General features: G+C 41.0%; 58 protein-coding genes and 1 pseudogene (2 of these 59 cut by a window edge). 5 read left to right on the top strand and 54 right to left on the bottom strand.

Annotation, left to right across the window (positions count from 1 at the left end; genetic code table 11):
* From ACFX4I_RS08065 to ACFX4I_RS08055, 3 genes are all read right to left on the bottom strand, one after another.
* Positions 1-357: the 5' portion of a DnaD domain-containing protein gene (locus tag ACFX4I_RS08065; RefSeq protein WP_377419938.1), read on the bottom strand. 339 nt of this gene lie to the left of the window's left edge; 357 of the gene's 696 nt are visible here — the first part of the coding sequence; the start codon lies at positions 355-357; the stop codon falls past the left edge of the window.
* A gap of 115 nt (positions 358-472) precedes the next feature.
* The gene (gene asnS / locus ACFX4I_RS08060) at positions 473-1765 is read right to left on the bottom strand and encodes an asparagine--tRNA ligase (protein ID WP_377419936.1); all 1293 of its coding nucleotides are present in this window, start codon (positions 1763-1765) and stop codon (positions 473-475) included.
* A 406-nt stretch (positions 1766-2171) separates the two neighbouring features.
* Positions 2172-2492, bottom strand: coding sequence for a 4-hydroxyphenylacetate 3-hydroxylase N-terminal domain-containing protein (locus tag ACFX4I_RS08055; protein ID WP_377419934.1), 321 nt, complete (start codon positions 2490-2492; stop codon positions 2172-2174).
* Between the two features lie 190 nt (positions 2493-2682).
* Here ACFX4I_RS08055 and ACFX4I_RS08050 point away from each other — a divergent pair, with 190 nt between their 5' ends.
* The 3 genes from ACFX4I_RS08050 to ACFX4I_RS08040 are packed head-to-tail and all read left to right on the top strand — an operon-like array spanning position 2683 to position 4657.
* The gene (locus tag ACFX4I_RS08050) at positions 2683-3471 is read left to right on the top strand and encodes a fumarylacetoacetate hydrolase family protein (RefSeq protein ID WP_377419932.1); all 789 of its coding nucleotides are present in this window, start codon (positions 2683-2685) and stop codon (positions 3469-3471) included.
* Positions 3468-4256 (top strand): fumarylacetoacetate hydrolase family protein, encoded by a 789-nt coding sequence (locus ACFX4I_RS08045; protein WP_230300590.1) that lies wholly within the window; start codon positions 3468-3470, stop codon positions 4254-4256. Before ACFX4I_RS08050 ends, ACFX4I_RS08045 begins: the two co-directional genes overlap by 4 nt.
* A 17-nt stretch (positions 4257-4273) precedes the next feature.
* A complete protein-coding gene (locus ACFX4I_RS08040) occupies positions 4274-4657 on the top strand; it encodes a 5-carboxymethyl-2-hydroxymuconate Delta-isomerase (RefSeq protein ID WP_377419930.1) in 384 nt (127 codons plus the stop codon).
* An 81-nt stretch (positions 4658-4738) separates the two neighbouring features.
* Here the strand turns inward: ACFX4I_RS08040 and hpaB are convergent, their stop codons facing one another.
* Positions 4739-6211, bottom strand: a complete 1473-nt coding sequence (gene hpaB, locus ACFX4I_RS08035; protein ID WP_377419928.1) for a 4-hydroxyphenylacetate 3-monooxygenase, oxygenase component — start codon at positions 6209-6211, stop codon at positions 4739-4741.
* Between the two features lie 165 nt (positions 6212-6376).
* Here hpaB and ACFX4I_RS08030 point away from each other — a divergent pair, with 165 nt between their 5' ends.
* Positions 6377-7246: a LysR family transcriptional regulator gene (locus ACFX4I_RS08030; protein ID WP_230300587.1), complete on the top strand. Its 870-nt coding sequence runs from the start codon at positions 6377-6379 to the stop codon at positions 7244-7246.
* Positions 7247-7421: 175 nt separating this feature from the next.
* On the opposite strand, the gene ACFX4I_RS08025 is transcribed toward ACFX4I_RS08030, so the two are convergent.
* The 21 genes from ACFX4I_RS08025 to ACFX4I_RS07925 form a co-directional block, all read right to left on the bottom strand.
* The gene (locus tag ACFX4I_RS08025; protein WP_230302947.1) at positions 7422-8987 is read right to left on the bottom strand and encodes a solute symporter family protein; all 1566 of its coding nucleotides are present in this window, start codon (positions 8985-8987) and stop codon (positions 7422-7424) included.
* A gap of 3 nt (positions 8988-8990) precedes the next feature.
* Positions 8991-9329 carry a DUF485 domain-containing protein gene (locus ACFX4I_RS08020; RefSeq protein ID WP_052137282.1) on the bottom strand — a complete coding sequence of 113 codons (339 nt, stop codon included), beginning with the start codon at positions 9327-9329 and terminating at the stop codon, positions 8991-8993.
* Positions 9330-9578: 249 nt separating this feature from the next.
* Positions 9579-10358, bottom strand: a complete 780-nt coding sequence (locus ACFX4I_RS08015) for a hypothetical protein (protein ID WP_377419926.1) — start codon at positions 10356-10358, stop codon at positions 9579-9581.
* A 320-nt stretch (positions 10359-10678) separates the two neighbouring features.
* Positions 10679-11662, bottom strand: coding sequence for a 3,4-dihydroxyphenylacetate 2,3-dioxygenase (gene hpaD / locus ACFX4I_RS08010; RefSeq protein WP_230302949.1), 984 nt, complete (start codon positions 11660-11662; stop codon positions 10679-10681).
* A 31-nt stretch (positions 11663-11693) separates the two neighbouring features.
* Positions 11694-13208 (bottom strand): 5-carboxymethyl-2-hydroxymuconate semialdehyde dehydrogenase, encoded by a 1515-nt coding sequence (gene hpaE / locus ACFX4I_RS08005; RefSeq protein WP_377419924.1) that lies wholly within the window; start codon positions 13206-13208, stop codon positions 11694-11696.
* A gap of 78 nt (positions 13209-13286) precedes the next feature.
* Positions 13287-14204 (bottom strand): 2,4-dihydroxyhept-2-ene-1,7-dioic acid aldolase, encoded by a 918-nt coding sequence (hpaI, locus tag ACFX4I_RS08000; RefSeq protein WP_377419922.1) that lies wholly within the window; start codon positions 14202-14204, stop codon positions 13287-13289.
* A 110-nt stretch (positions 14205-14314) separates the two neighbouring features.
* Positions 14315-14992 carry a GntR family transcriptional regulator gene (locus ACFX4I_RS07995; protein ID WP_230302952.1) on the bottom strand — a complete coding sequence of 226 codons (678 nt, stop codon included), beginning with the start codon at positions 14990-14992 and terminating at the stop codon, positions 14315-14317.
* Between the two features lie 237 nt (positions 14993-15229).
* Positions 15230-16414 carry a pyridoxal phosphate-dependent aminotransferase gene (locus ACFX4I_RS07990; protein ID WP_230302953.1) on the bottom strand — a complete coding sequence of 395 codons (1185 nt, stop codon included), beginning with the start codon at positions 16412-16414 and terminating at the stop codon, positions 15230-15232.
* Between the two features lie 19 nt (positions 16415-16433).
* Positions 16434-16910 (bottom strand): cell wall elongation regulator TseB-like domain-containing protein, encoded by a 477-nt coding sequence (locus ACFX4I_RS07985; RefSeq protein ID WP_230302954.1) that lies wholly within the window; start codon positions 16908-16910, stop codon positions 16434-16436.
* Between the two features lie 18 nt (positions 16911-16928).
* Positions 16929-17099 (bottom strand): YpmA family protein, encoded by a 171-nt coding sequence (locus ACFX4I_RS07980; protein ID WP_065310840.1) that lies wholly within the window; start codon positions 17097-17099, stop codon positions 16929-16931.
* 155 nt (positions 17100-17254) lie between these two features.
* Positions 17255-20035, bottom strand: a complete 2781-nt coding sequence (gene dinG / locus ACFX4I_RS07975) for an ATP-dependent DNA helicase DinG (protein WP_377419920.1) — start codon at positions 20033-20035, stop codon at positions 17255-17257.
* Positions 20036-20193: 158 nt separating this feature from the next.
* On the bottom strand, positions 20194-20577 hold the full coding sequence (gene panD / locus ACFX4I_RS07970) for an aspartate 1-decarboxylase (protein WP_076365694.1): 384 nt from the start codon (positions 20575-20577) through the stop codon (positions 20194-20196).
* A gap of 25 nt (positions 20578-20602) precedes the next feature.
* Positions 20603-21451: a pantoate--beta-alanine ligase gene (panC, locus tag ACFX4I_RS07965; RefSeq protein WP_230302956.1), complete on the bottom strand. Its 849-nt coding sequence runs from the start codon at positions 21449-21451 to the stop codon at positions 20603-20605.
* On the bottom strand, positions 21448-22284 hold the full coding sequence (panB, locus tag ACFX4I_RS07960; protein WP_230302957.1) for a 3-methyl-2-oxobutanoate hydroxymethyltransferase: 837 nt from the start codon (positions 22282-22284) through the stop codon (positions 21448-21450). Before panB ends, panC begins: the two co-directional genes overlap by 4 nt.
* A gap of 338 nt (positions 22285-22622) precedes the next feature.
* The gene (locus tag ACFX4I_RS07955) at positions 22623-23603 is read right to left on the bottom strand and encodes a biotin--[acetyl-CoA-carboxylase] ligase (RefSeq protein ID WP_275727765.1); all 981 of its coding nucleotides are present in this window, start codon (positions 23601-23603) and stop codon (positions 22623-22625) included.
* Positions 23588-24769, bottom strand: coding sequence for a CCA tRNA nucleotidyltransferase (locus tag ACFX4I_RS07950; protein ID WP_377419918.1), 1182 nt, complete (start codon positions 24767-24769; stop codon positions 23588-23590). The genes ACFX4I_RS07955 and ACFX4I_RS07950 overlap by 16 nt, the downstream gene beginning before the upstream one ends.
* 13 nt (positions 24770-24782) lie before the next feature.
* Positions 24783-25922 carry an N-acetyl-alpha-D-glucosaminyl L-malate synthase BshA gene (bshA, locus tag ACFX4I_RS07945; RefSeq protein ID WP_377419916.1) on the bottom strand — a complete coding sequence of 380 codons (1140 nt, stop codon included), beginning with the start codon at positions 25920-25922 and terminating at the stop codon, positions 24783-24785.
* A 4-nt stretch (positions 25923-25926) separates the two neighbouring features.
* Positions 25927-26640, bottom strand: coding sequence for a bacillithiol biosynthesis deacetylase BshB1 (bshB1, locus tag ACFX4I_RS07940; protein WP_377419914.1), 714 nt, complete (start codon positions 26638-26640; stop codon positions 25927-25929).
* The gene (locus ACFX4I_RS07935) at positions 26624-27049 is read right to left on the bottom strand and encodes a methylglyoxal synthase (protein ID WP_230302962.1); all 426 of its coding nucleotides are present in this window, start codon (positions 27047-27049) and stop codon (positions 26624-26626) included. Before ACFX4I_RS07935 ends, bshB1 begins: the two co-directional genes overlap by 17 nt.
* Before the next feature lie 18 nt (positions 27050-27067).
* A complete protein-coding gene (gene dapB, locus ACFX4I_RS07930) occupies positions 27068-27868 on the bottom strand; it encodes a 4-hydroxy-tetrahydrodipicolinate reductase (RefSeq protein ID WP_098370765.1) in 801 nt (266 codons plus the stop codon).
* Positions 27861-28220, bottom strand: coding sequence for a nucleotide pyrophosphohydrolase (locus ACFX4I_RS07925; RefSeq protein WP_377419912.1), 360 nt, complete (start codon positions 28218-28220; stop codon positions 27861-27863). Before ACFX4I_RS07925 ends, dapB begins: the two co-directional genes overlap by 8 nt.
* 167 nt (positions 28221-28387) lie before the next feature.
* Here ACFX4I_RS07925 and ACFX4I_RS07920 point away from each other — a divergent pair, with 167 nt between their 5' ends.
* The gene (locus ACFX4I_RS07920; protein WP_230302963.1) at positions 28388-29260 is read left to right on the top strand and encodes a YitT family protein; all 873 of its coding nucleotides are present in this window, start codon (positions 28388-28390) and stop codon (positions 29258-29260) included.
* A 137-nt stretch (positions 29261-29397) separates the two neighbouring features.
* Here the strand turns inward: ACFX4I_RS07920 and ACFX4I_RS07915 are convergent, their stop codons facing one another.
* The 29 genes and pseudogenes from ACFX4I_RS07915 to ACFX4I_RS07775 form a co-directional block, all read right to left on the bottom strand.
* Entirely contained in the window at positions 29398-30072 is a 675-nt protein-coding gene (locus ACFX4I_RS07915; RefSeq protein WP_230302964.1) for a zinc metallopeptidase, read from the bottom strand.
* A gap of 85 nt (positions 30073-30157) precedes the next feature.
* On the bottom strand, positions 30158-30943 hold the full coding sequence (ypjB, locus tag ACFX4I_RS07910) for a sporulation protein YpjB (RefSeq protein ID WP_098370768.1): 786 nt from the start codon (positions 30941-30943) through the stop codon (positions 30158-30160).
* A gap of 119 nt (positions 30944-31062) precedes the next feature.
* The gene (lhaT, locus tag ACFX4I_RS07905) at positions 31063-31659 is read right to left on the bottom strand and encodes a lipoprotein heptaprenylglyceryl N-acetyltransferase LhaT (protein WP_309518778.1); all 597 of its coding nucleotides are present in this window, start codon (positions 31657-31659) and stop codon (positions 31063-31065) included.
* Between the two features lie 176 nt (positions 31660-31835).
* Positions 31836-32603 carry a menaquinol-cytochrome c reductase cytochrome b/c subunit gene (locus ACFX4I_RS07900; protein ID WP_034307972.1) on the bottom strand — a complete coding sequence of 256 codons (768 nt, stop codon included), beginning with the start codon at positions 32601-32603 and terminating at the stop codon, positions 31836-31838.
* A 56-nt stretch (positions 32604-32659) separates the two neighbouring features.
* A complete protein-coding gene (qcrB, locus tag ACFX4I_RS07895) occupies positions 32660-33334 on the bottom strand; it encodes a menaquinol-cytochrome c reductase cytochrome b subunit (RefSeq protein ID WP_034307974.1) in 675 nt (224 codons plus the stop codon).
* A gap of 3 nt (positions 33335-33337) precedes the next feature.
* Positions 33338-33844 (bottom strand): QcrA and Rieske domain-containing protein, encoded by a 507-nt coding sequence (locus ACFX4I_RS07890; RefSeq protein WP_377419910.1) that lies wholly within the window; start codon positions 33842-33844, stop codon positions 33338-33340.
* Positions 33845-34004: 160 nt separating this feature from the next.
* Positions 34005-34466, bottom strand: coding sequence for a YpiF family protein (locus ACFX4I_RS07885; protein WP_230302967.1), 462 nt, complete (start codon positions 34464-34466; stop codon positions 34005-34007).
* Between the two features lie 161 nt (positions 34467-34627).
* A complete protein-coding gene (locus ACFX4I_RS07880; protein WP_230302968.1) occupies positions 34628-35179 on the bottom strand; it encodes a ReoY family proteolytic degradation factor in 552 nt (183 codons plus the stop codon).
* Between the two features lie 41 nt (positions 35180-35220).
* Positions 35221-36492, bottom strand: coding sequence for a tetratricopeptide repeat protein (locus tag ACFX4I_RS07875; RefSeq protein WP_377419908.1), 1272 nt, complete (start codon positions 36490-36492; stop codon positions 35221-35223).
* A gap of 358 nt (positions 36493-36850) precedes the next feature.
* Positions 36851-38137: a 3-phosphoshikimate 1-carboxyvinyltransferase gene (aroA, locus tag ACFX4I_RS07870; RefSeq protein ID WP_377419906.1), complete on the bottom strand. Its 1287-nt coding sequence runs from the start codon at positions 38135-38137 to the stop codon at positions 36851-36853.
* Positions 38138-38160: 23 nt separating this feature from the next.
* The gene (locus ACFX4I_RS07865; protein ID WP_377419904.1) at positions 38161-39264 is read right to left on the bottom strand and encodes a prephenate dehydrogenase; all 1104 of its coding nucleotides are present in this window, start codon (positions 39262-39264) and stop codon (positions 38161-38163) included.
* 47 nt (positions 39265-39311) lie between these two features.
* A complete protein-coding gene (gene hisC / locus ACFX4I_RS07860) occupies positions 39312-40424 on the bottom strand; it encodes a histidinol-phosphate transaminase (RefSeq protein WP_309518774.1) in 1113 nt (370 codons plus the stop codon).
* Positions 40425-40508: 84 nt separating this feature from the next.
* The gene (gene aroH, locus ACFX4I_RS07855) at positions 40509-40877 is read right to left on the bottom strand and encodes a chorismate mutase (protein WP_230303348.1); all 369 of its coding nucleotides are present in this window, start codon (positions 40875-40877) and stop codon (positions 40509-40511) included.
* Positions 40878-40901: 24 nt separating this feature from the next.
* Positions 40902-41981 carry a 3-dehydroquinate synthase gene (gene aroB, locus ACFX4I_RS07850; RefSeq protein WP_377419902.1) on the bottom strand — a complete coding sequence of 360 codons (1080 nt, stop codon included), beginning with the start codon at positions 41979-41981 and terminating at the stop codon, positions 40902-40904.
* Between the two features lie 3 nt (positions 41982-41984).
* The gene (gene aroC, locus ACFX4I_RS07845; RefSeq protein ID WP_230303346.1) at positions 41985-43157 is read right to left on the bottom strand and encodes a chorismate synthase; all 1173 of its coding nucleotides are present in this window, start codon (positions 43155-43157) and stop codon (positions 41985-41987) included.
* 255 nt (positions 43158-43412) lie between these two features.
* Positions 43413-44194 (bottom strand): annotated as a pseudogene (locus ACFX4I_RS07840) (CheR family methyltransferase).
* A 186-nt stretch (positions 44195-44380) separates the two neighbouring features.
* The gene (gene ndk / locus ACFX4I_RS07835) at positions 44381-44827 is read right to left on the bottom strand and encodes a nucleoside-diphosphate kinase (RefSeq protein WP_076365651.1); all 447 of its coding nucleotides are present in this window, start codon (positions 44825-44827) and stop codon (positions 44381-44383) included.
* Positions 44828-44923: 96 nt separating this feature from the next.
* Complete coding sequence (hepT, locus tag ACFX4I_RS07830; RefSeq protein ID WP_230303344.1) at positions 44924-45886, bottom strand: heptaprenyl diphosphate synthase component II; 963 nt, start codon at positions 45884-45886, stop codon at positions 44924-44926.
* A gap of 34 nt (positions 45887-45920) precedes the next feature.
* Complete coding sequence (locus ACFX4I_RS07825; protein ID WP_230303343.1) at positions 45921-46631, bottom strand: demethylmenaquinone methyltransferase; 711 nt, start codon at positions 46629-46631, stop codon at positions 45921-45923.
* A gap of 3 nt (positions 46632-46634) precedes the next feature.
* Entirely contained in the window at positions 46635-47465 is an 831-nt protein-coding gene (locus ACFX4I_RS07820) for a heptaprenyl diphosphate synthase component 1 (RefSeq protein ID WP_377419900.1), read from the bottom strand.
* Positions 47466-47711: 246 nt separating this feature from the next.
* Positions 47712-47960 carry a trp RNA-binding attenuation protein MtrB gene (gene mtrB, locus ACFX4I_RS07815; RefSeq protein ID WP_034308017.1) on the bottom strand — a complete coding sequence of 83 codons (249 nt, stop codon included), beginning with the start codon at positions 47958-47960 and terminating at the stop codon, positions 47712-47714.
* A gap of 20 nt (positions 47961-47980) precedes the next feature.
* The gene (folE, locus tag ACFX4I_RS07810) at positions 47981-48547 is read right to left on the bottom strand and encodes a GTP cyclohydrolase I FolE (RefSeq protein ID WP_034308020.1); all 567 of its coding nucleotides are present in this window, start codon (positions 48545-48547) and stop codon (positions 47981-47983) included.
* Between the two features lie 306 nt (positions 48548-48853).
* Positions 48854-49126 carry an HU family DNA-binding protein gene (locus tag ACFX4I_RS07805; protein WP_034308023.1) on the bottom strand — a complete coding sequence of 91 codons (273 nt, stop codon included), beginning with the start codon at positions 49124-49126 and terminating at the stop codon, positions 48854-48856.
* 505 nt (positions 49127-49631) lie between these two features.
* Entirely contained in the window at positions 49632-51110 is a 1479-nt protein-coding gene (gene spoIVA / locus ACFX4I_RS07800; protein WP_098370783.1) for a stage IV sporulation protein A, read from the bottom strand.
* Positions 51111-51342: 232 nt separating this feature from the next.
* Complete coding sequence (locus ACFX4I_RS07795; RefSeq protein WP_377419898.1) at positions 51343-52068, bottom strand: hypothetical protein; 726 nt, start codon at positions 52066-52068, stop codon at positions 51343-51345.
* A gap of 13 nt (positions 52069-52081) precedes the next feature.
* The gene (locus ACFX4I_RS07790; RefSeq protein ID WP_048681698.1) at positions 52082-52279 is read right to left on the bottom strand and encodes a DUF2768 domain-containing protein; all 198 of its coding nucleotides are present in this window, start codon (positions 52277-52279) and stop codon (positions 52082-52084) included.
* 222 nt (positions 52280-52501) lie between these two features.
* Positions 52502-53875 carry a putrescine aminotransferase gene (locus ACFX4I_RS07785; RefSeq protein WP_377419896.1) on the bottom strand — a complete coding sequence of 458 codons (1374 nt, stop codon included), beginning with the start codon at positions 53873-53875 and terminating at the stop codon, positions 52502-52504.
* A 300-nt stretch (positions 53876-54175) separates the two neighbouring features.
* Positions 54176-56281: a sigma 54-interacting transcriptional regulator gene (locus ACFX4I_RS07780; RefSeq protein ID WP_230303340.1), complete on the bottom strand. Its 2106-nt coding sequence runs from the start codon at positions 56279-56281 to the stop codon at positions 54176-54178.
* Between the two features lie 642 nt (positions 56282-56923).
* A protein-coding gene (locus ACFX4I_RS07775) for an APC family permease (protein ID WP_230303338.1) crosses the window boundary here: on the bottom strand, positions 56924-57671 show its 3' portion. It continues 590 nt past the right edge of the window; only the last 748 of its 1338 coding nucleotides appear in the window; its start codon lies off the right edge, out of view; it ends in the stop codon at positions 56924-56926.

The following is a 57671-nucleotide window of genomic DNA, read 5'->3' as shown; positions in this document are numbered from 1 at the left end:
AGCAGACTCTGACTGTTTCAAAGTTTTCAAGAAACAGTCCATCATTTTTTCATAAAGTGGGGACAACGAATATTTTTCCTGTCCGATTTCTTGGCTCTCCTCAACCACCATTTCAACAAATCCCCTTTGGACCAAACGCTGGATCAAGAATAGACATTCCGTTTCCTGCAATGTCATTCGGTCAGAAAGTTGGGATGGTGCAGGGAAATGGTTACCTCTATCGATGAAGCTTTGCAATTGTAATAAGAGGACCATTTCTTGTTCATTCAGTCCCATTGCACTATAGTTAGTCAACAAAAAGGATGGAATCGTTATCGTTCCTTCCTTAAACCACGCATATAAATGTTCTTTATTCATGTTTTTGGACACCTCTGGTTAAGTATAACATGAATAAGGCTCTCCGAATAAGTTTATAATTTTAACAAAAAACGGTTATCTGCCAAATATGGCAAGATAACCGCTTATCACGGAATCAAGGATATAATCGATTTAATAGACGTGGGAACGGGATGGTTTCACGGACATGCTCGACTCCACTGATCCATGCAACGGTGCGTTCTAATCCCAAACCGAAGCCTGAATGCGGTACAGAGCCGTATTTTCTTAATTCCATATACCATTTGTAAGCATCTTCGCTCAAGCCATGCTCATTGATTCTCTGTTCAAGCAATTCCTGATCATGAATCCTCTCTGAACCGCCAATTATTTCTCCATAACCTTCCGGAGCGATCAAATCGGCACAAAGAACCACTTCTTCCCTGTCAGGATCTGGCTGCATATAAAAAGGCTTGATTTTGGTTGGGTAATGAGTTATGAAAACAGGCTTATCATAACTTTCCGCTATCGCAGTTTCATGCGGGGCTCCAAAATCATCACCCCATTGGATATCATCAAATCCTTGTTCATGAAGGAACTTAATGGCTTCATCATATGTAATTCGCGGGAAAGGAGCTTGAATTTGTTCAAGCTTCGCTGTATCACGGCCCAGTGTATTTAACTCAAGCTGACAGTTTTTCAATACGGATTGGATGATGGAAGAAACGAATTGCTCCTGGACCTCCAGGTTTTCTTTAAATTCGATAAAAGCCATTTCCGGTTCAATCATCCAGAACTCGATTAAATGTCGTCTTGTTTTGGATTTTTCTGCCCTGAAGGTGGGACCAAAGGAAAATACCTTCCCAAGTGCCATGGCAGCCGCTTCCATATAGAGCTGACCACTTTGTGAAAGGTATGCATCCTCATCAAAGTATTTAGTCGCGAACAACTCACTCGTTCCTTCTGGTGCGCTTCCAGTTAAAATTGGGGGATCCACTTTAACGAAACCTTCTTCATTAAAGAATTCATATGTAGCACGGATTATTTCATTCCGGATTTTCATGACTGCATGCTGCCGTTTGGAACGCAGCCACAAATGGCGGTTATCCATTAAGAATTCGGGACCATGAGCTTTAGGTGTAATGGGATAATCCAATGATTCATGAATGATTTCAATATCTTTCACCTGTAACTCAAAACCGAACGGCGATCGTTCACCCTTTTGAATGACACCTGTTACATACAAGGATGACTCTTGCGAAATCGATTTCGCACGAGCAAAAATTTCTTCACCCACTTCAGCTTTCACGACCACACCTTGAATGAAACCAGAGCCATCACGGATTTGAAGGAAAGCAATTTTCCCACTGGAACGTTTGCTGGCAAGCCAGCCTCCAATGGTAACTTCTTGATCGACGAATTTGCTAGCATCTTTTATTGTAATTTTCACGGAATTTACCTCCAAAAATAGCTTAACTTACTAATGAATTTACTCTACTTATTATACCCATAGCCCTGCTTACAAGCAAATAAATCAATTGAAGCGGAAGTTCCCTGCCTTTTATATCACTCTTATTATGTTTTTGTCGCGTATTCGCAAGAATTGCATGGTAGATTACTTTTCACTAATGCCCATGCTCTTATTACAGTAAAATCATCTCGGTATATGTATCGATTGACATTTCTATTTTTAAACAAAGGATTGAATCCAATCAACCAATGGTAATCATTTTCGCACAACAAGTGATGAATTGGAACGGGCTCACGATATTTTTCAAGAAGTTTTCGCATTATCTTCAAATCCCTTATAAAAATCGCTATACGGTCCCAATGATCCTGTAAAAGCAGCTTTGTAATCAAGGGGTACGGCCCATGAAACCATAGCTCAATTTTGACCATTGTGCGATCGCATCCCTTGCTTCAAGCAGCTCTGTTGCGTTCTTTGAAGCCTTGAAGAACTTATGGGTAGTATGACCTTCATCTGTCTTGACCGTTAAAACCCGTGCAGTAACCGGATCATGGAGAGCATCATATAGTTGGGCAATTGACCTGGCAGAATTGCGATATGATTGGTGTGTCGTCACATCATCTACTTTATCTCCGTTCAAGAATACCGTTCTTCCATCTCGTAAACTCTCTAAATACTCTTTACCATTCATCATCGGAACATCAGCCATTCATAATCTTTCAATTTGAATTCCTAGCTTCATACTAACTAAATGTTCAAGGCATTAATCTGTTGAAACCCATCTTTTTTCTAACATTTTTTGTCTAATTATACTGAATAATCTAAATATGTTGAACTTAAACAAAAAATCATATACGATATCATATATGATTAATAATAAAAACAAGGGGTGAGTGTCCATGGCAAAAGCAAGGGTGAAACTACAAAAGTCAGATTATTCAGAAGAAATGGAAATACTGTCGAACGGCTATATATTAATGAACGGTGATAAATATGAGGTATCACAAATCAAGTTGGATAACCCTATTTCAGGAACAGTATATGGAACATTATTAAACTATAAAGGATCATTGGAAGCATTGAAGGAAAAGGTCGACCATCCTCCTTATAATGAACCTCCTAAAGGGCCGATCCTTTATATTAAACCTAGAAACACGTTTTCGTCTTTTTCAAATCCAGTTCCCCTTCCAAACGGCATACCTGAATTGGAAATCGGGGCCGCACTTGGAGTAGTAATCAGTAAAACGGCCACAAAAGTCAAGAAAGAACATGCATTGGATTATATAGAAGGTTTTACGATCGCCAATGATATTAGCATTCCGCATGAGAGCGTTTTCCGTCCTGCTATCCGCCATAAAGCCCGTGATGGATTTTGCCCGATCGGTCCATGGGTCGTATCCAAGGAATCCATCTCCAACCCCGATTCTTTAGGAATTCGTGTATATATAAATGGAGAGTTAAGACAGGAAAATTCAACTTCAAATCTAATTCGCTCCATATCCCGCCTTATTGAGGATGTAACTGACTTCATGACTTTGAGTACGGGTGACGTCCTCCTAGTAGGTGTTCCAGAGAAAGCACCGCTGGCAAAAGCCAATGAGCATGTCAGAATAGAAATAGACGAAATCGGATATTTGGAAAATACTATCATTCCCGAGGAAAAACTATCACTGGAGGGGATTTTATGAAGAGAGCACGTGTAGCCTATGCAGGTGCCGTACATCCAGCAAGTGAATATTATGGCCAGCTCCAATTGGCGGATGGCAGGATTGTCAATGAGCAGGATGTTGTCTGGCTTCCCCCGGTGGAACCACGAACTGTCTTCGCGCTTGGCTTGAATTATGCAGACCATGCGAAGGAGCTTGCTTTTAAAGCACCGGAAGAACCCCTTGCGTTCTTAAAAGGTCCCAATACCTTTATCGGTCACCGGGGACAGACAAGACGGCCTGCTGATGCAGCTTATATGCATTATGAATGTGAACTTGCAGTCGTCATAGGTAAAAAGGCGAAGAACATAAAAAAGGAAGAAGCCTTTAAGTATGTAAGTGGATATACGATTGCAAATGATTATGCAATACGGGATTATCTGGAGAATTACTACCGACCTAACCTAAAGGTCAAAAATCGCGATACCTGCACCCCCATTGGGCCATGGCTTGTCGATGCCGAGGATATTCCAGATCCTTCGAATCTTGCCATCAAAACTTACGTCAACGGAAAATTGACTCAGCAAGGCAACACGAAAGACATGATTTTCGGTATTGCTGAGTTAATTGAATATTTTAGCAGCTTCATGACATTGAGCCCAGGGGATATCATATTGACAGGCACACCTGAAGGATTGGCGGATACTGCTGTAGGCGATGAAATCATCACTGAAATTGAAGGGATCGGGAAACTCGTTAACACAATAGTCGGTGACGATATATTTACTGAAGGCGGGGATCGGCCGCATCTAAAAATCCACAATTAACGGAAGGGACTAATCACATGCCTCATATCATTATTGAATATACGGATAATATCAAAGATGAAATCCAGATTGACGGCTTATTAAGGAAGGTGAATGATGTACTGATATCCTATCCTTCCATCTTTCCAATTGGCGGCATTCGATCCCGGGCCATTGAATTGAAGCATTATCGTGTTGCCGATGGTACAGAGGATGATGCCTTTGTTCATGCCATACTAAAAATTGGCGCTGGACGCAAAGACAGTGATAAAACCAAAGTATGTGACCAACTTTTCGAAACGATGGAATCCCATTTGGAACCCCTCTTTTCAAAAAGATATCTTGCCCTTTCCATGGAACTTATTGAATTCAGTGATTTTGGCACATATAAAAAGAATAATATCCATGATCGATATAATTAATGAACAAGATTTCATATTTAAAGGCCTTCCTCATCATCGGGAAGGCCTTTAAATTAAAATGTTTTGCCAATGCTACCGGGCTCAGTTGATTTCTGCAAGGTTTTCAGTACGGTTCAAGAACTCCTTGACACGGTCCACATATTCCTGTTTATCATAGCCGTTATATAAAGCGCTCGCCATACGGACCGGATCCCCAAAAAAGAATCTTTCGTATAGCGTTTGCCTGGATCCAAATGAACTCATGCATACATCCCATGCGAGACGATACAATTTAACCCTGTCATAGGCTCCGCCATTCGCGGCTTGAAGATAATTATCCAAATCCGGTCGAAGCTCCGAATTGAAATCGGCTTCATTTGGTATCGCCATTAAGCCACTAGCTCCAAGAAGCTGCATTATTTCACTGAATCTAGGGTAAATCTTCGGATAATAATTACGGGCTATATTTAACGGTGTAAAATCGGGTGTCATCATTCCCCACTTATCCACTTTCGCGTTTGCCTCCGAAGCTGTAATGAAAGCCTTTACCGTTTCAAGCGCTATGATGACTTCCGAAATTTTTTCCTGAACATGCTGGTATTGCCCGATATTGATGGTTTCCGCCATTAGTTGCAAAATCCCCAGAATGAACTCGGTTTTGGCGATATTCTTCGCTACCACCTGATGGGTCATATGAACAACTGCATTGCTTTCATTATAAGCCTGGTTGCAAATGCCGACATCCCCATATGCAAATACCCGATTCCAAGGAACGACTACATCATCAAATACGATAATCGTATCCATTTCCTCAAATCTTGAACCAAGAGGATGGTCAAAATGTGATTTGCCATAGTCGAATGATTCACGACAGATGAATTTCAACCCTGGTGTATTATTGGGTATGGAGAATGCGAATGCATAAGGGTTTTCTTCTTCCGATTGTTTAAGCAATGTTGAAGGGAAAACCATGATTTCATCCGTTATTCCTCCTTGTGTAGCTAATAATCTGGCTCCCTTTATAATAAGCCCTTCTGAATTCTTGCCAGCAATCCTTGCAGCGATGTAAGGGTCCGGAAGCTTTGCGGCACTAACTCCCCTATTAACCTGGGGTTGAATCAGGGTATGTGTCAACGACAAATCCTTTTCCCTGCAGAGCTCATAATAATCTTTCATATTTTTAGCAAATGCCGAATCCTGAGTGCCGAACATATCAGCTGCAGTACCGTACGCCATCATCCCACTGTTGATATAGTCAGGGGAACGTCCCATCATTCCATTATTATGCCTTGCCCATTCTTGAATCATTTTCCTCCTTATTTCAAGATCTTCCTTAGTCCGCGGCTGCATGAATGAGGTCCCTACTCTTTCGTTTGAAGTTGGTGATATATAAGTCATGATGTCAGTTTTCGCGGAATCATGCTGCAAATCATATAATTCGGCCTGTGATTTCATGACCCCTTTAAAAGCTGGGTGTTGACTGATCTTATCTTTTACTTGTTCTCCGTTGATCCATACATTCGCCTTTGCTTTGTCTACCCTATCGATATATTCTTTACCTGTTTTAGCTGGCATGCTTACATCCCCCTTTAGCACCAATATAAATGAAGCGCTTACAAATAAATAAATTCCGAAAATTGAATTAATTCCTATAACAAAATATACCATATGTTATGATATATATATAATACTTAAAAAATTCAATATGTATATGTAAATCATATGTATGAGGTGTATATAATGGACATCCGGCAGTTAAAGTATTTTGTGACGATCGTTCAGGAAGAACAAATAACCAAAGCCGCAAAAAAATTACATATGGCTCAACCCCCTCTTAGCCAGCAACTTAAATTAATGGAAATGGAAATCGGTGAAAAACTTTTCGATCGGAATGGAAAGAAACTTGAACTCACTGAAACTGGCAAGGTCCTATATAAAAAAGCCGAAGCTCTATTAAACCAGTTTGAAGAATCACTACTGGAAGTGAAGGAAGTCAGTAAAGGGGTACAGGGCACTCTTTCCATAGGGTCAGTAAAAACTTGCTTTTCCTACATTCCGCAAAGGATGAGGGCCTTTAGAGTAAAATACCCTGACATACGCTTTAAGTTAATGGAAGGTGATACGTTCCGTTTGACAGAAGGCTTAATAAACAGGGAAATCGAGTTGGCCATTGTACGGCTTCCTATTAACGGTAAGCAATTCTCATCGATTAACCTTCCGCCGGAAGATTTTGTGTTTGTCACCCCACAAGGTTGGGATATCCCAGACTCCATCGAATTTAAGCAAATTAAGGATTATCCCCTCTTATTGCTGCATAGGGTAAGCGGACAGGGTACTTATGAACTTATAGTGGATGAGTGCTTCAGACATGGATTTGAACCTACGATTGTATGTGAATGTCCTGATGCTGCAATGATTTTATCTTTGGTGAAGGAAGGAATAGGCGCTACCATCATGCCACGAACCACATCCAAATCGTTTTCAACCCAGGGTATTAAAATAGTCGAATTGATAGATTGTGAAGTACAATCGGAAGCCGCCCTTATTTGGCTCGAAGAACGCTATCTTTCCAAAGGCGCCGTCAAATTTCTAGAAACATTTTCTGAATGAATGGCCAGTTATCCTTGAATATTAGTGCATCTGTACCTCTTTCAAATAATCTTTAGTATTTATTTGAATTTCTTTATCCAATGATCCAATGAAAAGAAAAAAGCAACCTATCATTAGATGGCTGCTTTTTCAAATCCATTCGTAAGTGCGATGACCTGCGCTTTATTTTAGGCATTCAATGTCGCAAAACACCCTTAACATCATGACCGGTATTGGACTTTACGAGAATTTCGTTATAATCGTCTTTTATAACCGTTTTCACCCCTGTCCTGCGGTTACCGAACAGAGCACCTAAATAGCATGCGAGGAACCCAAGCGGAATGGAAACGATTCCTGGTGAATTTAAAGGGAAAATCGGGTCACCTGTCATAATGGTGGCTCCGGGGGCCGGGTTCCAGACATTTGGACTTAGAGCCACGAGCAAAAGCGTACCAATAAGACCAGTCATCATACCGACTATCGCTCCGGTTTTATTGAATTTTTTCCAATAGATCGTAAAAAGGATCACCGGCAAATTCGAACTAGCCGCCAGTGTAAAAGCAATCGATGCCAGAAACGCTACATTGAATTCTTGCAGACCTAATGATAAAACGATCGCAAGGGCAGTCACACCGACGGAAGCCCATCTAGCCATCGTCATTTGCTGTTTTTCCGTCGCTTTTCCATCTTTTAATATTTCATTATAAAAATCATGTGAAAATGCCGTAGCACCTGTTAAAACGATTCCTGCAACAACTGCGAGTATCGTTGCAAAGGAAACGGCCGCAATAAATGCGAATAAGATGTCCCCGCCCACAAGTTGGGCCAATAAAGGTGCAGCCATGTTACCCGCTGGATTAGCGGCCATGATATTCGATGTTCCAACCAACTTCGCAGCACCGAATCCGAGAAAAATGACCATGATATGAAAAGCACCCATAATCCACATCACCCAAACAACCGACTTTCTTGCCACTCGTGCATTCGGGACAGTCAAAAAACGTATTAAAATGTGAGGTAGACCTGCCGTTCCCAGAATTAGGCCAAGTGATAAGGAAGCTGCATCCCACCCACTGGCATATTTAATACCTGCTTTCAGGTAATCTGCACCCATGGGTGTCGCCGTTTTCATATCAGTGAAAATTCCGATGAAACTAAAATTCAGCTTCCACATGACAATCATGAATAATATGAACACTCCCCCTATCAGCAGGATGGCTTTAATGATTTGCACCCAGCTCGTCGCCGTCATGCCCCCAAATAGAACAAATACCAACATGACAATACCTACGATGATGACAGAAATATTATACGGGATGTCTAAAAGCAATTTAAATAAGGCACCTGCCGCAACAAGTTGCCCCAGCATGTACATGACTGATATCACCAGGGTATTAAAGGCGGTCACTCCCCGGACCTGTTTATATTTAAACCTTGTAGTCACCATATCAGCCAATGTGTATTTCCCCAAGTTCCTTAAAGGTTCAGCCACTAGGAATAACACGACAAGAAATGAAACAAGTGCTCCATACATCAGGAAAAATCCATCATACCCCGTTAAGGAAAATGCTCCAATCAACCCTAAAAACGTGGAAGCCGACATAAAATCCCCGGCCAATGCAAGTCCATTTTGCCTAGCGGTCAACCCTCCCCCAGCCGTATAAAAAGAGCCTGCCGTTTTGGTTTTTTTGGAAGCGAAATACGTGATGAAAAGGGTACCTATCGACATTAGCGCAAAGAGAATGATAACTGTCCAATTCATGATTCAAAGCCCTTCTTTCTCGATGATTTCTTTTATTTGTTCATCGATTCTTTCTGATTTCCTTACATATATGCTGCAAACCCATACAGACATAACCGTAATGGAGACACCGTACACCCACGCCCAGGTTATGTCTCCAATGAAGGGGTGATCCAGGATATCTGTGTAAAAAACTAAGAAGGGCAAAAGCAGGGAATATCCCATAAAGAAAATTGTAAAAGGGATGACGAATTTCTTTTTATCGGAAAGCATGTTCTGAAACTCTTTGGAGGCAACAATCTTTTCATAATCCACTAGATTAGTTTGTTCCGATTCATCAAGGTTTTTTTCCAACCGAACCATCTCTACACACCTCTTCTGATATTTATTATTGCAAGGACGTTACTAGTAGTATTGAGCCTCTCCATTGTCAGCCGCTTTCTTCAATGGCACATATCCCCCTCCATCCCAAAATCCAAACAAACTCATCTGCACAAAGAGGGTCTAAAGCTCATTCCCTAAGCTTTCCGTACTCCTTTTGTCTATCCGTGACGCTTACAGGTAGGGCAGCAGTAAGTTCCCACTGCTGCCCTGTCCTTAGACCCTATCTTTTTAGAAGGCTTGCACTTTCGTAATAGACTTGGCTCGCATATCCTTCATCTGTTTCGACTTCATTATACTTTCACTTTTCCATTTGATATGAATCTTCTTTCCTTCCAAGGGAAGAGAATCATTGAAATGTAAGTGCCAACTATCATGAAATGATCCGTCCATTGTTTGATAGGCAATTCCCTCAGAAACATTTCCTTCGTTCTGGATTTCGATTAAATAAACGCCTGGCGGGGGTGTAAGGAATGCTTCCGATAATGTAACGATGGCGTGTTGATTTTCCTTGGAATTGATTGTTCCTTGACTTTCAAAGTATGTGCCAAGGAATGACGGGATATCTGCGAACCGACCTTTTGCAATCAAGTTTCTAAGCTTAGTGGAACTTACTTTTTCATGATCAATTTCAAACTTCTTCATTTCCGTCACTTCAAAAAATCGCTTACCTTCGATTTTCAGCGTTTCCATATTCGCTTCCCCTTTATGTCCATAGCGGAAATCGAATCCAGCCACGGCATGTTTGCATTTAAATCCACATAGATAATCCTCGATAAAACCAGTAGGTGAAAGATGGGCAAATGCGGAATCGAAGTTCACGACTATCAAGGTTTCTACACCTAAATCTTGCATGATTTTTGCTTTTTGCTCTAAAGGAGTAATATATGTTTGGGGTTGAGCGTTTCCTATGATTTGCTTTGGATGCGGAAAAAATGTCATGACTGACAATTTCAAATTTTGCTGTATGGCAATCCTTTTGGCTAGATTTATCAATTCTTGATGGTCCAAGATGAACTCCGTCGAAAAATCCAAGAGCCAGCACACACGGTTCTGCTACTGCTGTATATATACTGGAAAGTGGGTGCTGAACATGAATGATATCCAAATCCATCTTCCTTCCTTTGCTTCTTGAAAGGTTACATTATAAACTCAGTAAACGGACCTTGCATAAACCAGCAGTTTCCATCAACCATTCACCAGTTCTGTTCCCTTAAAGGGTGACAATTGGACTTGGAACAGGTTTATATGCACTAGTGCCCTATCCAAATGACCATGGGAGTCAATGTATGTTTTTAAGAACGTTCGATCATTCATCCTAAATCCCGCTTCTAGATGATGAATTCAGGCTTGCTTTTTGCCAGAATCGGTTCTTTAAGAGGAACTTCTTCACCTGATATTATATCAAGTACAGCAGATGCCTCATCAAACCATGAATCCGGAGCTTTGGCTCCCCAGAATGTCTGGCGTCTTGGATCATTCAAATCCCAATGAATCGGTTCGGTATCCGGGTCAGCTGTTAAGTAATCCCCATTGTATAATTCGATCCTGTGACCGTCCGGGTCTCTTAAATAAAGGAAGAATGCATTGGATAGGCCGTGCCTTCCTGGACCGCGTTCGATGGACTGGGCATATCCCAGTGATGCCAGTACATCACAGGCATGGATAAGTGCAAGGGGGTCAGGAAGAAAGAAGCCTACATGATGAAGTCTTGGACCGATTCCGTTCATGAATGCCTGGTCATGGACCGTTTGCTTTCTATGTAGCCACGTTGCCCATAATTTGCCCGATTCATCCACTGTGTCTTCCGAGCAGGCAAAACCTAATTCTTTTACATAAAAATCATAGGCTTTTTGCACATTTGGTACACAACAATTCACATGATCGATTCTTTGGACCCTTGAACCCCTATGCATATCAAATCGTTGAAGCAATCTCTCGGCTTTATCCATTTTGCTGAAAAACTCCACTGGCAATCCTGAAATATCCTGAACTCGTAGCGACTTGCCTAGAGCATGCTGTGTTCCTTCCTGCATCCACTTCATTTTCATTCCCTTGGACAGGAAGAAAGATTCCAATTCTTCAAGGTCTTCCTCTTTTTCAACCTTGTATCCTATTGTTTCAACGCTTGGCTTTTCTGCCTTTTGCAAGATAAGCGAGTGATGATGCGCTTCCTCTAAACCACGTAAATATATGTGATCATTCGTTCTTTCCGTTTCAATGAAACCTAAAGCATCCACATAAAAGGCTCTTGATTTATCTAAATCTGTTACATTAAGTATCGTTCTCGCAACACGAATAATAGAAAAATTCATAGTATTCTCCCCTTCTTTAATGAAACACGAATTATTTTTCGGCAGAAGAAACGGCATTTCGTTTTACGTCTCCAAATTTTGGAATGTGATGTTCGCCAATTGCTACGTGGATTACTTGTGTTTCCGTATAGAATTCAAAGCTATAATGGCCACCTTCACGTCCTACCCCACTATATTTCGATCCTCCAAATGGTATCCTCAAATCCCTTACGTTTTGGGAATTCACCCAGACCATCCCGCTATCGACAGCCTGTGCAAACCTATGTCCACGTTTCATATCATTGGTCCATACATAAGCAGCGAGCCCATACTTTACATCGTTAGCCATTCTCAGTACTTCCCCTTCTGTCTTGAAAGGAATGACTGCCATGACTGGTCCAAAAATCTCTTCCTGTGCTACCGTCATCTCATTTGTACAGTTCAAGAGAAGCGTCGGGGCAATAAAATTCCCTTCCTTGAACGCACTCGGTATGGCACCGCTTACAATTTCCGCCCCTTCATCTTTTGCTATATCCAGATAACGGGAGACATTATTAAAATGGTCACGATGGATCAGCGGTCCGATTTCCGTTTCTGGGTCCATTGGGTTTCCAATTTTGATATTGTGAACACGTTCCTTCAATTCTGCAACGAACTGGTCTATTATCGATTCATGGACAAATAATCTGGAATTGGCTGTGCAGCGCTCCCCATTGAATGAATAAATTCCCCAAACCACAGAATCCAGGGCTTTTTCTAGATCGGCATCTTCAAAAATGACCGCTGGCGATTTACCTCCGAGTTCCATGGAAAAACGTTTCATTGTATCCGCACCATTTTTTATGATTTCAGCGCCAGTCGTCGTTTCTCCGGTAAAGGATATCAATTGGACTTCAGGATGGGCAACCAGGGACGCCCCTGCGGTTTCCCCAAAACCGTGAACGATATTGAAAACGCCTTTCGGCAGACCGGATTTGTCAATGATTTGTGCCAATTTATTGGCAGTCAGCGGGGACCACTCCGCCGGTTTAAGGACACATGTATTACCTGTAGCCAGGGCCGGGGCGATTTTCCAGGTTTCTAACATGAATGGCGCATTCCAAGGAGTGATTAATCCTGCCACTCCTATCGGTTTATGAATCGTATAATTGATGAAAGTGTCATCCACTTGATACGACTCTCCTATTAGCCTGCTTTTCACCATCTCAGAATAAAAACGAAAATTCTCCGCTCCCCTTGCCGCCTGTTTTTTTGTCTGGCTAATCGGCAACCCAGTATCGAGGGATTCCAAAAAGGAAATTTCTTCTGCATTTTCTTCAATTAAATCAGCAATCCTATTAATGTACTTCAATCTTTCTTCCACTTTCATCGTTCTCCATGGTCCATTATCGAATGCAGCTCTTGCGGCAGCTACCGCTTGATCAATATCCTCTTTAAACCCTTCTGCCACATTATTGATTGCTTGATTATTAAAAGGGTTTAGATTTTCAAATGTTTTTCCTGAGATACCATCGACAAATTGACCATTGATGTAATGCTTGACATCTTGCACGGGAAAAGTTTGCATGATAAATCCTCCTATAAAAATTAATTCGGGAAGATGACAATAATCGATCAGATTTGTGCAATCTTCCCAATCTAGCAATTATGACTGGATTATTTGGTCAATCAACCCGTATGATTGAAGGGTTTCACGCAGTTCTTTTTCCAATGGTTCCGAAGGCGGTCCCATAGGCGGCCTTAATGCAGGATTGATTTTCCCCATCATCCCCATCGCAGCTTTTAATGGTCCAGGATTAGTTTCTTTAAACAAAACATCATTCAATGGCATTAATTTGTAATGGAGGTCAAGTGCCTTATCCACATCACCCTCCACCCAAAGGTTATAAATTTCCGCCACTTCTTTAGGAGTGATATTTGCAGTTGCACTTATATGTCCTGCCCCTCCAATAGCCAACATTGGATAGCATAATAATTCGATGCCCGAATATAAGAGAAAATCCCTTCCGCAATTCAATAAGACACGGTTCACATGTTCGAAATCTTTATTAGATTCCTTTACACCAATAATATTTTCACAATCTTCAGCAAGACGTGCCAATGTCTTCACTTCTAAATTCGTCGCCGTTCTTCCGGGAATGTTATAAACGATAAGCGGGATATCAACAGAATCGGCTACCGTTTTAAAATGATTGTAAAGTGCCTGTTGATTCGGTTTATTGTAATAAGGAACGATGACTAAAGCAGCATCCGCGCCCATTTCCTGTGCCCTTTTTGTCAAATGCAACGTTTCTTTCTGATTGGCAGATCCAGTACCTGGTGCAACTGGAACACGGGCTTTTGCTGCTTTAATAGCCGTTTCCATCACTAATTCCCGTTCCTCAATCGTTAGTGAACTCGGCTCGCCGGTAGTACCGCATACCGAGATTCCATGGGAACCGCTTTCAATGTGCCAGTTTACTAGATTTCCAATTGCCTTTACATCAACTTCCATCTTGTCATCAAACGGAGTGATAACGGGAGCGATAGATCCTCTTAAACGACTTTTGATTTCCTCGTACATTTTTTCTACCACCTTTTCATTATTTGAATATTCGGAATAATTTAAGTGAAAAAATCGGCTTTGCTTTTATGAATAATCCATCGACTATTATAAAACCAAAGCCTGGGTCATCAAAGTGCCTGATCGTGATTAGTTTCCGCCCTCTGCTTGAATGTGCTGATGGCATTCAGTTTATGCTTTCTCACCAATGATTCAATTTCTTCAAAAGATGCTTTTTCCTTTAGAAGCTTTATGATGCTTTCATGTTCGCGAATCGATTGGACAGCGCGTTGCGGAACCATGGTGAACATGGACTTTCTGACTCTATTCATTCTTTGTTGCGCCTGTTTAATTTCCTCCTTTAAAAAGGAGTTTCCGCACTTTTCATAAATTTCCGCATGGAAACATTCGTTTAACTTACCAAACAGCTCTAATTCAAAGTTATGGAGGGCTTTTTCCATTTCTTTGTTTAAATTAATTAGATTTTCAAAATCATGATCATTCATCGTTAAAGAACTGAGGGCAGCTGCATATCCTTCAAGCAAAGATAAAACAGAAAGAGTTTCAATGTATTCGCTCTCATTAATGCTTGTAACCACCGCTCCACTAAAAGGCTTATATTGAATAAGGCCATCAGATTCCAGTTGTCTGATCGCTTCCCTGACCGGAATCGGACTTAAACTAAGTTCTTTTGCCGTTTGATCGATAATGATCCGCTGTCCAGAACCATATGTTCCATCCAAAATTAATTTACGAAGGTGCTCATAAGCTATTTGCTTTTTGCTGGGGTTTTTGTTTTTCTTTTCCATATTTTCATCATATATGAAATCATATATGATTGCAATCGATTTTCATTAAAAATCATATATGATTTTCACTTTTCTTTACAAGTTTGTTTTGCCATAAATAATGACCTTTTCCTTTGCCATAGTGAAGTGAGCTAATACGCTTATCATGTCTTCTTCCCGAAAGTACCATATCGAAATACAATCGAAAAAAACCTGCAGACCCTGATGTAGTCAGGCAGTCTGCAGGTTTTTAAAAAATTATGCCATTTTTGATTTAACGAATGAATGTATTCTTTCAACTGCTGCTTCCAGCAGCTCCAATGAAGTTGCATAAGAGAGTCTGATGTTATCAGGTGCACCAAACCCTGAACCCGGAATAACAGCCACTTGAGCTTCTTCCAGCAACGCAGTCGTAAATTCCTCGACATTGCTGTACCCTGTTAATTCAACTGCACGTTTAACGTTCGGGAATAAATAGAATGCCCCTTGTGGTTTAATGCAGCTGATCCCTGGAATTTCAACCAATTTATCATATATCTTATTCAAACGGCCTTCAAATGACTGCCGCATTTCTTCAACAGGCTCCTGTGTACCTTCATAAGCGGCAATCGCACCATATTGAGCAGTTGTGGTAGGATTGGATGTGCTATGGCTTGCAAGGTTCGTCATTGCTTTAATGATGGACTCATCACCGACTGCATAACCAATTCTCCAGCCAGTCATCGAATGAGATTTAGAAACACCATTGATGATGATCGTTTGCTTTTTCAATTCAGGTGAAATCTCTGCAATGGATGTATGTTTAGCATTTCCATAAACCAATTTTTCGTAAATTTCGTCGGAAACGATCAAGATATCATGAGCCAGGCAAACTTCCCCGATAGCCGCCAATTCTTCCCTGGAATAAAGCATGCCCGTTGGATTGCTTGGAGAGTTGATGATAACCGCTTTCGTTTTTTCGGTAATTGCTTGTTCTAATTGTTCTTTAGTGATTTTATATTGGTTTTCTTCCGTACCGACTACATAAACTGGCTTACCGTCAGCAAGCTTGATTTGCTCAGGATAGCTCACCCAATATGGTATCGGAACAATGACTTCATCTTCTTCATCCAGGATAGCTTGAAACAATGTGTAAAGCGCGTGCTTTGCACCAGAGCCAACTACAATTTCAGACGGTTTGTATTCCAAGCCTTGATCACGCTTCAATTTAGCCGCAATTGCTTCTTTTAGCTTCGGCAGACCAGCGGATGGCGTATATTTAGTTTGACCTTCATTCATGGAAATAAGTGCTGCATCTATGATATGTTTGGGCGTATTATAGTCTGGTTCACCAGCACCCAAACCAATTATATCTAGACCTTGTGCCTTAAGTTCCTTTGCTTTTGCCGTGATGGCCAATGTTGTTGATGGCGTTAATGACTGAACGCGGTTCGCTAATTTCATTTTAAATTAATCCTCCATTCTAAATGCTTCGATAATACTTTAGCCATTCCCCAGTTTTAAAATCATAATAGTCATAGTTAAAACGCTCGGATTCATCAAGATACGTTACTTCCCAAAGCGGAACGTTCTTTTCCATGCCTAGCTTAACCGAAATGATTTGTTGGGGATTAAGCTTTTCTTTGACAATGTTTAAGATCTCTTTTTTTGATTTACCATCTTTATAGTTTTCCACTACTATTTCTTTCTTCTTGTCCTCAGGAAGCCAGACTATTTTTTTAGTCCCTTTTTCTCCCTTACCAATGATTACGGAGTATGAATCCTGCCCATTATAAAGGTAAAATTCTTCCATGGTCACAAGGCCGCCCTCTTCCTTTGCCTTTTTGAAAGCCTCATTACCAGCCTCTTTTTTAGGCTGCAACGCTTTAATATATGCCCCGCTGACAAATCCGATAAAACAAAGGACCAGGATAGAAGCAATAATCAACCATTTTTTCAAAGCTGCTTTTCCTTCTTTCTATGTACGATAAATTGTAAATATCGCTTTTTCTTGATCTTGGGAATCCAGTGCCAGGCCGAACATTAAGTCATCTTTTTTCAATGTTCGGTTCAAAGAATCCACAATTTTATACAGATCAGGAGAATGTTGCAACCTGACTGTTGAAATTACTTCGATTTTACTTTCCATGAAAACGCCCCTCCATTTTATTAATTTGTCAACAACCACTGGTATGAATAGGATTTGAAGGCTTTACCACCTATCACATTATACCAGCTCAAAGGTTATTTTTCTTTATAAATTCTTAAAAATTCATTTTAGATTAAGAATGATTTAAAGATTCTTTAAATCCACTCTTCTATCATTTCAGCCATTTCTGTTATTGAGGCTTGGTGCCAGTCCACTTCCGGAATGGCCTTTTGAAATTCAGGTCCATATTTGGCAGTGATGATACGGCGATCAAGAATTACCAAAACCCCTTTATCTTCTGGAGTTCGTATAAGTCTGCCGAAACCTTGCCGGAACCTTAATAGGGCTTCAGGTAATGAATACGCAGAGAAAGGATTGCGCCCTTGCTTCTCAAGAAGTTGGCATTTTGCAGCTGTCACTGGTTCATCCGGTGGCGAAAAAGGCAGCCTGACAATGATTAAACAAGATAAATCCTCGCCGGGGATATCGACGCCTTCCCATAGGCTGGTTGTCCCAAACAGGACAGCTTTCTCGAAGTTTTGGAAATTCCTGAGCAGCCTCATCCGGCTTCCGCCAGAAATCCCCTGGGCAAACAGCGTGAACTCATCCAGTACGCCACTGTCTTTGATGGAATGATAGGTTGCCCGCAGCATTTCATGCGAGGTGAATAATACCATCATTCTCCCTTTCGCTGCCTGAGCGGCAGCAATAATATGATTTGCCGCTGTTTCGGAGAATTCCTCCACCGATAAGCAATTGATATCTGGTAGATCATTTGGAACCAGTACCTTTACGAGTTCCTTATAAGGAAAGGGTGAAGGTATACTTGCTGTCTGCATTGGCTCATTCTCTAAACCGAGTTGTTCTTTAAAATACTTAAAAGAATCCTTCACCACGAGGGTTGCCGATGTCATGACCACACTCTTTTGGCGCCCGAAATAGGAATCCCATAGCCGTTTACTTCCTGCAATCGGCTGAACCGTCAAAGTCACACCATGCTGGGGTGCTGCATTCGTATAATCAAGCCAATAAATATTTTCTTCATGCGGCTTGATGAAAAATTCATGCAAGGAGTCCCTGGTATCCTGTAAATGTCCAAGCAGCACCTCGATATCATTCAAGTGAAATAATGATTTTTTTCCTAAGGGGGACTCATTATTCAATAAAAGAGCCAATCTTTTCTCTAACTCCGTGATGATGTATCCTAATAAATCCACCAATCGCTCAGCGACCAGAATCGCCTTACCCCATCTTCCATCATCTATTTTGAATGAAAGCCGTTTCGGACCCATGGAACGTGAAAGTTTTTCCGCCTGATTGGAGATATAATAAAAAAGCTGTTCGAATTCATACGAAAAATCACTAAGCTTTTGATCTAATACATGCGTGGATTTCCCATCCGTCAGTCCATTATTTAAGAGCATCCTGTCCAATTTATATAATAATTGCTTTTGATCTGATGTCCCTAGTCTGTTCAAAACCGTCTTCACCGAAATGTAATTAAGCCTGCTCCCAAGCTGTTTAGATGCAGCCTGTTCCAAATGGTGTGCTTCATCGATAATCAAATACCCTTTTTTTGGAATCAAGGCGTCTTCTGTAAGCAGATCCGTCATTAAAAACGAATGGTTAGTAATGATGATATCCGCCTTGGCAGCTGTTCTTTTTGCCCGTTCAAAAAAATCCAATTCAAGCCAGGGCTGTTTTAAACCGGCGTATGTAAGACCATCACTTTGAAGCCTATTCCAAAATAGCTGACCGCCGCTTGTGAGATTCATTTCATCTTTATCGCCTGTTACGGTTTCAGTGAGCCAAACCAATATCTGCATTTTCGTTAATGCCGTTTCATAATTATCTTCCTTTTCACGCAATGCCCTTTCGAACTTTGCCAAGCTCAAATAATTACTTCTCCCCTTTAGTAAAACAGCTTGAAAGGTAAAGGGAAGGATTTTCTTAAGCTTAGGAACCTCGTTTTGAAGAAGTTGATCCTGTAGCTGAAGCGTATACGTCGAAACGACGACAGGTTTATGATGTTTTTTTGCAAAATAAACAGCCGGAAGCAGATAGCCTATGGATTTTCCAATACCTGTCCCTGCTTCAATGATTGCATCCTGGCTGGATTCGAAGGAATGGTGAATCATGTTCATCATATCAAGTTGTCCGCTTCTTGCTTCAAAGGCAGGGAATGCACTTTGAAGCATGGCTATTTTTTCCTCATCATCGAGCGGGAATTTCGACTCCGTGTCTTTATGGTCACCTTCGTCTTCGGACTTTTTAAATGCAAGGCCCCTATACGTAATAAGATCAGGTGAATGGACTTCTGCTTTAGCAAGTTTGCTTGCAATGCAAGCATCTATTAATTCGGAAACCTCACTTTGTAAGGAATAAGATAATCGATATAACTGTTTAAGTGTCATGACTGGAAGGTTCATCAGCTTTTTTTTCAATTCCAACAATAATAAAGCGGTGGCATATGCATCACTATCCGCTTGATGGGGCCTGGAATGATCCAGGTTTTCTTCTTTAGCCAGCTGGTGCAGCTTATATCCATCGGATGTTGGTTTTAATATTTTCGCTAACTCTACTGTATCAAGGGTGGAACCATAAAACGGCTCAAACCCGCATCGTACTAGTTCTTCCTGTAAAAAAGATAAATCAAATAAAACATTATGGGCAACAAAACAAGCCCCTTCTATAAGCCGGGCAATATTTTCTGCAACATCTTCAAAGTCAGGTGCATTTTTTACCGTCTCGTTGCTTATTCCGGTCAATTCTTCAATAAACAAGGAAATTTCCTGTCCAGGGTGGATGAATGTCGAGTATTCATCCACAATTTGGTCATTTTCGATGACCACGCCAGCAAATTGTATAATCCTATCTCCTTTTTTCGGAGAATTCCCTGTTGTTTCCAAATCAACCACTATATATCGTTGCATCATGAATTGTACACCTCAAACTTCGCTTTCTACTTCCTGATGGAATTCTCTTATCTTTTTTATACCATAATAATCATAATAAAGGAAACAAGCCGTTCATCAAAAGACTAAAAGGGCCGGCACCTGTATGCATGATTCATGCACATGTGCCGGCCCCCCGCTTACATGATCGTAGCTGCAGGTTCGTTTGAAATCAAATCAATGATTTTGTTGTTTTCATCCATGATCGCAACTTTTGGTTTGTGCTCTCCCAGTTTATCCTCTGAAACCATTACATAAGAAATGATTATCACGATATCATCCGGCTGCACCAGTCTAGCTGCCGCTCCATTCAAACACACTACACCGCTACCCCGTTCACCCGCAATCACATACGTTTCAAGTCGTGCACCATTATTATTATTCACGATGGCGACTTTTTCGTTAGGCAGAATACCCACCGCATCAATTATGTCTTCATCAATCGTAATGCTGCCTACATAATTCAAATTAGCTTCAGTTACCCGTGCACGGTGAATTTTCCCATTCATCATCGTTCGAAACATCTCAATTCCCCCTGATTTTCATGAATTATTCCACATATAAGGTGATATTATCAATTAATCTTGCATGCTTGAACTTTACAGCCATTGCAATGATGACGTTTCCTGCCAGCGATTCAAGTGGTTTAAGTTCCGGGTATTGATAGACTTCAATATAGTCGATCACTCCGCTTGTGTGGGCAGCAATATGTTCACTTACTAAGGCCGTGACGGTTGCTGCATTTCTTTCACCTGATTGAACCGCCTCTTTGGCCTTTAATAAACTTTGGTACAGCTCTTTAGCCTCCAGGCGTTCTTGATCTGATAGGTTAACATTTCGCGAGCTCTTCGCCAACCCATCTTCTTCGCGAACGGTATCTACAGCAACAAGCTGGATAGGGAAATTAAAGTCTTTGATCAGTCCATCTATCACGGCGACTTGCTGTGCATCCTTCTTACCAAAGTAAGCTCTATCAGGAAGGATGATATTGAAGAATTTCGTTAAGACCGTCGCTACACCATCAAAGTGTCCAGGCCTTTGTCTCCCGCATAAAACATCCGTCCTGCTTTGGACAACAACTTTCACAGATGGTTCTTCACCGTACATTTCGTGGACTGTTGGATAGAAGAGATAATCCACTCCGCCATTGGCTGCGACATTTTCATCCCGTTCCAAATCCCGCGGATATGTTTCAAAATCCTCATTGGGCCCAAATTGCATCGGATTCACAAAAATACTCAATACCACAATATCATTTTCTTTGCGCGCCTTTTCCAAAAGGGTTGCATGCCCCTCATGTAAAAACCCCATTGTCGCTACATAGCCAATGCTTTTGTGATTGTTTTTTTCCTCTCTAAGTGCCAGTTGCAAATCAGCTGCTGATGTAAAAGTTTTCATCTTTTCCCTCCGTAAAGTTCAGAAAGCTGCTCTTCCTTCATCGTAAAAGTATGTTCTACCGACGGAAAATCTTTAGATTTCACTTCATTCACAAAACTTGTTATCGATTGGCCAATCAGTTCATTTGCATCTCCATAAACTTTTACGAATTTCGCTAGCCGGTCTACCCCATACTTGATGACATCATGGTAAACGAGGACTTGACCATCCGTTTCTGCGCCTGCCCCAATTCCAATGGTTGGAATTTCCAGGTTCCGTGTGACGAGTTCCCCCACTTGGTATGGAACACATTCAAATACTACTGCCATCGCCCCCGCCGCTTCACACTTTCTCGCATCTTCCAAGAGCTGTGCTGCACTTTCGGCATCTTTTCCTTGCACTTTATATCCTCCCAGAACGCCGACTGATTGAGGAGTCAAGCCAAGATGGGCTACAACCGGGATGCCCGCCTTGGTCAATGCTGATATTTTTTCAACAACATCATCCGCTCCCTCAAGCTTCACGGCATCCGCATGACCTTCCTGCATGATCCGGGCTGCATTCTTGAGTGTTTCATCCAAAGATAGGTGATAGCTCATAAAGGGCATGTCCGTCACGACAAATGTATTTGGTGCACCGCGTTTTACTGCCTTTGTATGATGGATCATGTCATTCACCGTAACTGGAATCGTTGAGTCATATCCCAATACGACCATTCCTAAAGAATCGCCGACTAAAATCATGTCTACACCTGATTGTTCGGCTAACTTTGCTGACGGGTAATCATAAGCCGTCAGCATGACAATTTTCTCTTGATTTTGTTTCATTTTCAAAAAATCTCCGGACAATTTCATTACGTTTCCTCCTTTTGATGGAGGAGATGAAAACATCAGCGAAAACTGGTGTCTATACATTCAGGCGCAAAAAAAAGACTGACTAAAAAAGTATCTGTTTCGCTACGAAAAATGGCTTAAAAAGCCAAATATCGATCAATAAACAGACTTATCTTTTTAGTCAATCTTTGTCTCATCAGAAGTTTCATCCCTCCGTCCCCGTCCAGTTCTCTGGATCAAGGCAGATTTTCAAATAATTTGGTATTTATGGGGGTGCAGTTCACATTAGATACTGCCCACTTGCATTATATCAAGCCAAATTAAAAATTTCTATTTAATTTTCACGAATTTGACAAATTCTACTGAATTTCAATATCTGCAGAATATATCGAGTGTACGGTTCCTTTTCCGTCTTCAAGAAGTAAAACGCCTGAATCCGTTATGCCCAATGCTTTTCCGACAATCATGTCATTAACCGTACTGGCTTTGATAACCTGGCCAAGACTGATCGCATAACTCTCCCATAAATCCTTTATTGGCATGAAGCCTTGATCTAAATAGAGTTCGTACAAATTTTCCAGACGGAACAATGCTCGTTGAATGACCTTGGACCTAGAAACCGTCCCTCCACTTTCTATGAGAAGGGAAGACGCTTTTTCCTGCAGTTCTTCAGGAAAATCCTCCAATTGCTGATTGATATTCATTCCAATTCCGATAATGACAGAATGGATTCTATCTGACTCCGCCTGCATCTCCGTCAGGATGCCCACCACTTTCTTGCGATTCACCAAAATATCATTCGGCCACTTTATTTGTGGCTTCAAATCAGTGGTATCCTCTATAGCCTGAGCCACAGCGACCGCGGCCAATAATGTAAGTTGCGGAGCCTCATGAATCGGGATTTTCGGTCTTAGGATCAGACTCATCCATATGCCGCTGAATTTCGGGGAATGCCAAGATCTCATTAGCCTCCCTTTTCCGGATAACTGCTCCTCGGCAACGACGAGGGTTCCCTCCTGAACGCCTTCATTTGCTAGTTGATGCGCAATTTTTTGAGTGGATTCTACAGTTTCCTGATAGTGGATCATCTTGCCAATCGTTTTTGTTTCCAAGCCAAGTTGTATTTCGCTCTCTGACACTTTTTCCGGCGCCGATATGATCCGGTAGCCTTTTTTCCTAACGGCTTCTACATTATATCCTTCACTGCGCAGGTCCTCTATATGCTTCCAGACAGCTGTGCGCGAACAGCCAATGTATTCAGCAATTTCCTGACCGGATATGAACGCACCATCCGCTTTTGAGAGGGCTTCCATCAGCTTTGTTCTTAACTCAGATTGCATTTCACCAGCCACCTCTTAATTTCTTCTTTATCATTTCTTAATTCTTCATTCAAGACAGCTTTCAATATTTTTTCCAAGTATTCTTTGACCCACGGACCTGGATTTTCTTGATGCCAATTCAATAAATCCGTCCCCGTAACGGCAAGATCCGACATTTGTTTTATAATAAGTTCATTGTAGCGCTGATGTGCATTCTCCTCCGCATCCGATACATTACCGCCAGTCAGTGCCGCCTTGACTTTAGCAGCTTGTACAGTTACGTCATGACCTGCCTGGAATACATCGATGGCTGATGGTTCTTTCTTCACCAGCTGTATCGTACGTTGAATGTTTCTTATCGTTTTCAATGGCAGCTTCCATGCCCTCAAAGCCTTTTCCAGTTCCTGATCCTTTGTGTGAACCATGATTATAGACCATATTTCTGCCGCTTTTAGCTGATGAAGCGGCAGGTTCAGTAAGTCCATTAAATGATCTTTTTTACTGGAGAATAGAGGCAGGTATTGATATAATCCGCTATCCAGCAAGAGTGAGAAAGCCCTTATCTTATTGGAGCCGGCCACTAGCTTCTCAAATTCAACCAGGATTCTTTCGACAGCGATTTCACTGATGATCTGGGCGTTCTCTTTAAGGGAATCAAAGGTTTCTTGATCCAGATCAAAATCAAGTTGACTGACGAACCTTAAAGCACGCATCATTCTCAATGCATCCTCATGGAACCTTTCATGCGGGTTGCCAACCGTGATAATCCTTTTTTCTTCCAAATCACGCTTACCATTAAATGGATCGATGATCTTTCCGGTCTTATCCATTGCCATTGCATTCATCGTAAAATCTCTTCTTTGCAAATCCTCAGTCAAAGAACGGACAAATTGTACAGAATCGGGTCTGCGAAAGTCCGAATACCCGCTTTCCGTTCTAAACGTCGTAATTTCGTATGTACCCGTATCCGTAATGACAAGCACTGTTCCGTGGTCGATTCCGATATCAGCCGTATTAGGAAAAATCCTTTTGATTTCCTGGGGTGTTGCGGAAGTGGCGATGTCCACATCGTTTATGGGCCTGCCAAGGATATAATCCCTTACAGAGCCTCCAACGAAATAAGCCTCGTACCCTGCTTCTTCAATCACTTCCAGAATGGGTACTGATTTTAAGAATAACCGATCCATCAGCATCCCCTCCCTATTCCATGGATTTACCTTCAAGTGCTTGAATGTAGATGGCTTCATACTCTGACATAATCGTATCGGAGTGAAAATTAGTATTGGCCCTTTCCAGTGCAGCTTCTGAAAAGCGTTTATGTAAAATCGGGTCACTTAAAAGTCCAACCGCTTTATCAGCAACCATATTGACATCTCCCAATTCACAAATATAACCAGTCTCCCCATCAACGATGACTTCAGGAATTCCCCCGATATTCGTCCCGATACAAGGAACTCCACATGCCATCGCCTCGAGCAGCACAAGCCCGAAACTCTCTTTTTCCGATAACAGGAATATCAAATCACTGATTGAATATAATTCGGCAAGGTTATCCTGCTTACCAAGAAACAAGACCGAATCATAGATTCCAAGATCTTTAGCCAATTTCAATACGGTTGTCACTTCCGGCCCGTCTCCTACAAGTAGAAGCTTTGCAGGCATTTTCTTTTGAGTTAAATAAAACGCCTGGATGACGTCTTTCACTCGCTTGACCGAACGGAAATTCGAAACATGTATGATCACTTTTTCATCTTCACTGATTCCGTATTCATCCTTAAGGTAATCGGAATTAGATTTATGGTAATCCCTTTCATCAATAAAATTATAGACGGTTTTGATTTCCTTATCCGGTGCGATTAATTCGTACGTTTGCTGAACAAGGGAATTAGATACTCCTGTAACGACATCTGATTGCTCTATCCCGAATTTTATCAAATTGGTCAATGAGGGATCATGGCCTAATACGGTTATGTCCGTACCATGCAGTGTGGTTACGATCTTTACTTCATTACCTGACATCTGCTTTGCAAGGATCGCACAAACAGCATGTGGAATTGCATAATGAACGTGAAGGATATCTAATTTCTCCCGTTTTACGACATCCGCTATCTTGCTAGCAAGAGCCAGGTCATATGGTGGATATTGAAAGACTGAATACGAGTTCACTTCAACCTGGTGATAAAAAATATTACAGTACATCTTATTCAAGCGAAAAGGGAGGCTTGAAGAAATGAAATGTATTTCATGTCCTTTTTCTGCAAGCATCTTACCTAATTCAGTTGCTACGACACCGGAACCCCCAACTGTAGGGTAACAGGTAATTCCAATTTTTAATTTCATAAGCTTATTTTTCTCCTAACAAGTCGGCATCGATCAGTAACGGTTTTTTTGTCATGAATCCCTCCGCATAGGCGACACCCACTTCTTTACCGAACATCCGCTCCCGTGCCTCTACAGTCTCGATATAGCCATTAACTAGCGGTGTTTCTACAGAAATTTGACTTTTTTCGAATTGGCTGCCATATGCCCTAAGGCTATCCAGCTTTTTCGATATAGTAGAAGTGATGTCCACGACGAAGTCCGGTTTGTGAAACCCATTGATCATATAATAGTACATATTTTGGACACGATGAGAATCCAGGCCTTCTTCTTCCATATACTTTCTTACTCCTGCCGAAAAAACTGCTTCCTCCACTAATTTGGCACAGTTACCATGATCGGGATGGCGATCTTCCAAAAATGGTGCAAATACAAGGGTAGGTTTATATTGGCGAATGACCGTAATGATTTGATTTATGTATTCCGCTTTCATGTATAGTCCCCGGTCGGGTAGATCAAGGGAAATCCTCGTCACCCCAAGGATTCCAGCAGCCTTATGCGCTTCCTCTTGCCGCAATGGAACGGTACCATTGGATGACATTTCAGCCTTTGTCAAATCACAAATGACAATTTTCCTGCCTTGTTGCACATATTTAGCGATTGTGCCGCCCATACCGATTTCAACATCATCCGCATGTGCGCCAAAAGCCAGGATATCTATGTTACTTTTGTTTTTCATTTATCTCACCTTGTTTTTGCCGTAGTTTTAGCCAGTCCATATACCCATGTTTCAATCCTTGTATCAGAACTTCTGCCGTGCCCATATTTGTCGCCAAGGGAATTTCATATACATCTGATAGTCGTATAAGCGCCGATACATCAGGTTCATGCGGCTGTGATGTCAAAGGATCGCGAAAAAATAGGACCATGTCCATTTCTCCGCGTGCAATCATTGCACCTATTTCCTGATCCCCGCCAAGAGGTCCTGAATGAAAACGATGGACAGGCAGTGATACTTCTTCCATGATTCGTTTCCCGGTCGTACCTGTTGCAAATAATTCATGCTGTTCAAATACAGCTTTATAGGCTGTTACAAATCGAATGATATCTTCTTTTTTCTTATCATGGGCAATTAAGGCAATTTTCATCGTAAATCCTCCTGATCCCTATTCGATAATATTTTCCAGGCCGTATACAAGAACATCCAATTTCATGACGGTATCGACAGCAAGTTTGACTCCTGACATGAAGGACGCTCGATTAAAGGAATCATGCCGAACTGTCAATAGCTCTCCATCACTTCCGAAAAGCACCTGTTGATGGGCAACCAGTCCCGGTAACCGTACACTATGGATATGCATGCCATCTACATTTGCACCTCTTGCCCCCTGGATGGTTTCTTTTTCATTAGGGTGCCCCTGTTGTTTTGTTTCACGTACCGCTGCAATCATGTCTGCCGTTTTGGAAGCAGTGCCAGAAGGTGCATCCAGTTTTTGATCATGGTGCATTTCTATGATTTCTACATCAGGGAAATACTTTGCAGCCATTTGGGAAAACTTCATCATCAAAATGGCTCCAATTGCAAAGTTTGGCGCGATGATGCAACCAATGCCCTTTTCTTTTGTTAATGAATCCAGCTTCGCTAAATCTTCCTTAGTAAAACCAGTCGTCCCCACTACAGGGCGGATGCCATGATTAAGTGCCGTTTCGGTATGGAACATCCCCACTTCCGGTGTGGTCAAATCGATCAATACGTCCGCCTTTATAGAAGAAAAGCACTCATTTATATCCGAAAAAACCGGTGCTTCAATACCGTGAAAACCTTCTATCGCGGAAATGCTTTCCCCGTTATGCTTGCGATCAATGACAGCTGCCAATTCAAACCCTTCTGTCCTATGTACAAGCTTCACCGCTTCATTTCCCATTCTGCCACGTGGACCAGCTACAATCACTTTCACTTTACTCATCTTTACCTTCCTCCTCCATTTTCTCTTCTTTTCTTGTCCATCTATCTTTATCGCGGGTTGTAAACTTTCCCATGACCAAATCATGCGAGTTTTGAAGGTCAATCCCTAAAGAATTGGCAAAACAAATCAACACAAAAAGCATGTCCCCTAATTCCGCTTCAATCGTATTCTCTTCCTCCGTTGCCTTCTTTGGTTTTTCACCATGGTAATGATTGACTTCCCTAGCCAATTCCCCAAGTTCTTCAGACATGCGGGCGAGCATGGCTAGAGGGCTGAAATATCCTTCTTTAAATTGTCCTATGTATTGGTCGACTTCCGCTTGCATTTGTTGGATCGTCTTATGCTTTTCCATATCGTCACCCATTCTTGATTTTCGTTTTCAAACATCATACCTTCTCCATGTTAGCTAAAAGTGAAACAGAAGACAACAGATACGTTCGCGAATCAGAATTGCCCATAGTTGGTTAATTAGTTATAATAAGTAAGTTAATGATATGCAAACCTTTGGAGGTATGGGACATGCTTTTGGGCTTAAAATTGAAAAATATTATATTCATCCTTTTTGGGGCTGGAATATTCGCCTTTGGCCTCGTGCATTTTAACATGCAGAACAACTTGGCCGAAGGCGGATTCACCGGTCTCACCTTGATTATATATCAACTTATCGGGATAAATCCTTCTTATTCTAATTTGATTTTGAATATTCCCTTATTTTTAATAGGGTGGAAATATTTAGGGCGCACATCTTTCTTTTATACGATTATCGGCACGGTCGGTCTCTCCGCTTGGCTTTGGATATTCGAGAGATACGAAATTGAAATCGATCTAGGAAACGATTTGATGCTGGTGGCATTGTTTGCCGGGGTTTCCGTTGGTGTCGGGCTGGGCATCATCTTTCGTTACGGCGGGACAACAGGCGGAGTGGATATCATCGCCCGTTTTGCCCATCGTTACTTGGGGATGGGCATGGGACGGACCATGTTCATCTTTGATGCCGTCGTCATTGGCCTGTCCATCCTAACCTACCTTGATTACCGGCAAGCGATGTATACCCTCGTTGCCGTATTTATAGGTGCCAGAGTAATCGACTTTATGCAAGAAGGAGCCTATGCTGCTAGAGGTGCAATGATCATTAGTGATAAAAACAAGCAAATTGCTGAAAAAATCATGAATGATATGGAGCGGGGCGTAACCGTATTAAGGGGATATGGATCCTTTACACGCAATGACCGGGAAGTACTCTACTGTGTTGTTGGTAAAAATGAACTAGTTCGCTTAAAGAGTGCCATAACATCGGTGGACCCTCATGCATTTGTATCTGTAAGTGAAGTGCATGATGTATTGGGTGAGGGCTTTACCCTTGATGAAAACAAAAATCCCATTGAAAGGTAATCCTTTTATTTGTGGCATACCGATGGAATGCAATCCTTATGAATGTTGCCCTACTAACTGAATTTTATTAGCTATGTGAAGCAAATACTTTTAAAAATAAAAAAGGACCCCATCCCAAGATGGTGTCCTTTTTCAAATTAATCCTCTTCTCTCATTCCTGAATACATAAGCAAAAGACGAACTAATTCCAGTACGGCAACTAGAGCGGCAGCAACATAAGTCATCGCAGCTGCACTTAATACTTTTTTCGTTTCCCGTTCTTCGTCATTACGGATAACTCCTACAGAAACGAGTTGATCCATTGCCCGAGAGGAAGCATTGAACTCCACTGGCAGAGTGATTACTTGAAATAATACTGCTGCTGCCATAAATACGATACCTGCTATTAGTAAGCCTGGAATTCTGGCTAACACCCCGATTAAAATTAAGATCCAAGATATATTGGAACCGAAGTTAGCGACAGGCACTAAAGCATGACGGAAACGTAAGAATGCATATGCTTCTTTATCTTGAATCGCATGTCCCACTTCATGGGCTGCAACCGCTACACCGGCAACTGAATGGCCATGATAGTTATCAGATGATAAACGCACCGTTTTATCCCTTGGGTCATAATGGTCCGAAAGCATTCCAGGTGTCTCTTCGACCCTGACATTGAACAGTCCATTTTGATCCAAGATGGCCCGCGCCGTCTCAGCACCATTCATACCAGAAGAGGCCGATACCTTTGAATATTTTTTATACGTGCTTTTCACTTTCATTTGTGCATAAATCGGGATTAAAATGATAATCGCCAAATAAATGAAATACATGGTATCCTCCTATAACTCTTATTACTCTTAATTCTATGGATTGAAGGCAACCGTGTCAAATATAGTGTTCTCTACCCGTGTCTTTTTAATCATTATGTTCTTTCCTTGGTTTTTCCCTATCACCTTTATATTTTCTCCAGCCTACATATGAAAGCGTCATGATAATGATTGAGCCTGTCGATATGATGACCCACCAAAGGGAAGGATCTGTATCATCTTCCCCCATTTCATCAAAAATGGTGCTTAGTTCGTTTTGCAACGCATCCAGTTCCTTTTGACTTTCTCCATCACTGATTACCTCCGGACGGTATTGGTTGATGTATTGGATCCTCGTGTCCAGTTGCTGCATCGTTTCTTTAGAAAGGTCGACTTTCAAGCTTGGATATATCATTTCATATTGTGATAGGAATAAGTTCAATTGGCTATTGAATGTAATTGTGTCTTGATTGATCGCGGCGTTCTTTGTTTGCTGGAAAGAATTCATCATTTGATCCTCCATCTCTGTCCAAAGGGGCTGATGGGTAGACTTGACCGCATCAACAACAAGCCGGAACTTTGTAACAGAATTAACCTTTTCGGAATCTCCCTTGTTCATATCCTTTATTGTCATCAACGCCTCATTATGAGCTACAGTGATAATTCGAAGTTCGTCCATGTCAAGGATCTGCTCTTTCGCTGTCTCTTTTAAAAACCGGTCAGAAAAAAACGTCAGCATCTTTTCCGAATCTCCATATCGCTTCAACTTGGTCATTTCCAAGGCTCTATCGGAAATGTCATCTAATTGCTCCAAACTTGAAGAGGATGCTGCATAGACAGGGAAATGTAAGACGACAAATAAAACAGCAATGGTTAATATGAATTTTTTCAACATGCTACTCGTCCCTCCTCATATCTCTACTAAAACGATATGAAAGAAAAAACATGAGTAGACCTCGTTCAACATAAAAAAGTTAACCCGGCTTTTACAAAGCTGTATTTAGAGTTAACTTTTTAAGGGATGAAGGATAGGGTGATTCGCTTATTTCTATATCCAAAGTACCAGCCGACAAAAATGGAAAGTATGCTGAGCCAAAAAGTGAAATAACCTATCGAATTCATATATACCAATAAATCACGGTATATTGGCATCATTTCAAAAACATAATCGATTATGTCATTATGTATGGTCCAAATCCCTGCCACTATCATATGCCAAGGTTTTATTCGATAAAATGGTGCATATAATACACCTTGAATCGCCATCCCCAAATGAGAAGCCATTAACATATAGCCTTCCCACGGCAATGAACCTGTTGTCACGAAGGTCATCAAATTCATTACAACTGCCCATATACCATATTTGAATAGTGTCATTATCGCCAATGCTTCCATAAGTCCGAAATTCCTTCTTAATAGGAACCCCACTAAAACAAATACAAAAAACAGGCTGGCAGTCGGGCTATCCGGTACAAATGCCAAAAAAATCGCCGGAGTGTTTTCCAATTGACTACCGTACCAATAATATCCAAAGGCAGTTCCGAATATATTTATTAATAATAACAAAGCGAGCATTTGCCGATTTGCAAGCCAACTGTAGATAATATTCATTCTTTTACCCTCACTTACATTCTCATGTATACTCATTTTACAGGCCATCATCCAGAAAACCAAGTATTCATTTCAATTTCTTCTCATTAACGCTTCAATTTACCAATAAAAAAGCCGACAACCGTGGTCGTCAGCTTCTTTTGCAGCATATGAAAGAAAATCTGTTGATGGCTATATTATTTTGTCGATAAACCTGATACAAATTCAGCTAATGTTTTCAATTCTTCATCTGTACCTTTGAACATGCCAGCTGGCATGGCGCCCTGGCCTTTGACTGCGATCTTAGAGATTTCTTCTGGCTTTAAACCAGTGTCAATTAAGCTTGGTGCTCCTGCTCCACCAGTTAATTCTGCTCCATGACAGCTGATACAGCCATTAGAATCCATCAATTTATACCCATCGCTTTCTTTATCAATGTCTGCACCTTCCACGATCGCTCCTTGCTTCTTGGAAGCTTCCCAATCGTGATGGGCTGCGGACTCCCATGTTAAATAGAAAACGCCGGCCATTGCCAATAACATGAAGCCTACAGCAAAAGGACGTTTCGCCGGGCTCCGCTCTGGACCGCGATCCAGAAAAGGTGCCAAGAGCAATGCCCCGAAAGCCAAACCAGGTATTACCATGGACCCGATTGCATTATAAGGACCTGAAGCATAGGTATACTTAAGTAATTGGTAAAGGAATAGGAAATACCAGTCCGGCAGCGGAATGTACCCTGTATCTGTTGGATCTGCTATCCTTTCCAATGGTGACGGATGTGCGATTGTCAGGCAAAGATAACCTACAAGAAATACAGCTCCTACCATCCATTCTTTTAAAAGGAAATTAGGCCAAAATGCTTCAGTTTTCCCAGGATATTCTGAATAATCTTTCGGAATATTCGGTTTACGGTCCGCGGAGATACGCGAGTCACCTACGAATTTCATACCTTTCCCACGATGCATTGAACAATTCCCCTCCTTTATGAAAAGGTTTTTTTGGTTTTTGGTTCACCATTCTTTTATAGCGGACCTGAAATACCTTGTTTTCGGATCATCAGGAAATGAGCCGCTAGTAAAGCAAATAATGCTGCTGGCAGGAAGAATACATGAATTGCAAAGAATCGTGTCAATGTCTGTGCTCCAACGATGGTTGGATCTCCTGCTATCAATGTCTTGAGAGCCGGTCCCATCAGTGGTACCGATTCGACAATTGTCAAAGTAACTTTCGTTGCGAATAGCGCTTTCATATCCCATGGCAATAAATAACCAGTCAAGCCTAATGCCAGCATGATGAAGAAAATCAATACGCCGACCATCCAGTTCAATTCACGCGGTTTTTTGTAAGCTCCCTGGAAGAAGACACGAAGAGTATGTAAAAACATCATAACGATAACTAGACTTGCTCCCCAGTGATGCATACCACGGACAATTTGACCGAATGCAACTTCATTTTGCAAATAATAAACAGATTCCCAAGCGTTTTTAATGTCCGGGACATAGTACATCGTCAAGAACATGCCTGACAAGATTTGGATGACCGTAATAAAGAAAGTTAACCCACCAAAACAATATACGAATGCAGAAAAATGATGTGCGGGGTTAACATGTTCAGGAACCTCATGGTCAGCAATATCCCGCCATAATGGCGTAATATCTAAACGCTCGTCCACCCAGTCATATAACTTTGTTAGCAATGTTTACGCCTCCCCATGCGGTTTTAGTTGACCCAAATAAAGTATTCCATCTTTTTCTTTCGTGTCATAGACATCCAATGGTGAAACCGGCGGTGTCCCTTTCACATTCACCCCATCTTTCGTATACCTGCCATAATGGCAAGGACAGAAAAATTGATTCGGATTAGTCTTATCCGTATTCCAACCTACCGTACAGCCTAAATGTTTACAGATTGGAGATAAAGCAACGATCTTACCATCATCCGTTTTGTAAACCCATGCTGTATTTGTTTCTTCAGACTCATACCACCCATCGACCTGTTTAAAACTAAAGTCGACACGGGTTGGTTCGGTAGTCAGTTCACTTACCTTCTGTTTAGTTGCAACGTAATCCCCGCCTTTATCAGCTGATAATACAGGATCAATTGCAAACCTAACCATAGGCATCAACATACCGGCCGCCATAAATCCACCAACGCCAGTAAGTGTGTAATTAAGGAATTGACGTCGTGAAACATTATGCTTGCTCATGCGTTTTCCCCCCCTCTATTACTATACTGAGAGCCCAAAGGACCAATAAATAGCGACACTATAAAACTAGGACATTTCCATGATATCTCAATAATTTACCAAGGTCAATATTTGTAAAACCCAAAAGGTGGCAACAATGTGTCAAATAATGCGAAAAATCCTACTTTTTTTCATTTTTCCAATTATAAGAGAAAATATCAAGGATTTGGAGAACCTGCTGGTTAATCATCTCCCTTGCTTGTTCAATTTCAAGCCCATCGAGGGGGATGGCAGGGATCCATACTAAATTATTTTCTAATTCACGCTCTTCCTTTTTCCACTCAAAATCCGATGTAAGAAAAAAAACATGCTCGAAACCATTTTCTTTCACTTCATTGGCCCAACGCTTTAACCGCTCAACCTTATCCATTTCATCACTTATATAATGAAATGTTGGCAATAAAAGAATTCTTCCTTTCATCTGCTTTTCAATTTCCAAGCTTAAAATGGTAAGAAATTCATTCATTGAGCCCGTTTGCTTCATTTGCCCTTTAAAAGATAGGGGAACCAAAGGAATTAAAACGGTATCCACATACTCTTTTGACTGCATATACATGTCAAGATCTTTTGCTGTCCACTTCATGTTTTTTCTTCACTCCCGATTATTAAATCAACTCCTTATCATTTTACCATTATTTTTATAACATCTTTACCATATACCCATAGTCTTTACAAAAATGTGGATTTTATCAATATTTTATAAAAAATAAAAACCTTTCCTAATAACGGAAAGGTCAATTTATTTCATCCAAGTACTTTTAATTGATTCAATTGTTCGGTTAAGTTCTTAAATGCTTGTTCATCATGCTTATCAAGGGCTTCATCGATTTCCTTAAGCAGTCGGTCCCTTTGAAAATACAACATGCTTTTTTCTAAAAATTGTTCGGCTAGCAGCTGATCTTTTTCATTTGATGCCGTTGATTTCGGCATGAAGGGATTATGCTCGAGTACCGCTGCATATTGATAGGAAGAGTAAGACGATTTAAAATTGAGCTGAATATAAATGTCTTCATCCCGATTTAAACGGATATCATGAAACGATTTCTCTGCATCGGTCGTCATGATATTGGACTTATAGAACCTGAAAGGGACCTCATCCACACAATGTGTCGACATAATCAGTCCACGTGGGCAATATTGTGCATTTTCTACAAAATGAACCTTTTTCATTAGTTGATCATGACTCATCAAATAATTCAATATCCACACGCATTCTCTTCGTTTCAATTGATAATGATTTAAAAACCACCGAATAAAATCCTTCTTCTCATTCACAGAAACAGGGGCAGCAACCATGAATTCCCTCCTCTGTCTTGATTTAGTTTTGTTTCACTTATCTACATTTCATCTGTGCTTTCACCTAGCCGCTCCAAAATCATCGCATACTCATCATTTGCCGGGTTCATCTCAAGCAGCTTATTAAATACTTCTCTAGATGTGGCTCTGTCTCCTTCTTCAATTAAAAAGAAACCATAATCTTCAAGGAAATCTTGATTGTTCTTGAATGAATTATATGCTTTATGATAGCTGGTTAATGACTCTTTAAATTGTTCAGTATGCTGATAAGATACAGCAGCTATCCATTCAAACTGCGGATCATCCTCTCCATATCGCCTTACTTCACCAATACACTCCAATACATCTTCATACCTTTCGTGGTGCATATACAATTTCAAGAGGGTGAGTGCAGCTTCCAGGTATCCCGGATCAATGGCTAGTGCTTCTTTAAATAGATTTTCCGCCTCTTCTTCAAGCCCGCTTTTCAAGGCTATTTTTCCACCGAAGAAGAAAAGTTCCTTATTGAATTCATCAGCCTTGATTCCTTCTTTGACCGTTTTCAAGGCATTATCCAGATCTTCAAGATGTTCATAACTCTTTGCCAGGTACAAATATAGAGAATGGTATTCATGATCTAATTCTTTCAGTTCAATAAACTTTCGTACCGCTGTCTCATAAAGACCTGCCTGAAAAGCTGTAAATGCATATTCAAATAAGGTATTGATTTCAAGTCCATCCTGTAAGGCCTTTTCAAAGTGCGGAAGGGCCTCCTCGAACTTCCCCGAACTGCTTAATGCTTCAGCAAGCCTCTGATTGACATTAACACCAGCGATTTCTTGTTCCTGTTCTAAAACCTTTATGTAATTTGCAATGGCTTCCTGATCCCTTCCTTGATGAAAGAACAGTTCAGCTAGTGCAAAATCAATGATGATCTCATCTGGAAGCATTTCCTTGGCCTGCAGTAATTTCCGTTCGCTGACCTCATCCATCCCCTGTAATTGATAAAGGTCCGCTTCCAAAAGCAAAGCACTTGGATATACTTCGTCATCTGCACTTACTTTTTCAAGCATCAGCATCGCTTCATCTTCCTGGTCCATGTCAATCAGGATTTCCGCCAACGAAACAATCAATTCTCCTTCATCGGGATAGAGTTGCAGCAGATGTTCAAAAAGATCCTTTGCCTCCTCCGCAAAACCAAGCTGGAGCATTTCTTCGGCCAGCAACAATATGTCCTCTGCTGACTCTGATGATTTAATTCGATTTATATGTTTAAGAGCTTCTGTTAATTCCCCTTTTTTTAAATGCTGTATAACTTGTTCCACTGAGTTCATTGTTGAATCCTTCCTTTTGCATGATAGACTTGGTCCCTAGTCATACACACTCACGCCATAATGTAACATACCCTGCCATTAAAAGAACAAAATACCATGTAATCGCGAGATGCATAGTAAACAGTATTCATTAGTTTACCATACTGTAGCCCTGTATTCCATTGATGAAGTCCCCTCCCATTCTCATTAAAAAAAGGTTACTAGTTAATTCTCCATGCTACGGTCAATCTCCTTTTTGATCCTGAACCCCTTTTTCATTATTTTCATGAAAAAAAGCACGGATGTTAGCGCTTTCAACACTTTTGAGCATTTAAAAAAAGTTTACAGACCAAATAAGGTATGTAAACTTTTTTTATATTTACTTTATCAATTGCGTCAAATGCCCAAAAAATTGTGGATATGATACATCTATGGCATCAGGGTCAGCAAGGTCCACTTCCCCATCCGTTATCAAAGCCGCTACAGCAAGCATCATCCCGATACGATGATCTCCATGGCTTGTAACCATACCTCCATTAAGGGCTTTACGTCCTTTGATGATCAATCCATCTGCTGTCGGGGTTATATCTGCCCCAAGAATGGAGAGCTCATTGGCAACAGTATCAATTCGATTCGTCTCTTTCACTTTAAGTTCTGCTGCATCCTTGATTGTCGTTATCCCTTCAGCCTGTGTTGCCAGAAGTGCAATTACCGGTATTTCATCGATGAGACGGGGAATTAAATCACCGCTGATGGTCGTCCCTTTTAGTCGGGAGCTTCTGACAGTGATGTCTCCTGCAGGTTCACCCTCGCTCGTCTTCTTATCTATCGTAATATCCGCCCCCATTGATTTCATGACTTCGATGATTCCAGTCCTTGTCGAATTAAGGCCCACATTCTTTAACACCACTTCACTATTTTCCGTAATCGCTGCAGCCACCATGAAGAAAGCCGCCGAAGAAATATCACCCGGCACATGGATGGCGGTCCCTTTAAAGACTTGGTTTCCGCTTACTTTAATCGTTTGACCGTCCTTTTCGATTTTCCCGCCAAACTCTTGGATCATTCGTTCAGTATGATCACGGGTCTCTTCCGGTTCGATAATGATCGTTTCACCTTCTGCCTGTAAACCAGCCAAGATTATCGCTGATTTTACCTGCGCACTTGCTACAGGTAATTCATAGCGAAACCCTTTTAATTTACCACCTCTTATGAAGAGCGGGGTGTATTCGGCTCCTTTTCGGCCATCAATGACTGCTCCCATCTGACGAAGAGGGTTGACTACCCGGGTCATTGGACGTTTGGCTATCGATTCATCACCTGCCAAAACGGCCGAAAATTGCTGTCCTGCCAAAATGCCCATCATTAACCTGATCGTCGTACCAGAATTTCCGACATCCAGCACAGACTCAGGTTCCTTTAAGCCATTAAAACCTTTGCCTTCAATTTTGACGTGCTGGCCATCTTGTTCAATTTGGACTCCAAGCTGCTTAAAACAGGAAATCGTACTTAAACAGTCGGCCCCTGGAAGAAAATTAGTGACTGTCGTTTCCCCTTCGGCAAGCGCTCCGAACATTATCGAACGATGGGAGATCGACTTATCTCCAGGTATGGCAATCGAACCACGTAATGTTTGGATGTTCGTTTGTAATTTTTTTGTATTCATAAAACCATCCTTTCCTATCAATATTATGCCAGGATCGTTTCATAATCTGTATGTCTAGAAATACACTCCGCAGCTTTTATGCGATCAACATCCGTTTGGAAGCTGATGACCAGCACACCGTATATCTCTTCCCTGGTTTCAATGATCCTAATGTTTGTAATGCTGATACCTTCATGAGCTAAATATCCGGTAATCTCAGAAATTATTCCGGCATAATCCGGTATATCGATATATAAATCATAAAACGCTGGTATGGCACCTTTTGCATGTGTTGGCAAATCATCCCTGAAAATCTTGGCATCGGTAAAGAATCGAAGGATTTCTTCACTATCTTCATTCGCAACCAGACCTTTTATATGCTCCATTTCATTCAGCCAATCATTCATTAAATCAAGTAGCACATCCCGGTTATGTAACAAAATGTCACGCCACATTTCCGGACTGCTTGAAGCAATTCTTGTAATATCTCGGAATCCGCCTGCTGCAAGCCTTGAAATCAACTTGTTTTCCTTACTGTAATTTTCTGCCTGCTTAACGAGCCCCGATGCGACAATATGCGGAAAATGACTAATGACCCCAGTCAGCTTATCATGCGTGGCAGGACTCACAACCAGAAAGTTAGCTCTTGTCCCTTGCAGCCACCCTTTAAGCTGCTCAACTTTTTCTTCTTCGATGGAATCTCCGGGAGTAAGCAAATAAAATGCATGTTCGAATAAATGCAATTTGGCTGCCGCAGCGCCGCTTTTATGGGAACCAGCCATAGGGTGCCCCCCGATGAAGGCCACCCCTTTATCTATCAATGGTTTTGCTGCCTTAACGACTGTATCCTTCGTACTTCCTGCATCCGATATGAGGACATCACTTTTTAAATCCATATCGGCCAATTGAGCTAAAATCTTCACGGTTTCATTGACAGGCACAGCAAGTAGAATCAAATCAGCTTCACGTGCTCCCGCTTCCAAAGATGATACAGAATCATCAATGATCCCCAATAGCATCGATAGTTGAATATTCTTTTCACTTAGGTCCGTACCAACAATCACAGCTTCAGGATGTGCATGGCGAACAGCCATGGCCAGTGATCCGCCAATTAGACCTAGACCTATTACAAAAACCTTACCCTTCACTCTTCTCTCCCCCACATCTTTTATGCTCCTCTAGGTTTGATGAAACGTTAAAGCAGCGAATCAGAAGGTGCCTCAACTTCATTCAAAAAAGTTTTTATAGCATTAATCATTCCTTCATTTTCTTCAGTGGAACCAATCGTTACCCTCAGGCTGTTAGGAAAACCGAAAGATTTCCCCGACCTTGCAATGTACCCGCGCTCAAGCAAATATTGAAATACCACATCGGCATCCTGTTTAAAATGGATAAAGATGAAATTACCTTGTGACGGGTAATAAGCTAAATTTTCCTTATTGCAAAATTCATAGTACCGCTTGAGCCCTTTCTGATTTTCTTCCTTGCATTTTTCAATGAAGGCTTGATCCTCCAAAGCGACGATAGCGATATTCTGTGCGAATGTGTTCACATTGAATGGTTCCCGGGATGGATCCAGTTTCTGAATAATATCCTCATCCGCCAAACCATACCCTACCCTAAAACTGGCAAGTCCATAAATTTTTGAGAATGTCCGGAGTATGATCAAATTTTTATATTTATTAATCCATTGATTCGTTCTTGGGTAATCCTCAGCCGTTGCATATTCACAATAAGCTTCATCCAAAACGATAAGAACATCTTCCGGCACTTTTTCGATGAACGATACTAAGTCCTGTTCCGAAATGTATTTACCAGTTGGATTATTTGGTGTACAAAGCCAGACAACCGCTGTTTTTTCATCTATTACTTTAAGCATTCCTTCTAGATCATGAGCACCGTCAATATGAGGAACTTCCCTGATTTCCGCACCTTCTAATGTGGCATTATGGCGATACTGCGAAAAAGTGCCTGTTGCCATGACCGTGTTCTTTCCAGCTCCCAATAGACTCCTGGAGATGATTTGAATGTTCTCATCAGATCCATTTCCAAAAATAAGCTGAGTTTCTTTCACACCTGTATGTTTTGCAACAGCTTCCCTAAGCATCGTTGCATATCCATCCGGATAGATGGCAAACGAATGGGTTGAGTTCCTAACGGACTCCTTGACCTTTTCCGAACAGCCAAAAGGATTTTCATTCGAAGCTAATTTCGTGATTTTTTCCAACCCGTATAATTTTTTCACTTCATCAGTGGATTTTCCCGGTTGATAAGACTTCAAGGAAAGGACCGCTTCATTCCATTTCATGTCAATCACCTCTATATATTTTTTATCACTTTAAAGCAAGAAAGTGCGAGAATAGTATATCATATTCATAGATTTAAAATCATCTTATATCTGCTTTGTCAAATCTGGCCGTAATACCGTAGCCCCTGCCTGGTATACATGATGTATCTCTTTTTGAGATTTCGTCGTATTTACGTGGATCATGACCCGGATGCAAAATGGCAAGGAATTGCTCACCGGTATTTCTTTCATGCATGTAACCGGTACATAAGTCCAGCCTTCGAATTTCCTCAAGGCTTTGGCAGGGAAGACAGAACGAATCTCTTCCGTCGCAGAAAAAAATACAGAAGCTACCATATCGGGATCAATCTCGTTGACCTGAATGATCTCTGCCATCAACTTTTCGACAGCTGAAATCACTTCCATTTCTGTGTCTCTCTCTACTGTAGTGGCACCCCTTATTCCTCTTATCACACATAGTCCCCCTTCTTCTGAACTCTATATCATATCCGCCATTTCCTCTATCAGCTCAGAGTCGGCTATATCCATTAATAGCGGTGACCCCACTTCGTTTAGCAGAACAAAGGTAGCTGCATCATTGACCGATTTTTTGTCTGTTTTCATTAAATCAAGCAGCATTGCATGTTCAAGTCGGGTTGGAATGGTTATTTGATAACCTAAAGAAGAAACCCAGTCAATAAACTCATCAAGTTTAAAATCAAGATCCACTTTCTTTCTGCTTAATTTAAGAGCATATACCATCCCGATTAAAATGGATTCCCCATGCGTAAAGTTTCCGTATCCCATTGAACTTTCCACTGCATGTCCAAGCGTATGACCAAAGTTCAAAAAGGCACGAATGCCATTTTCCTTCTCATCCTCTTCGACAATTTTAGCTTTAATGCCAATTCCTTTTGTAATCATTGTCAGGAATTGCTCATCCGTTATATCATTCAAATCAACAATATTCGACTTTAACCATAGATAAAAATCATTATCTGCTATCAAGGAATGTTTAATGACTTCCGCAAAACCCGACCTTAATTCTTTAAGAGGCAGAGTTTTTAAAAATTCAAGATCATAAATGACCGCTTCAGGCTGATGAAAGGCTCCAATCATATTTTTCCCTAGAGGGTGATTGATGGCAACCTTGCCGCCCACTGCACTATCATGGGCGAGCAAAGTCGTCGGAACCTGTATAAATGGAATCCCTCTCATAAAAGTGGCCGCAACGAATCCAGCCAAGTCACCGACTGCACCACCGCCAAGGGCGATAATCAATGACTTGCGATTAATCTGTTGGGATAAGCAGAAGCTTTGGCATTCATAAAACACATCGAATGTTTTAGCATGCTCCCCTTCTGGCACTACATGATGCAGGACCGGTTTTCCCGTCTTGATCAGGGCATTTTTCACAGTCTGCAAATGAAGTGCCGCCACTTTCTCATCAGTTATGATCAGAATCTTGTTTAGATGATTTAATTCATGCGTTATTAATTCAGGCAATTCATTTATTGCCTTCTTGCCAATTAAAACCGGATATTGCTTGGAAGCCGTTTTTATTTGGATGGATTTCATGATTTAAAACCCCTTTACTTCTTCCCGATATGATCTTATGTATTCTGCTAATTGCTCATACCGATCTGAAGGGAATTGATCAACGATGGCAGCCGCCAGTTCCCATGACACTACCGCTTCAGCAACTACTGCTGCTGCTGGAACCGCACAACTATCGGAACGTTCGACACTTGCTTCAAACACTTCCTTCGTATCAATATCAACACTTTTCAAAGGTTTATATAAAGTCGGGATCGGCTTCATCACACCGCGTACAACTATAGGCATTCCAGTTGTCATACCGCCTTCAAAACCGCCAAGGCGATTGGTTTTCCGGTAATAACCCTGTTCTTCGTCCCAGGCGATTTCATCATGGACTTCACTGCCGAATAGATGGGCCGCTTCAAAGCCAAGACCTATTTCCACCCCTTTAAATGCATTGATGCTCATTATCGCTGCGGCTAGTTTTGCATCAAGCTTACGGTCATAGTGCACATAACTTCCTACACCCACCGGCATTCCTTCTACAATGACCTCAACGATGCCGCCGATGGAATCTCCTTTTTGTTTCGCTTCATCAATTGCATCCTTCATCTGCTGCTCTACGTTTTTGTCAAAACATCTAACAGAAGATTCTTCCGTTACTTGTTGCAATTGCTGAATCGTTTCGTATTTTGGCGGTTCTGCCTTCACTCCGCCAATTTCCAAAACATGCGATGCCACTTCTATCCCCAATAAAGACAATAGCTTTTTAGCGACAGCACCTGCTGCCACCCTTACTGTCGTTTCCCGGGCTGAAGAGCGTTCCAGAACATTTCTCAAATCGCGGTGCCCATATTTAATCCCGCCGTTCAAGTCCGCATGACCAGGACGAGGCCGGGTGATTTTACGTTTAATTTCTTCAGCTTCCTCTTCTGAAAGCCCTTCACTTCCCATAATCTTTGTCCAATGCTTCCAGTCATCGTTCTCAACCACCAAAGCTACCGGCGAACCGAGTGTGTAGCCATGTCTGATTCCCGAAGAAATAAATGCCTGATCTTTCTCGATCTGCATCCTTCTTCCACGTCCATGCCCTTTTTGCCGGCGCCCTAAATCTTGATTAATATCCTCATTCGAAATCGGCATTCCTGCCGGTAATCCTTCAATGATAGTAGTCAGTTGCGGACCATGTGATTCTCCCGCTGTTAAATATCTCATCTTCCAGCCCCCTTTTAGCACTTTAAAGTGTATATGTATCAATATACCACAATTTTATGAAATGTGGGTATATGTAAAACGTAAAAACCATATTGTTTGAATTTAATCACTTTTCTTTCTATTTTACAAGTACTTAAACATTTTCGATATAGTTTAATCTTTCAAAGTTGAGTTCTACTGGATTTGCTATTACACGACAAACGAAAAGGGACTGAATGCTCATATACAGAATCAGTCCCTTTTTATCCAAAGTATTTACTTTTTCTTATAAAAAAATGTGTCGACCGTTTCAAATTGATATTTTCCTGGGGTGAATATTTGCTCTGTACCTCCTACAAAAAGGACCCCGCACCCCGCCGCTTTTTAGTGATGCACTGAATTTTTCATATAATAAATTTTTGGCTTCTTCAGTGAAATAAATTAAAACATTGCGGCAAACGATTAAATCCAACTCCTTTTCGAACCGGTCAGAGAGAAGGTTTTGCTTTTTAAATGTCACCCTTCTCTTGATTTCATCATCGACACGATAAAACTCCGCCTTTTTTTCAAAGTATTTCCTTTTGATTTTTTCAGGCACTTCATTTAAGGAACGTTCAGGATACATCCCCAATTTCACTCGCGCCAATACATTTTCATCCAGATCCGTCGCCAATATCTCTATCTGGCTAAGTGGAACCAGATTGGACAATATCATTGCAATCGTATATGGTTCCTCGCCAGTTGAACAGGCTGCACTCCAAATTTTCAACTTTTTTTTACTTGCCAATAATTCAGGAAGGATTTTCCGCTCCAACACTTCCCATCTTTTCGCATTTCTATAAAATTCGGAAACATTGATTGTCATTCTATCCAAAAGTTCATTTAAAACTTCGGGATTGGTTTGAATGTCTTTATAGTATTCACGAAATGAATGATATCCTCTTTTTTCATATAGAGTTGTTAGTCGCCTTTTCATTTGCCCTTCCTTATATAGTGCCAAATCAATTACCTGTCAACATTTTGATATTACGAATAAACTCTTCATATTCTTGAGGCATTCCTACGACTCCCCTGCACATAATTATTTTAAGTGGTCCTTCCCTTTATATATCGGAGAGTGCCATTTTTTCTTTAAACTAAAATAATTCCTTACCTTGCCGGGAAACTAAATAAGCAATACAAAAAAAGCGGGTTCCATCGCATAATGACGATGGAACCCGCTTTTTATAGAGTGATCGTATTAATTAATAAACCCACTCGCTTACAAGTTTAGAATACTCAACAATTTCTTCTTCTTTGAAGAATAAACCGATTTCACGTACAGCGCTTTCAGCTGAATCAGATCCGTGAATGATGTTTTTGCCGACAGTTACGGCAAAATCGCCACGAATTGTTGCTGCTGCTGCATCTTTAGGGTTAGTCGCACCCATCATTTGACGTGCAGTAGCGATTACGTTTTCACCTTCCCAAACCATTGCGAAGACAGGACCTGAAGTAATGAAGTCCACTAATTCGCCAAAGAAAGGACGTTCTTTGTGCTCGCCATAATGTTGCTCGGCCAATTCTTGAGAAATTACCATTAATTTTGCTCCTGCAAGAAGGAAGCCTTTCTTTTCAAAACGGGAAACGATTTCACCGATTAGATTGCGTTGAACGCCGTCAGGCTTAACCATTAAAAATGTTCTTTCCATGAATGTCACTCCTAATATGTATCATTGTTATTTGCCTATATAAGGCAATACTTTTAGAATATTACCATTGTTTGATGAGTTTCGCAACTCCCATTATCAAAACTTTCTTTTTCCGATATTTTTCGCGATGTCCGATAAAGTTTTTCTAGCTTTAATGGCAGGAAGGCCTTTCAATTCAGTAAAAGCCTTTTCTAAATACATATCACTGATCCTCGCTGCCTGTTCAATGGCACCGGAAGTTTTTATCGCATCGATTATATGGGACATTTCGTCTTTTGGCGTATCTTCCCGAACTGTTTCGATAAGCTTTTTTAACTTTGGATCTTCCATAGCAATCAAAACGGGCAAAGTGATATTACCTTGAATCAAATCACTGCCGGCTGGTTTCCCAAGCTCTTCTTCCGAAGCCGTAAAATCCAATATATCATCGGTGATTTGATAGGACATACCGACATAATATCCGAATTTAAATAGCTTTTGATGAACCCTTTCTTCAACACCTGCTGAAATGGCTCCCAACTGGCAGCTAGATGCAATGAGCAATGCCGTTTTCCGTTTGATCCTTCTAAAGTATATCCGCCAATTCTGTTCGAAATTGTACTTATCTTTTATTTGTTCAATTTCCCCAAGACATAGTTCAACCATAGTATCTGCGAGAATTTGATGCGCAAGCGGTGACTCGATAACCGCCATCATTTCCAGTGCACGAGCAAAAATGAAGTCGCCTGTGTACATGGCGACGCGATTATCCCATTTTGACTTAATGGTAGCCGATCCCCTGCGTAAATCCGCATCATCCACAACATCATCATGTACAAGGGAGGCCGTATGGATGAGTTCCAAAGTCGCTGCGACATGCTTTACGACATGAATATCATAGTTGCCAAACTTCGCACCCAATAGGACGAATACCGGACGGATCCGTTTTCCACCGGATTGCAGTAAATGCAGGGAAGCTTCCCTTAAAACCGTGGAATCCGCTTCAATTGCGGCTTCCAGTTCTTTTTCTATTAATTGCAAATCTGCATTCAAAAATGAATACATCATTTTAAATTTCATACATTCCACCCAGCTTTGTCCATTGCTATTCTGCTTATTTTGAAGGCTTGTACCCGAAATGTGTTGCTGCTACCCCGCCGAAATGGGCCTTATAACTGACATTATCCATTCCTGCCTGCTTAAACATGTTTTCAAGCTTTTTCATGCCTGGGAAATCCCGGGCTGATTCCTGCAGCCATGAGTATTCACTATAGCTTTTTGCGAATAATTTGCCGAACATGGGCATAATGAAACGGAAATAAAAATAATAGCCCTGTTTAAAGCCTAGCATCGTTGGCTGTGATGTATCCAGGCAAACGACCATTCCACCCGGCTTGGCTACACGGTTTAACTCTTTAAGCACTTTCATGTAATCAGGGACATTCCGCAGCCCGAAACCGATCGTGACATAGTCAAAGCTATTATCCTCAAAAGGAAGTTCCATTGCATTCCCATGCATTAGGGAAACTTGATCTAGATTGAGTTCATTCACCTTTTGTTCGCCGATTTTCAGCATGTTCTTACTAAAATCCAGACCAACAACCTTTCCTTCTGGTCCTACTTCATTAGCAAGGGCAATGGTCCAGTCCGCTGTTCCACAGCATACATCCAGTGCATGGGCGCCTTTTGGGACATTCATGATGGCCATTGTAGCCTTCCGCCATTTAAGATGCTGTTTAAAGCTGATGAGGGAATTCATCTTGTCATAATTTCCGTAAATCTTTTCAAAGACATGATGAACTTTTTGCTCTTTAGACTGCTCCATGATTCACCCTTCTTTCACATATGAATTTGCCATACTCTCTGTTTGTTCCAAGATGGCCTTCACTCTTTCCTGTAGTTCATCATCCAACTTTGCCAGCTTCCGCATCGAGCGCTCTACGGATTGCCTGGCATCCCTCAGGCACTTGTCGAATTGGGTGCGTACCTGTTCTTCCTTTTCCGAAATGGGAACATCCCCACCGATCGAGTCATCAAAAGGCATTTCCCTTAGGACATCAAAAACTATTGATTCCCCCGACTTCATATAACTTCTCTTCTCGGCATGCAACCGTTTTAAAAGCAGCAGATCTTCCGATATTTCTAACCAGGCAGGCTCATTATAGTAATCCGACAGTTTCTGAATCAGCGAAGCCTCGATCGCTTTTATCGTCATTAAAAGCGTTGGTACATCTTGAATCGACCCTTGTTGGTAAAGAATGATTTTATTATCATTTATTTTTTTTATCGCGCTTGAAAGGATACGGATCATATCAACATTACCTATACTGGCAAGCCCTTGATAATATAAGCCACTATAGTAATCACCGGCAAGCACTTGTAATTGACGATTTTTCAATACTTTGGGCGACTCGATCCCTTCACCCGAATTCGAGACGATTTCATGGGTATCCAGAGCTATTTGCACTAACATGGTTGAAATGATGTATTGATTCCGTTTTTCACTTTTAACGTCCAAATCGTTAAACAATCCCCAAAGCAACATCAGTTTATCTTCGTCCAAGCTTGGCTTTTGTATATACTTCAATAAATATGGATGTTGAGCTTTCGTTTCTATTAATCGTTTTAATTGCCTTATGTCGTCCGTTATGTTTAACAATTGAGATCACCCTTGCATCCCCGAAAGATAATTTTTTTCATACATATTGGTTTCTGTCTGTGTAAAATACACATTATTATACCATAAAAACAATCAGATGAAATGGTCAACGTTTATAAAATGAAACTTCCAAAAACAAGGAAATCATCGACTTTTGCTCTTCAAAAAATGGATGCGGGAAATTTACAGCTTGTTAAACGCGATATCAGGTGATTGATTTATAATTAACCAAGCATTGAGAAACGATCATTTGTCAGGTGAATTCTTTTTGGAATCACTTTCTATCTCTCCGAATGGAGTATAGACCTTTGCATGGCCCCTGATTTTAATTGCCGAGGTATGCTCCGTGAATTGTGCGATCATCACCTCTCCTGAGTCCAGTTTTTCGGAGTGGTGAAACTTGGTGTCCGTTCCCCTTGTCAACCCGATGACATTCACACTATCCTCAATGGCTTTGATTACGACAAAATCATTCAGAATCTTTTTATCATTCATTTTTTCCTGCCCCCATATCCTTAGTCTTTAATGAATGCCAGTACTTCAGCTCTAGTACGGTGATCCTTCGCAAACGTTCCCCTTACAGCTGAAGTCACTGTTTTAGATCCGGGTTTTTTCACGCCTCGCATGGTCATGCACATATGTTCAGCCTCTACTACAACCATTACACCATGAGGCTCGAGCTTTTCCATTATCGAGTCTGCAACTGTAGAAGTGATGCGCTCTTGAAGCTGCGGACGCTTCGATACAGCCTCAACCGCCCGTGCCAATTTGCTTAAACCAGTCACTTTTCCGTTTTTCGGAATATATGCTACATGGGCTTTCCCGTAAAAAGGGACTAAATGATGTTCACATACCGAGTAAAACGGAATATCCTTTACAAGTACGAGTTCTTCATGGTCCTCCCCAAAAACAGTATCGAAATATTCCTTTGGATCCTGATTAAGTCCAGAAAAAATTTCTTCATACATTCTGGCTACCCGAGCAGGAGTATCCAGCAGTCCTTCCCTCGTTGGGTCTTCCCCTACAGCCTCGAGAAGCATTTTAACCGCTTCTTCTAATTTGGCATGATCAACATTAGCCATTTTTTGTACCTCCTAAAAAATCAATAATATTATGTATTCAGATAAAAAATCCAAAGCGCGTTGCACCCGGAAATCCATAATTGCAATTATTAAGCGACCGATTACCCATAGATTGATGCCCTTTAAAGGCAGTTTCGTCGGAAGCGGTATTCGGATGGTCATTTCCTTGTGAAGGATTTACCATCTGCAGCGTTTCGAAAATATTCACTGTCTTTTATATTATCACAGATGGAAATTAAGAAGCAAAAAAAGGACCGCGTTTTCACGCGGCCCTTTTCGGTTAAGCACCCGTATGTAATGGTAGAATTACTTCACTGCATCTTTCAGCGCTTTACCGGGTTTGAAAGCTGGCACTTTGCTAGCTGCAATTTCGATTTCGTCACCAGTTTGTGGGTTACGGCCTTTACGAGCCGCACGTTCACGAACTTCAAAGTTACCAAAACCAATCAATTGGACTTTATCACCGTTTTTTAGAGCTTCTAAGATTGTATCAAAAACAGCATCAACAGCTTTTGTAGCGTCTTTCTTAGAAATTTCAGTTGCTGTAACAACTTCATTAATTAATTCTGTTTTGTTCATGCCATTCACCTCCTCCCAAAAGGGATCTTTATAAAAAATCATTATTACAACACTATAATAGTGATTTGATATTAGTTTTAGTCAAAAAATTTTCATTCCCTGGCAATCATGGATTACCAAGCCCGATTAATTTCCAAATAATTCATCCGGAAATTTATAAATAGGTTGAAATCGCTGTTATAACGCGTTTTCTGTATGTAGATTATCACAAATCCTATTAGCTTAGCAAGGGAATTCAAAAAATAATGGGAATCTTTTCATTAATAATTGTATATATTATAAATTTTGTCTTTCGCTATTCATCATTTCCCTTTTTTATAGAAATTAAACTTATTATATTGCTGAAAATCGCTTAACCACAGGGTTTTTTCAAGATTATACTAAAAAACAGCAGATCATTTCAAATATTAGCATTCATAAATGATATTTTTCCTGTGATCCTGCCATTCATCCCATGCAAAAAGACCAATCCATAAATGGAGTTGGTCCAGCTTTTAAACGTTTACTATAAGATGATGGCAATCAATCCCCCACTGCCCTCATTAATAATCCTCTCCAGTGTTTCTTTCAATTTATAGCGTGCATTGTCTGGCATCATCGCTAATTTCACTTGTATGCCTTCCCTTACGTAGGAACTTAGGCTTCTGCCAAAAATATCGGAGTTCCAAATGGAAAGTGGATTGTCTTCGAAATCCTGCATCAGATACCGCACTAATTCCTCACTTTGCTTTTCCGTACCGATGATTGGTGAGAATTCGGATTCGACATCGACCTTAATCATATGGATGGAAGGAGCTACGGCTTTTAGCCTGACACCGAACCTGGCTCCCTGACGGATGATTTCCGGTTCATCGAGACTCATATCATTAAGGGATGGGGCTGCAACACCATATCCAGTTTGTTTGACCATTCTTAGTGCATCGGCCACCTGATCATATTCTGCTTTAGCATACGCAAAGTCCTGCATCAATGATAACAGATGATCCTTGCCCCGGATCTCTACACCGACAATTTCCTTCAGGATATCATCATAGAGTTCATCAGGGGCGTATAGGTCTATTTCTGCAACACCCTGCCCCATTTCAATGCCTGCAAGCGCGGCACGGTCAATGAACTCGAATTCATTGAAATGACCGACTACACGATCTACATCCCTCAGGCGTTTAATGTCCTTGACGGTCTCTTTAACCGCGTCCTGGTAACTTTCCCTCAACCAATGATCCTCGCGCAGAACCATTACCCAGCTCGGGAGATTAACATTGACCTCAAGAACAGGAAATTCGTACAGGGCCTCGCGCAGTACGCTATAAACATCCGATTCCCGCATTCCTTCGACACTCATGGCCAATACAGGGATATCATACTTTTCCTGCAGGGATTCCTTCAGTGCTACCGTATTCGGGTGGTGGGGCTGAACGGAATTGACAATCATGATAAATGGCTTGCCAACCTCCTTCAATTCTTCGACAACCCTTTCCTCGGCCTCTAAATAATCACTTCTCGGAATTTCTCCTATCGATCCATCCGTCGTAACGACTACGCCTAATGTGGAATGATCCTGAATTACTTTTCGAGTACCGATCTCAGCCGCTTCATTGAACGGAATCGGTTCTTCATACCAAGGCGTGTGAATCATGCGGGGACCATTTTCATCTTCATACCCTTTAGCCCCGGGTATTGTATAACCGACACAATCGACTAAACGGATGTTCACGTCGAGGCCTTCAGCTACTTGAATCGATGCTGCCTGGTTCGGTACGAATTTTGGTTCCGTCGTCATAATCGTCTTTCCGGCTGCACTTTGAGGTAATTCATCCTGTGCCCTGGCACGGTCCGCCTCTGACGGAATATTCGGAATGACGACTAGCTCCATGAATTTTTTAATAAATGTGGATTTCCCAGTCCTGACGGCACCGACCACCCCCAAGTATATATCGCCACCGGTCCGTTCAGCTATATCTTTAAAAATATCTACCTTTTCCAAGGTATCCCCTCCCGAATTAGAGTTTTGGGATTTCGTTTATCCATTTGCATTTATTTAGGACATTATATATCTATGATGTTGTCCTAAAAATTTATTCCAATTATTTCCCTGGTTCAATCCCTTCCTCCACCAGAAATTTTATATAAGGGTTGTTATTTTAAAAGTAAGATGAAATAAAGATAAAAGAAATAACCCTTCCCCTACAATATATTTTGCAGAAGAAGGGTTATGCCTATTTTGTAAGAAATATTGGATTATTTGTTTTTCCATCAATTGTATATGGCAATGAATAGGCAGGGACGAACTCCGAACTCTGAACCAGCAGTTCCCGGATATCTTCACCTGGCTTAATTTCCCCCTCATGCTTCTTTACAGCCTCAAGTAAATCCGGGGTATAATCAACAAAAATACTGCCTTGACCATCTACTACAAGATATAAGTCTTTTTGTGAAAATGGGCTCGTGACCGTCGGAGCTTCCTTCAGGCCCATTTTCTCATAATCAAGAGTGAAGACATTATCGGATAACCTTTCCTTAAATGGCGGGTATCCGTTGCTTTGCTGATAAGCAGTCAATCTCAAGGAAACATCCTGAATCTTCTGCGCCATCCTGACATCCAACAGCTTTACAGTAGGATTTTTTTCAACATTTACGAGGATGTATTGAAAGACGCCTCCCGATTCAAAGGCATTGTCTGGCGGTTCAGCCATATACCTCGGTGAAATCTTAGAAAATTTTATGACATATTTTTGATAAATCGGTGTTTCAGCATCTTTTGTAACGATGGGCAGTATGCCGCCTTCATCTTTCTGAAATTGATCCACTGCACTTTGGACTGTTTGTATTTGCTCTTTATAAGGCAGTTGGTTTTGCATTTTTTGCTTCTCCGGATATAAGCAGCCGGATAATGATACAGAGATGCATAATAAACATAATATTTTGAAAAAATTTCTCATCATTTCTCCTCACCTATCAAGTGGTTGGCCCGCTAAGAACAACGATAAGGATGATCAAGCCGGCTAGAATCATAAGTATGTATGCGATAATTGCTGTCAAGACTCTCCAAAAACCTTTTAATTTATAACGGCTTAAGTAGATTAGAAATATAGAGATAACCATAAAGCCCATAGCTATAAAGGATATCCACATTTTTTGCAGAGCAGGTGTCATATCTTCATCACTCCTTTTTCCAGAAATTATTATAACATACCAAATTACGTTAAAGGAATTAAATCCTTGTCCAATCTGTGTAATTCCCGTTTTCATGACTCATTTTTCGTGAAAAAAATTTCTGTGGAGCAGTTATAAAACGAAAAATATGTAAGTAATCCCCACACCCTCTCCCTCCAATCAAAAAAAACAGCCCAAAGGCTGTTTTTCTGCTTACTTAAATTAAGATTGAAGCGTCGGCAAAACGTCTTTAAACGCTTTAATGACTGTATCGACTTCATCCAACTGAATAGTCAATGAAGGCTCAATCCTGATTGTTTTGGAATTTATAAGCGTACCTGCTACCAAGATGCCTTTATCAAAGAGGGCTTTTGAGAATTCATAACCCACTTCATCTTTATGGAACTCAATACCAATCATCAAACCTTGGCCGCGGATCTCCAAAACCTTATCTTTGTGCTCATCTGCCACTTCCCTTAACCCATTTAAGAAATATTCACCAACTTCTGCAGCACGCTGCGGTAAGTTTTCTTCCAAAAGTACGTCGATCGTAGCAATGGCCGCAGCACAAGCTAGTGGATTTCCTCCAAATGTCGTAGTGTGCATGAATGGATTGTCGAACCAGCTTTTAAACACTTTCTCATTGGCTACAACAGCCCCTGCAGGCATTACTCCGCCGCCAAATGCTTTCGCTAAACAAATAATGTCCGGAACAACATCATATAGTTGGGATGCAAACATTTTACCTGTACGGCCCATTCCAGTTTGCACTTCATCCAATATTAATAACGCATCATATTCGTCACATAATGCCCGAACCTGCTTTAAATAACCTTGCGGAGGAAGAATGACCCCTCCTTCACCCTGGATTGGCTCCAACAGCACAGCAGCAACATCTTCACCGACCAACGCACAACTTTCAAACGTTTTTCTCATCATATCCACATCACCAAAAGGTACATGACGCACACCTGGGATCAATGGAATGAACGGTTTTCTGAACATGCCCTTTGCCGTTGCCGATAGTGAACCAAGGCTTTTCCCATGAAATGATTTTGTCGTGGAAATGATCGTGTGTCGGTCACTGTACATTTTGGCCAACTTAAGTGCAGCCTCCACGCTCTCGGTACCGCTATTCGTAAAGAACGAGTATTTTAGATCTCCCGGTGTGATTTCAGCAAGGATCTTGGCAAGCATTGCACGTAATGGATCAAGTAAGTCCTGGCTATGAAGGGCTTGTCTTTGCAATTGATCGGTTACAGCCTTTACTACTTTAGGGTTACGGTGGCCTACATTATAAATACCAAATCCACCTAAACAATCAATATATTTTTTTCCATTTACATCCGTAAAACAAGAACCTTGATCAGACCACTCCACCGAAGCGAATTGTGTGTCTTTAGTGACCGTCTTGCGGTATTCCAAAAACCCTGGGTTTACATGGTTACGGAAATTCTCGACCGTTTCTTTTGTTACCCACTGTGCATCTTCTTTTGAAATTTCTTTTTGTTCGATTAATTGAAGCACTTTTTTAATATAATCTTGGGTTGATGATTGGTTAGCTTGAGTGTTTTTACTTTCTACGTTAATTGACATTTTTTTAATCTCCTTTTTTTATAACTTTAGTGGATGGTTAATGAAGTTTGCTTCTTTATGAAACTTTGATGCTTACCTCCCTTTTTTCTTATACTTATTAATCAAGCAAGAACCATGCCAAGTTAAACATCCAATAAAATCGCATTTTTTTTGATAAATCACTCCGATACTATGCAAATATGCATATCGTTATTTCCCTTTGCATAATCATCTTGAAAATCATTAAAAGCTTCCCTAATGCCGTCAATAAAAATAAAAGACGTTGCCAAGTGATTTTCATCACTCGGCAACGTCTTTTATTCAAAATGCATTGTTTTCGATTTTCTTACTCTGTTCAGCTAACACTTTTTGATACTTCCTGCTCACTGACGATTGACTTATCCCGAGCGCTTTAGCCGCTTTGGTCGTGGTTTTATACTGTTTCATGGCAAGCATGATCAATTGTTCTTCGACATGATCCTGTGCTTCCTGCAGTGGAAGAATTCTCGTAATGATGGGTTTCGTTTGTTTAAAGTCACTGCCCACAGGTATGAACCTTTGAATGAAGTCAGCATCGATCATCTCCTCATCTGCAGAAACAACCAATCTTTCAATCATGTTCTGCAACTCACGAATGTTCCCCGGCCACGTATAGACTTCCAGTATATTTAATGCATCGGGGGAAAAGTGGTAATTCCGCTGATACCTTTCATTCAGTTTTTGCAGGAAATGAAAGGCTAGCGGTGGTATATCCTCCGGCCTCTCCCTTAAAGGGGGCACATGTATGGGTATGACGTTCAATCGATAGAATAAATCTTCTCTGAACGTGCCCATCTCGACCATTTTTTCCAGACTCTTATTCGTGGCTGCAACAATTTGAACATCAATGGAAATGGGCGTAGTGCTGCCAATAGGAATCACTTCCTGTTCCTGGAGGACCCGCAGCAGCTTGACTTGCAGATGTATTGGCATGTCACCCACTTCATCGAGGAATAAAACACCTTTATTGGCCTGTTGAAAGTATCCTACCTTCCCATTTTTATCCGCTCCTGTAAAGGAACCCTTCGTATAACCAAACAATTCACTTTCGAGGAGGTTTTCCGGAATCGCCCCGCAATTAATCTTCAGGAAAGGTTGCTTAGATCGCCTGCCCATTTTATGAATGGCTTCGGCTATCACTTCTTTACCTACTCCCGACTCCCCATTGATTAATACAGTAGATGAAAAATGAGCGATTTTCTTAACTTGGCTGATTATCTGCTCCATTTTAGGACTTGCAAAAACCAACTCCTTATAAAATTGATCTTGTTTTTTGAAAGAGTCCAGTTCTTTCCTCATTTCATTTAATTCCGATTTCAATTGCGTCGTTTCCGTTATATCCCTTGACGCAATGACTATTCGATCTATATCCCCTTTTTCATTGAACACAGGGGTGCCCACGGATAGGACTTTCTTATTCATTTTCGTATCCTGGACAATCGATACTTTCTTTTTTTGTTCAAGGACTAACCGGGTGACCGAAGGATTAAAAATCCCTTCATCTTCTAATTGCAAGAGATTCTTCCCTATATAGTCTTTTAAGTTCTTCCCCCAGAATCCTGAGATGATGCTGTCACTATAGCGCAGCAGTTCTCCTTTTTGATTGACTACAAGTATTTCATCATAGATATTCGCCAAAATGGCATTCAAGTCTTTATTCGAGCTTTTTATCAATTCTATTTCCATGGCCATTTCCTCAACCATCGGTAAATCCTGAACGATGATGATCAGGCCTTCGACTTCTTTTTCATGGTTCAGAATCGGGCTATAGTCGACAAGCACACTCATGACATCAGTAATCTCCAGCTGATTCAGAATACTGCTCCCGCTGGCAAACACGCTATGTATATGCTGCTTATTGAAGATGTTCGCAGCAGGTTCATTAAGGACTTGTTCAGAAGGCTTTTTTATCATCTTCAAGCCTGATTCATTAAAGTTCACGATATTTTTTTCTTTATCAGCCACAAAAATCCCCATAGGAATGGAGGTTAAAATCACATTTAGCAGGTCTAAATTTTGTTTGCTGTCCTGCTTGAATAATTCAGCTAATACATCTTCCCTTTTTACATAACCGGTTAGCAGGCCATCATCCGTTTTTATCAGTACGATAGGTTCACCGATAATTTGAAACAGAAGCGGCAAGGAAATGTTAGGGTGCAATTTACAGACATTATCAATCGAAAAAGCATACTGTAAAAGCTGATCGACTGTCGTTATTTTTTCATTTAACGGGAGGTCATCCATGCGGATATACGCAAACACTTGATTTTCCTTCATAAGAAAGAAGAAAGGTTCCTGTATCTCATGAATTTTTTGGTCTGAAAATGTAGGCTGATCAATTGTTATAGTTATGAATGGTCTTATTTTATCATCCGGAATAGATAACACATTTTCACTCTCCTTTTGTAACCTAACCTATATTTTATCACAATTCTGAATTGCAAGATAAAAAATAACATGCACCATTTCTCAATATCCATCATTTACCTTTATTCATTCCACAACAAAAGGGTCCTTTAATGGACCCTTTTGACTTAATAACATGGTATGCACCTTATTTTATAAAGGACCGCTCACCTTTTCTTAGCCTTTTGCATACCCCTGCTTGTTATGATTCGAGGATGGTCGTCCTCGCCCTGAGCTTTTTATAAAGACAGGGCAGCTTCCACCATACCGTCCTTACAGTTCCATACCTGTTTGCAAAGTTTTAAAAAAACACTTTAAGAACTCAATGGTATTTGCTTTCAAAACTTCTGCTACCGTCACTTTTCCTTGTTCCCCGTATGTAATATCACAGATGGATTAAACGATGAATATGACCATGAAAAGCAAGGCGACTATCGTTAGTATAGCAATTGCTTTCGAGCCATTTTCATCCCCATGACATTGATAAACGTCACAATAATCAGTAAATTCAGCACACACATAAGCCGGTACAGAAGTTATGCTGTAAATAAAAGGGCATTAACGTCCTCTTCATTTTCTCATCAGCCATATAACAACCTCCCTTGTTTCATGAATGCAATAGATTCACTGTGCTTTTTCAAAACGGAATAGCGGGGGGGATTCCGTAAACCATTTTGTCCGATACAGAAGATAGCCAATCCCAATTACCGCCCAGACAATTCCTAAAATCAATGAACTCATCTCGAGATTAAGCCAAAGGATGAAGACCGAAGCCGCGCCTAAAACCGGGGAAAGAATAGTTGAAAGAAACCCTTTAATCGTTCTGAAGCTATTGTTTCTTATTGCGTGGACGATTACGCAAATATTCACGAAGGTAAAAGCGATTAAAGCCCCAAAGTTTATGAGGGAAGCGGCCGTAACCAAATCAAGGAATAAGGCAACCAATGATATGGACCCGACAAATATGACATTAAAAAATGGCGTGTTGTATTTGGGGTGGATAAACCCAAATAGTTTTTTCGGGATCATTTGGTCACGCCCCATGACATATAGCAACCTAGAAACACTAGCATGAGATGCAAGACCGGAGGCAAGGGTCCCGCATAATGTTCCTGCAAGAAAGAAAGCCTGAAATAACTTTCCGCCAACGAAAAGGGCAATTTCCGGAGAAGCTGCTTCAGAATCGCTAAAACGGGAAACATCCGGGAAAAATAACTGTGTAAAGAATGATGCCGTCACAAATAATCCCCCTCCGATAAGGGCAGTCAAAAAGATGGCCCGGGGAACCGTTTTGGATGGATTCAAGGTTTCCTCCGATAAAGTAGTGACTGCGTCAAACCCCAAGAATGAAAAACAAAGGATTGTAGCACCG

This window comes from Peribacillus sp. YIM B13472, assembly GCF_042788005.1.
Lineage (GTDB): Bacteria > Bacillota > Bacilli > Bacillales > DSM-1321 > Peribacillus > Peribacillus simplex_E.
Note: the sequence above shows the minus strand (reverse complement) of the source record. Positions and strands in the feature narration are given on the sequence as shown.

Bases quoted from the DNA above. Each gene is read 5' to 3' on its own strand.
- panD (WP_076365694.1), bottom strand. From the start codon at position 20,577: ATGTTTCGAACGATGATGAATGGGAAAATTCACCGTGCACGGGTAACT.
- ACFX4I_RS07955 (WP_275727765.1), bottom strand. From the start codon at position 23,603: ATGCAATCTGAGTTAAGAACAAAGCTGATGGAAGCCCTCTCAAAAGCG.
- ACFX4I_RS07925 (WP_377419912.1), bottom strand. From the start codon at position 28,220: ATGGAAAAGCATAAGACGATCCAACAAATGCAAGCGGAAGTCGACCAA.
- ACFX4I_RS07915 (WP_230302964.1), bottom strand. From the start codon at position 30,072: ATGTATTTCATTTATTTGGCGATTATCATTTTAATCCCGATTTATGCA.
- ACFX4I_RS07880 (WP_230302968.1), bottom strand. From the start codon at position 35,179: ATGGTTGCTGCCCCTGTTTCTGTGAATGAGAAGAAGGATTTTATTCGG.
- bshA (WP_377419916.1), bottom strand. From the start codon at position 25,922: ATGAAATTAAAAATTGGAATTACCTGTTACCCTACAGTTGGGGGTTCC.
- hpaD (WP_230302949.1), bottom strand. From the start codon at position 11,662: ATGAATTTTTCTATTATTCGTGTTGCGAGAACGATACTTAATGTAACA.
- ACFX4I_RS07890 (WP_377419910.1), bottom strand. From the start codon at position 33,844: ATGAGCAAGCATAATGTTTCACGACGTCAATTCCTTAATTACACACTT.
- panC (WP_230302956.1), bottom strand. From the start codon at position 21,451: ATGAAAACTTTTACATCAGCAGCTGATTTGCAACTGGCACTTAGAGAG.
- ACFX4I_RS07990 (WP_230302953.1), bottom strand. From the start codon at position 16,414: ATGAAATTAGCGAACCGCGTTCAGTCATTAACGCCATCAACAACATTG.
- ACFX4I_RS08050 (WP_377419932.1), top strand. From the start codon at position 2,683: ATGGCAAAAGCAAGGGTGAAACTACAAAAGTCAGATTATTCAGAAGAA.
- ACFX4I_RS07785 (WP_377419896.1), bottom strand. From the start codon at position 53,875: ATGTCAATTAACGTAGAAAGTAAAAACACTCAAGCTAACCAATCATCA.
- ACFX4I_RS08040 (WP_377419930.1), top strand. From the start codon at position 4,274: ATGCCTCATATCATTATTGAATATACGGATAATATCAAAGATGAAATC.
- ACFX4I_RS08030 (WP_230300587.1), top strand. From the start codon at position 6,377: ATGGACATCCGGCAGTTAAAGTATTTTGTGACGATCGTTCAGGAAGAA.
- ACFX4I_RS07790 (WP_048681698.1), bottom strand. From the start codon at position 52,279: ATGACACCTGCTCTGCAAAAAATGTGGATATCCTTTATAGCTATGGGC.
- ACFX4I_RS07885 (WP_230302967.1), bottom strand. From the start codon at position 34,466: ATGAAGTGGACAGCAAAAGATCTTGACATGTATATGCAGTCAAAAGAG.
- ACFX4I_RS07950 (WP_377419918.1), bottom strand. From the start codon at position 24,769: ATGGATCGGTTATTCTTAAAATCAGTACCCATTCTGGAAGTGATTGAA.
- lhaT (WP_309518778.1), bottom strand. From the start codon at position 31,659: ATGAATATTATCTACAGTTGGCTTGCAAATCGGCAAATGCTCGCTTTG.
- ACFX4I_RS07900 (WP_034307972.1), bottom strand. From the start codon at position 32,603: ATGCATCGTGGGAAAGGTATGAAATTCGTAGGTGACTCGCGTATCTCC.
- ACFX4I_RS07795 (WP_377419898.1), bottom strand. From the start codon at position 52,068: ATGATGAGAAATTTTTTCAAAATATTATGTTTATTATGCATCTCTGTA.
- ACFX4I_RS07825 (WP_230303343.1), bottom strand. From the start codon at position 46,631: ATGGAGCAGTCTAAAGAGCAAAAAGTTCATCATGTCTTTGAAAAGATT.
- ACFX4I_RS07805 (WP_034308023.1), bottom strand. From the start codon at position 49,126: ATGAACAAAACAGAATTAATTAATGAAGTTGTTACAGCAACTGAAATT.
- ACFX4I_RS07935 (WP_230302962.1), bottom strand. From the start codon at position 27,049: ATGAAAATTGCCTTAATTGCCCATGATAAGAAAAAAGAAGATATCATT.
- ACFX4I_RS08025 (WP_230302947.1), bottom strand. From the start codon at position 8,987: ATGAATTGGACAGTTATCATTCTCTTTGCGCTAATGTCGATAGGTACC.
- ACFX4I_RS07980 (WP_065310840.1), bottom strand. From the start codon at position 17,099: ATGGAAAGTAAAATCGAAGTAATTTCAACAGTCAGGTTGCAACATTCT.
- hisC (WP_309518774.1), bottom strand. From the start codon at position 40,424: ATGAAATGGAATGAAGCGGTCCTTTCCTTGAAGTCTTATCAACCGGGA.
- aroB (WP_377419902.1), bottom strand. From the start codon at position 41,981: ATGAAATCCATCCAAATAAAAACGGCTTCCAAGCAATATCCGGTTTTA.
- panB (WP_230302957.1), bottom strand. From the start codon at position 22,284: ATGAAATTGTCCGGAGATTTTTTGAAAATGAAACAAAATCAAGAGAAA.
- aroA (WP_377419906.1), bottom strand. From the start codon at position 38,137: ATGAATACAAAAAAATTACAAACGAACATCCAAACATTACGTGGTTCG.
- ACFX4I_RS07875 (WP_377419908.1), bottom strand. From the start codon at position 36,492: ATGAACTCAGTGGAACAAGTTATACAGCATTTAAAAAAAGGGGAATTA.
- ACFX4I_RS08020 (WP_052137282.1), bottom strand. From the start codon at position 9,329: ATGGTTCGGTTGGAAAAAAACCTTGATGAATCGGAACAAACTAATCTA.
- ACFX4I_RS07920 (WP_230302963.1), top strand. From the start codon at position 28,388: ATGCTTTTGGGCTTAAAATTGAAAAATATTATATTCATCCTTTTTGGG.
- mtrB (WP_034308017.1), bottom strand. From the start codon at position 47,960: ATGAATGATAAAAAGATTCTGAATGATTTTGTCGTAATCAAAGCCATT.
- hepT (WP_230303344.1), bottom strand. From the start codon at position 45,886: ATGAAATTTAAAATGATGTATTCATTTTTGAATGCAGATTTGCAATTA.
- bshB1 (WP_377419914.1), bottom strand. From the start codon at position 26,640: ATGAAAAACAAAAGTAACATAGATATCCTGGCTTTTGGCGCACATGCG.
- hpaE (WP_377419924.1), bottom strand. From the start codon at position 13,208: ATGCAAACTTTTCCCGTGCAAGATGTCAAGCATTACATCAATGGTCAA.
- ACFX4I_RS08055 (WP_377419934.1), bottom strand. From the start codon at position 2,492: ATGGCTGATGTTCCGATGATGAATGGTAAAGAGTATTTAGAGAGTTTA.
- hpaB (WP_377419928.1), bottom strand. From the start codon at position 6,211: ATGCCAGCTAAAACAGGTAAAGAATATATCGATAGGGTAGACAAAGCA.
- ACFX4I_RS07995 (WP_230302952.1), bottom strand. From the start codon at position 14,992: ATGGAAAAGAAAAACAAAAACCCCAGCAAAAAGCAAATAGCTTATGAG.
- hpaI (WP_377419922.1), bottom strand. From the start codon at position 14,204: ATGTACGAGGAAATCAAAAGTCGTTTAAGAGGATCTATCGCTCCCGTT.
- aroC (WP_230303346.1), bottom strand. From the start codon at position 43,157: ATGAGATATTTAACAGCGGGAGAATCACATGGTCCGCAACTGACTACT.
- ypjB (WP_098370768.1), bottom strand. From the start codon at position 30,943: ATGTTGAAAAAATTCATATTAACCATTGCTGTTTTATTTGTCGTCTTA.
- dinG (WP_377419920.1), bottom strand. From the start codon at position 20,035: ATGATGCAACGATATATAGTGGTTGATTTGGAAACAACAGGGAATTCT.
- dapB (WP_098370765.1), bottom strand. From the start codon at position 27,868: ATGAGTAAAGTGAAAGTGATTGTAGCTGGTCCACGTGGCAGAATGGGA.
- folE (WP_034308020.1), bottom strand. From the start codon at position 48,547: ATGGCTAATGTTGATCATGCCAAATTAGAAGAAGCGGTTAAAATGCTT.
- ACFX4I_RS08045 (WP_230300590.1), top strand. From the start codon at position 3,468: ATGAAGAGAGCACGTGTAGCCTATGCAGGTGCCGTACATCCAGCAAGT.
- ndk (WP_076365651.1), bottom strand. From the start codon at position 44,827: ATGGAAAGAACATTTTTAATGGTTAAGCCTGACGGCGTTCAACGCAAT.